Origin of the sequence: Rouxiella aceris, assembly GCF_012933545.1 — a bacterium.
Lineage (GTDB): Bacteria > Pseudomonadota > Gammaproteobacteria > Enterobacterales > Enterobacteriaceae > Rouxiella > Rouxiella aceris.
Genome location: NZ_JAADJU010000003.1, coordinates 230,454 through 288,124, shown reverse-complemented (window position 1 = coordinate 288,124; position 57,671 = coordinate 230,454). Strand labels below are relative to the sequence as shown.

The window sequence follows — 57,671 nt, the reverse complement described above, 5'->3', positions numbered from 1 at the left end:
ACGCTGAAAGCGACACCAAGCTTCGACAAAACCCAGGGCGCCATTTTCCTCAAAGATATGGAAGTGGTGGATTACACCGTCAAACCGGACAAAATGCAGTCGATTATGAAAGGTTTAATGCCTTATCTTAACCAGTCGCTCAAGTCCTATTTTGACCAGAAACCGGCCTATGTGCTGGATGGCGAACGCAGCAAGGCGCAGGCCATGGCCAAGAAACTGGCAAAAGGACTGGAAGTACAACCCGGCAAGCTGGTGATCCCATTTACCGATTAACTTATTGGCTGCAATAGCGCATAAAAGCAAAACCCCTGGGCCAGCGTTGGCGACAGGGGTTTTTTATTTAGCGCAAAACAACTTATTGTTCGTCTTCTTCGCTGTCTTCAATATCTTCCGGCAGCGACTCTTCCAGCTCATCACGCATGACCGTCAAGGCTTCACGGCTGATTTCGCATAAGGTCCGGTAGAAGCCGCTGGTGGCGTGGGCTTCAACTTTGCCGAGAAACTTGCCGCACCACGGCAACAGGTACTCGTCAAACAGCGTTATTTGCGCTGCCACTTCATCTTCCTGCGACTGATCTTCCAGCCAGGACGCCGCCAGCAGCAGAGAACCAAAGTGGTCCGCCGGTGCTTCACTTACCGGCATCCCCCGTTGGGAGAGGAAAGTCCGTACTTCCAGCTCGGACTCACCGCTGACATAACTGCTGCGAAACGGCGAAACGGCACAAGCGCTACCGACAAACAGATGATTAAACTCGGCAGCGAGCGCCTGCGGATCGGCGCTCTCCTGTAAACGCAGCAGCAAGGCATCTTGCTCCAGCGGCCAGTGCTCACGCAGTTTGCCCTGTTGGATCAGCGCAAACAGCGGCACCAACAGCGGATCCTGCGGCTGGCGATAAAACAGCGTGCCCAGCACGCGACAGACAATCGAAAATTCATTCATTATTAAAACCCGAGTAAGGAGCAAAGCAATATTGGCGCGACAATGTCATAGTTCGCTAAATTCTGCAATTGCCGCGCGGCCACGCTGCTGCAAAAAACGCAGAAAGCGTTGGGGACTGACATTAAGAATGCGCTCAGGCGGGAATCCCACCTCTTGCAGTATGCGTTCACAATGCTCAAAGCCGCCCATCGCGTAGGCAATATGCGAGTCCGAGCCCAGTGCCAGCCAACCGCCTGCTTCTTTTACAGCCGCGACAATAGCGCGACAGTTTGCCTCGCTGCCCACCCGCGAATGGGTAAAGGAGGAGTTATTTAACTCGAGGGCCACCTGATATTTTGCGGCCGCGGCGGCAACTGCCGGGATATCGACAGGATATCTCGGGTTGCCGGGATGGCTGATAATATGCACCTCGCCAGCGGCCATGGCGGCAATCATCGCCTCGGTATGAGTCTCTTTATCCACCGGCGGCATTACCGGTTCGTGAAAACCGGCAATCACAAAGTCCACCGCCGTTAACATTGGGCCGGTACAGTCGATATCCCCCTGACGATTTTTGATATTGGCTTCGATACTACGCAAAATACCCACACCATTGATCACTCTTGGCCAGACCGACATATTCATAAAATGCCAGTAGTGCGGAGCATCCGCCATATCCGGACCGTGATCGGTAATGGCAAATAGGCGGATCCCCTTCTGCTGAGCCTCGGCAATATAGTCGTGCAGCGTGCTATAAGCGTGGGTGCTGGCAACGGTGTGCATATGTAAATCGACCGGAAACATAACCTCTCCTGAATAAATGTGGCCGTCACGGCGCAACTGCGGACGGCGTTAAAAGCTTAGCAGATGAAACGGCCGATCCCGGGAGGCAAATTAATACCCCCGCGTGCGATCGACCCGCCCACTCGGTGCTCGCCCTGCCTCAATCGCCTGGATATTGGCGACAATGCTGTCCATGGCTTCTGCAGGCAGGGTATCGGCAGCGATATGTGGGGTGATGCTAACACGCGGATGTGACCAAAATGGGTGCATGCGTGGCATGGGTTCTTCCACAAACACATCCAGCGTGGCAGCAGCGAGCTGGCCGCTGTCTAATGCCGATAGCAGGTCGCCGTCGACCAGATGTCTGCCACGTCCCGGATTGATTAGATACGCCTGCGGCTGTAGCCAGGCAAATAGCCGACTATTGAGGATCCCCTGGGTATGCGGGGTATTAGGCAGCAGATTAATCAACAGTTTGCATCCTTGCGCAAAGGTTGGCAGTTGCTCGTCACCATAGAAGCTGTCGACGCCGTTGAGGTTTTTGGCGCTGCGACTCCAGCAACGAACCTTAAAGTTCATCGCCACCAGCTGTTGCGCGACGGCGCTACCCAGCACACCGGCACCGAGTATACCGATAGTAAAGTCATCCCGTTGATGCACCGGCAACGGACGCCATTGCTTTTGCTGCTGAAGCAGCTGGTATTCATCCATACGGCGAAAATAACGCAATACGCTGGCCAGGGCATATTCCTGCATCTGTAACGCCATACCGGTATCTTCCAGGCGGAACAAGGGGACACCAGCAGGCAAGGTGCCGGGCTGGCGCTGTTCCTGGGTCAGAATGGCATCAACGCCAGCCCCGAGTACAAAGATGCCTTTGAGTGTAGTGCGGGAGGCAAGCATTTCATGAGGAGGGTGCCAGACCAACGCATAGTCGGCAGGTTGGTTATCCCCTCTTAGCCAGAGGCGGACGTTGGCCGTGGGCAGCCGTTGGCTGATGCCGTCAATCCACGGTGTAGCATTACCTGTAGGGTGATAAAATAGGATGTTCATGTTCGATATCTCCTTAGGCCTGTTAGATTTCCTCTAAAATCACTGCGATGCAACCTTTCAATGGCATCGCCTCATAAAAAAGGCCCCAGCAAGCAAAACCGCGAGACGGAATTTCGGGCGACAACCCACATAGACAAAGGGCGTGCCGGGTCTGTAGTTATTAACAAGCCATGTGATGACGCCCGGTTAAAAATCGCAGGATCCAGCGAAGGGATCTCTACTATTTTGCTCGGTAAATCAGCAAATTGCTTTAATTTTCGCTAAACGGAGCGATAGTGAGAAAAGAGTGTTGACGCTGGACGCAGATTTCCCTACATTAGCGCCGATTGAGCAGCACAGCGTGTCTGCTTAATCATATGGTGAGGTGTCTGAGTGGCTGAAGGAGCACGCCTGGAAAGTGTGTATACGCTAACGCGTATCGAGGGTTCGAACCCCTCCCTCACCGCCATATTTATGCCAAGGGCCCTGATGAAAATCAGGGCCCTTTGTGTTTTCTGCGGCGGGTAAAATGGCACAATTTTGCCGGACTGCTACCCGCCGGTACCTGCACTGTAACGCTATTTCTCGCCATAAACGGGCAATAAATCAGCAAACTGCCGAATGCGTAGTCAGCCGACGGCGATTTGCGAAATAATTCTTGACCGTCAAGGGTTGTCTCCCTATAGTAGCGCCCCGTTGCACTGCTTAGCAGCGTAACGACACGGTGAGGTGTCTGAGTGGCTGAAGGAGCACGCCTGGAAAGTGTGTATACGCTAACGCGTATCGAGGGTTCGAACCCCTCTCTCACCGCCAAATTAAACAAGAAGGCCCTGATGAAAATCAGGGCCTTCTTGTTTTGTGGTCATCGCTGCTGATTGTCATTCTGCCAACCGCGCAACAACTCGCTGTTCCCCGCATAAAATGGCGAGCTGCTAATATTTTAAACTAAATATTCTCTCTGCCTGTTCTTTATTATAGGTTAATGACAGCACTTCAGGTAATTGATTGCTTCCTCTGCCCTCCAGCCAGTCATCAATATCCTGCTGCAGTTTAATCAGTCGTGTAAATAATGCGGGCTTGGGATAGTCGTTACTGTTAAGTATCTTAGCCAACCCGGCCATATTCAGCTCGCAGCGGGACTCCTCGGTAATAATCATTGTTTGCATGGCCACGGAGAAAGCGGCGATATGGCTAATTCCGGAAAAATCGCTGTGACGGACTGCGGCATTTATTGCCATGTCGCCATTTCGCTCGCAAAATTCACGCAACCTGCGGATGCTGCATAATGTGTCATAATCAAAGCATTGGGTCTGCAACAGGCAAGATGCTGCAGCATGCGGTGCAACTTCCTTTTTCACTCCCGGGTTTTGCTCTTGCGCTTCCCTGATCATCACATTGGCTTGCACGTCAAATAGCTCATAGACCGCTTTTTTAAACGCAGCTACATTGGTTGTATTAAGTTCTACTTCCAGCTTAGAACGCAGCCTTTCCATTAAATCGGATACCGAAAAAATAGGCGCTTCGCCTTCACTGGCAAGATCGGGAGTAACTTTACTTTCCTTAATCGGCGCACTGTCAAAATAGTATGGCTGACTGGCATTACTGCTATTAATATGCATAATGTTTTATCAAATTAATTTAAGTCTTAAATAAGTGACTATTTTCCGCTCTCCGTGAGACAGCAAAAAATCCGTATAAGCAATGGACTAAATTTAGGATTTTCTTTTAAATAAACCCGCGACAATGCCGAAGATAATAAGCGAATAGTCGACTATAAGTTTTCGGTTTTCTGCTTTTTCTTCTGTTTTTAAGCATAAAAAAAGGCGACATCGCTGTCGCCTTGTTAGTTAGCGTATTAAGCCTTTTTTATTTGCTGGTATCCAGCGGCGGAAAGCTTTTTACCAGGTCATCAATGGCTTTAATCTGCATCAGGAAAGGTTCCAGCTTATCGAGTGGCAATGCGGAAGGACCGTCGCATTTGGCATGGGCAGGATCTTCATGCGCTTCGATAAACAACCCGGCAATGCCCACCGCCATCCCGGCACGTGCCAGCTCGGCAACCTGCGCACGACGACCGCCAGAAGCGGCACCAAACGGGTCACGCGTCTGCAGCGCATGGGTAACGTCAAAAATCACCGGATGGCCATTGGTGGCGTTAATCATGACGTTCATACCCAGCATATCGACAACCAGGTTGTCATAACCAAAGTTGCTGCCGCGATCGCACAGAATAACCTGATCGTTACCGCCTTCTTTAAACTTATCGACGATATTGCCCATTTGTCCCGGGCTGACAAACTGCGGTTTTTTCACGTTAATGACCGCACCGGTCTTGGCCATGGCTTCCACCAGGTCGGTCTGACGCGCCAGGAAAGCAGGTAACTGAATAACGTCAACCACGTCGGCCACCGGCTGCGCCTGCCAGCTCTCATGCACGTCAGTGATAATTTTCACCCCAAAGGCCGCTTTCAGATCCTGGAAGATTTTCATGCCTTCATCCAGGCCCGGACCACGATAAGAGTGAATCGAAGAGCGGTTGGCTTTATCAAAAGAGGCTTTAAAAACATAAGGAATGCCAAGTTTGTCAGTGACTTTAACGTAGTGTTCGCAAACACGCATTGCCATATCACGTGATTCCAGCACATTCATGCCGCCAAATAACACAAACGGCAAATCGTTTGCTACGTTAATGTCCTTAATGCTCACCACTTTATGTTTCATGCTTTGGCCTTAATCAGTAAAAATACATAAGATAGATTGTCCAACCCTGAACATCCTTAGTGCAAGGTGATCTGTTTTTGTTCAATAGAATGAATTTGAACTTTGATCACCTCAGAAATAGGATCTTCCGGGCATTGCTCAACGAAGTAACTGAGGTCGGAAATCGCCACGTGGTTACAGTCCAGTTGCGCATATATCAAACCGCGATCGCGGATTTCATAGGGATCATCAGGGTCAAACTCCAGCACCGCTTCACTGGTAGAAAGCGCCAGCTCCATCTGTTTTTCTTCCATCAGTGCCGCTTTCAGCGTATCGAGCATCTTGCGGATAATCATGGTGTGATCGGCTTCTTCCAGATCTTCATCTTCGATCTCGGCGCTAACGCCAAGATTGCCTCTTAGCCACACCTGCAAGACGTGCTCACTGAGGGTGTCACCGTTAAGCGGATTCACCAGCCACATCTCTTCATCAAGCCAGTCGGCGCGCAAAATCAGCTGGGTGGGGAAGATAACCGGCATCAGGGGCAGGTCCAGGGCGTGGGCGATATGCAAAAAGATCACCCCTAATGACACCGGCGTCCCCTGACGGGAAGCCAGAACCTTATCAATCCAGATGGCATCTGACAGGCGATAAACTCCCCCCGCCCCGCCAAATCCCCAGGTGCGGTAAAATAGCTCGATCAGAACTTCAAGCTGCTGATCCTGATTGATATCTGCGGGCACTTTGCTTCTGGCTTCATCCACCAGAGCCTGCAACTGTCGGCTGACGTCGTCAGCCTTAAAATCAAAGCGGATTTCCTGAGTCACCAGAATGACACCGGCGCTCAGCGGCGCTGCATTAAATTCAAAATCGGCAATGGTATTCATAGTTATCCCATTAGCAGCGGTATTTTCGTTGTGGCTAGCTTAACAATCAAATACAAACAACCCAAGGCCAGAATAAATGCCAGCGTACGCACCTTTTGGCTGCGTAAACCGTTTTTACCCGAACCCAGTGCCACAAACCCAAGTGCAATATAGATAATAACGCCAAAAAGCTTTTCGGTCAGCCAAGAACCTTGTGGCGAGAAGGGATAAAAGTGGGTGATAAAAATCAGCGAAATACCGCTTAATAACATCAACGTATCAACAATATGCGGTACGATTTTTACCCAACGCTGCTGCATTATCGCCGATTGGTTCCATTTCCAAAAGAAACGCAGAACAAACAGCAGGATACTGATGGCAATTACCAGCAGATGGAAGTTTTTCACCCAAATATAAGACGACATTGCTGTTCCTTTTTGTAGAGTAACCAGTCAAATGCAGAACTGTTGGCGTTCTCCCGGGCATCAGACGCCTATGGGATGATCGACAACCTGAAAAAATCCAGTAATACCCTGGCATCATTCAACCGGTGGCGACCCTGGCCATTGCCCCAGCGTTACACGGTCGTTATTCCCGTAATCCTGGATCGTCTCGACGGCGCTAAAACCGGCCGCCTGCAACATCTGGCGTACCGGGGCCCCCTGCTGCCAGCCGTGCTCCAGCAGCAACCATCCCTGCGGCTGCAAAAAATACGATGCCTGTCTGACAATATAATCAAGATCCGCCAGGCCGTTATTATCGGCAATCAAAGCGCTGGCCGGTTCAAAACGCACATCCCCTTGCGCCAGATGCGGGTCACTGGCGTCGATATAGGGTGGATTACTGACAATCAATGAAAATTTTTCACCGCTAACCGGAGCAAACCAGCTGCCAGCCAAAAAGCGGGCGTTAGGGATAGCCAGTCTTGCGGCGTTGTGCAGCGCCAACGCCACGGCATCGGGCTGCACATCCACACCGGTGAACTGGCAATCCGGGCGTTCACTGGCCATCGCCAACGCAATAGCACCGGTTCCGGTACCGAGATCAAGCACCCGGCTACCAGCGGCGCCAAGACGCAGCAAAGCCTGCTCAACCAGACACTCGGTATCAGGACGGGGGATTAAGGTCGCCGGAGAGACCGTAAAGGATAGAGACCAGAACTCGCGTTCACCCAGCAGATAAGCAACAGGCTCGCCCTGTTCGCGCCGCTGTAGCAACGCTTCGAGAGCCAGCAACTGTGCATCGTCAAGTTGGGCTTCGCCAAAGGCCATTAGCCAGGTACGAGAACGGCCGGTAACATGCCCGAGCAGAATTTCCGCATCGCGTTTCGGGCTGTCGCTGGCCGCCAGGCGGCCAACAGCAGCAGTCAGCCAACTGGAAAAATCCATTATTCTTGCTCAGACAAGGCAGCAAGTTGGTCTGCCTGATATTCCTGAACAATAGGTTGGATCAGCATATCCAACTTACCTTCCATCACTTCATCCAGACGGTAAATCGTCAGGTTGATACGATGGTCGGTCACCCTTCCCTGCGGGAAATTATAAGTACGGTTACGGTCGGAACGATCGCCGGTACCGAGCAAATTGCGGCGCGTCGAGGCTTCGGTTTCATGACGTTTTGCCATTTCCGCGGCACGAATACGCGCACCGAGGACCGACATCGCCTTGGCCTTGTTTTTGTGCTGTGAGCGTTCATCCTGACACTCCACCACAATACCGGTCGGTAAGTGAGTAATACGAATAGCGGAGTCGGTGGTGTTAACGTGCTGGCCACCGGCGCCGGAAGAACGGAAAGTATCAATACGCAGATCGCCAGCGTTGATTTCCGGCAGCTCGGCTTCTGGCACTTCAGGCATCACGGCCACTGTGCAGGCGGAGGTATGGATACGCCCCTGTGATTCGGTTTCGGGAACGCGCTGCACGCGATGCCCGCCCGACTCAAATTTAAACTGGCCGTAAACCCCGTCACCGCTGACTTTAGCGATCACTTCTTTGTAACCGCCATGTTCGCCTTCATTGGCGCTCATGACTTCTACACGCCAGCGGCGCGCTTCGGCGTAGCGGCTGTACATGCGGAACAGGTCACCGGCAAAAATTGCTGCTTCGTCACCGCCGGTACCAGCACGGACTTCCAGGAAACAGCCGCGCTCATCGTCGGGATCCTTCGGCAGCAACAGCAGTTGCAGCTCTTGCTCCAGCTCTTCGAGTTTACTCTGGCAGTGCTTGATTTCGTCCTGGGCCATTTCGCGCATTTCAGGATCGTCGAGCATCTCCTGCGCGGCAGCGAGGTCGTCTTGCGCCTGACGCCAGTTAAGGAAACAGGCGGAAACGTCGCTAAGCTGCGCGTATTCGCGGGAAAGATTGCGGAATTTGTCTTGATCGGCAATCACGGCGGCGTCGCCGAGCATCGCCTGAACTTCTTCATGGCGTTCTTGTAACACTTCCAATTTAGCAACAATAGAAGGCTTCATGCGTGGTTTTTAACCCTGTAATAAAAGGAACTATTGCTGATCCAGCCCAAGGCTGTCGCGTAAAATTTGCAGACGCTCAACATCACCGTCGCTGGCGGCCTGCTGGAGTGAACGGGTGGGAGCATGGATAAGGCGGTTGGTCAGTTTATGTGCCAACTCGTGAATAACGCTTTGGACATCTGCGCCCTGTGCAATGGCGGCCATGGCTTTGGCTTCCATATCGGCGCGCACGGCTTCGGCACGGCTACGGTAATCACGAATAATTTCGACCGCACCCTGGGAACGCAGCCAGGCCATAAAATTGGCACTTTCCTGCAAAACGATAGACTCGGCCTGAATGGCGGCGACTTTACGCTGGGCAAGGTTTTTTTCAATAATACCGTGCAGGTCGTCAACGCTATAAAGATAGGCGTTGGCCAGTTTACCCACTTCCGGCTCGATATCACGGGGTACGGCAATATCGATCATCAGCATCGGCTGATTACGGCGCGCTTTTAACGCCCTTTCAACCATCCCCTTGCCGATAATCGGCAGCGGGCTGGCGGTAGAACTGATAATGATATCGGCATCGGCGAGACGGGCATCAATCTCTTGCAGCGAGATCACCTCGGCACCCACTTCGTCGGCCAGAACTTGCGCACGCTCACGGGTGCGGTTGGCAATCATCATATGGCGGACATTATGTTCGCTCAGATGACGGGCGACCAGTTCAATGGTTTCCCCCGCGCCCACCAGCAATACATTGACATCGGCGAGAGATTCAAAGATTTGACGTGCCAGCGTACAGGCCGCAAAGGCTACCGAGACGGCGCTGGCGCCGATCTCGGTTTCTGTACGCACACGTTTGGCAACGGAAAAAGACTTCTGGAACAGACGTTCCAGCTCACCGGATACCGCCTGCCCCTGCTGCGACTCGGCAAAGGCCTTCTTAACCTGACCGAGGATCTGCGGCTCGCCAAGTACCAGGGAATCCAGGCCACTGGCCACGCGCATCAGGTGACTGACCGCGTCATTCCCCTGATGCCAATACAGGCTCTGATTAACCTCGTCGGCGCTTAACTGATGGTAATCACATAGCCAGGCCACCAGCTGTTCATGCACAGTGCCGCTGCCCGCTAATTGGTCCTGCTGTTCGACGCTAAGATATAATTCGGTACGATTACAGGTAGACAGCACGACACCGCCCTGCACCAGCGGTTGCTGAAGCAGGCTCGAGAGTGCCTGTTCGATAGTATCTGGCGAGAAGGTTACCCGTTCACGCAGAGATACCGGGGCGGTTTTATGATTAATACCTAGTGCAAGCAGGGTCATGAGCGCGATAGCTGTATCAGACTTTTCTTTATATGGTTTACGTCTGATGCGCATTCTACAAGATGCGCGAGATCAATAAAAGGGACACCGCACTATCTGTCCGGTTTTTAGTCGTATAGGATGTAAAAGTCTGCTGCCGACCTCCTTTTCAAGTAAATTAAAAACCATTCTCAAATTGTCTTACTGCCTCTGGCCAGCGGAACAACGTCTCATTATCACAGCACGCCTTGGCAAAAGTACTTTATTTCCTATTATAAGGTAGAAATACCTCATCAAAATAATCCTCGAAAACCAATAAAACAATATTAAAAATACCCATTTCAGCAGGCAATAAAGACAGTCAGGCATTTTCTATTTTATGTCGGCCATAAGACGCCGCAAAATTATTAAATCCCCCCTTATGAGGTATTATTGCCGACTTAACGACAGGCATCAGAAAAAGCTGATTACAATTGCCCCCTCACCAAGGCAAGCTGTCTCACGGACGATCGCCAGGGTCCAATTTCTGCCGATCGGGGCCAGCGCCCCCCTCTTCGGGACAAACACCGCCGGTGACGGCTTTAAGTCCGCCGGGTATATGCTAAACTGACCGCGTCTGAACACTGTTGATTAAGAAAGGATCCAACCCGTTATGCCTATGCATAAAGCAAAACTGCTTCGCCTGCTTCCCCTTGCCAGCCTGGTGCTGACCGCCTGTCAGACCTTTTCACCCACTACCGGTCCGGCAACCAGCCCTACCTCTCCGCAATGGCGTCAGCATGAGCAGCAGGTCAAGCGCCTGGAGCATTACCAAACCCGCGGCGCTTTTGCTTATATTTCTGACAAGCAGAAAGTTTATGCACGCTTCTTCTGGCAACAATATTCAGCCCAAAGCTACCGCCTGCTGTTGACCAATCCATTGGGCAGCACCGAAATGGAGCTGAAAGTGCAAGGCGGTGTCGCACAGTTGACCAATAATCAGGGCAAACATTATACCAGCAACGACCCTGATGATATGATCAGAAAGCTGACCGGCATGTCGATCCCGATGGCCAATTTACGCCTGTGGATGCTGGGGCTGCCCGGTGACAGCGCTGACTTTAGCCTGGATAGTCAATACCGTTTGCGCCAGGTCAATTATCAGCAACAGGGCCTGAGCGGCAGTGTGGTCTATGAGGGTTATGATACCGATAGCCAGCCTGCCATGCCTAATCGCCTCGAGCTGTCACAGGGCGATCAGCGCATTAAACTGAAAATGGATAGCTGGACGTTAAACTGAGATGACGCAATTTTGGCCTTCTCCGGCTAAACTCAATTTATTCCTGTATATCACCGGCCGCCGCGCTGATGGTTACCATAATCTGCAAACGCTGTTTCAGTTTCTCGATTACGGTGACCGGTTGGCTTTTGCGGTCAGCGACGACCCGCAAATTAGCCTGAGTCCGGCCATTGCCGGTGTGCCAAATGAGCAAAACCTGATCATTCGGGCCGCCCGCTTGCTGCAACAGCGTATGGCGGTGCCACGCGGGGTAAGTATCACCCTCGATAAGCGCTTGCCAATGGGCGGCGGTCTCGGCGGCGGCTCGTCCAATGCCGCCACCACGCTGGTTGCACTAAATATGCTGTGGCAATGCGGTTTAAGCGATAGCGAGCTTGCAGAACTGGGGGTGACCCTGGGCGCCGATGTGCCGGTGTTTGTGATGGGTCATGCTGCCTTTGCCGAAGGAATTGGCGAAATATTGCAGCCGGTGTCGCCCGCAGAAAAATGGTATCTGGTGGCTCACCCTGGCGTCAGTATTCCAACACCGACGATTTTTGGCGATCCACAATTGACCCGTGATACGCCAAAACGGTCGATAGATGTGCTTTTAGACAGCATTTACATCAATGATTGTGAACCTATTGCAAGAAAACGTTTTTACGAGGTTGAACAGCTTGTTTCATGGCTGCTAGAATACGCGCCGTCACGCCTCACTGGAACAGGGGCCTGTGTGTTTGCCGAATTCGACACGCAAGAGTCTGCCAACGAGGTGTTGAGCAAAGTTCCGGCATGGGTGAAAGCCTTTGTTGCCCGGGGAGTTAATCTCTCTCCTCTGCATCAAACCCGTGCTGAACGAATGAGAGCCGCAGCCAAAGCGTAGAGAGCCACAGTGACCGTTATTGTGTCTGTTCTTTGCCAGCCTCTCAAGATTTTGAATAATGTGGTATGCCCAATAGATTGCCAGCGGTCGCCCGGCGACAACTGGCAAGAAAATGGGTTAAGGCCCGCAAGGGTCATGATCGACCTGTGTATATTGCTGTGGCTTCGCTCACCGCCCGGTGGAGCCATTAGCGGATATCTTCTCTGGACGCAAGCCTGAGGTTCTTCTCGTGCCTGATATGAAGCTTTTTGCTGGTAACGCCATCCCGGAACTAGCACAACGTATTGCCAACCGTTTATACACCAGCCTAGGTGATGCCGCCGTGAGTCGTTTTAGCGACGGTGAAGTAAGTGTGCAAATTAACGAAAATGTACGTGGCGGAGATATTTTCATTATCCAATCCACCTGCGCACCTACTAACGACAACCTGATGGAATTAGTGGTTATGGTCGATGCCCTCCGGCGCGCTTCTGCCGGCCGCATCACGGCAGTTATCCCCTACTTCGGTTATGCACGCCAGGATCGCCGCGTGCGTTCAGCGCGTGTGCCTATCACCGCCAAAGTAGTGGCAGACTTCCTTTCCAGCGTCGGCGTTGACCGTGTGTTGACCGTCGATTTGCACGCAGAGCAAATCCAGGGCTTCTTTGATGTCCCGGTGGATAACGTTTTTGGTAGCCCAATCCTGCTCGAAGATATGATGCAACAAAATCTGGAAAACCCGATTGTGGTTTCTCCGGATATCGGCGGCGTGGTCCGCGCTCGCGCAGTTGCAAAATTATTGAACGACACCGATATGGCCATTATCGATAAACGTCGCCCACGCGCAAACGTTTCACAAGTTATGCATATCATTGGGGATGTCAACGGTCGCGACTGTATTCTGGTCGATGATATGATCGACACCGGCGGTACTCTGTGTAAAGCCGCCGAGGCGCTGAAAGAACGTGGTGCCAAACGCGTATTCGCTTACGCAACCCACCCAATCTTCTCCGGCAACGCGGTAGAAAACATCAAGCAATCCGTGATCGACGAAGTGATTGTCTGCGATACCATTCCGTTGTCAGCTGAAATCCGCGCACTGAAAAATGTTCGCACCTTGACGCTGTCTGGCATGTTGGCTGAAGCGATCCGTCGTATCAGCAATGAAGAATCTATTTCTGCGATGTTTGAACATTAATAGATTTTGATTTATAGCGTGCCAAATACCCCCGTAAAGTGATTTGCGGGGGTATTTTTATTTGTGCGACGAGCTGGCTGGACATTGATATGGCTCTCGGTCAATCATGCCGAAATAGGCGAGACCAGGGAGCCAATAGACAGACAAAGAAATTGCAGGCTGCAGCCAATCCTGCAACCTGAACTGAGCAAGGGTGCATCCTGAGCTATTTAAGGATGGCGCTCGTTTTTGCGGCACCTTGAATCGTAGTGGCGTACCCAATAATAACGGTCAGCAACGCGTTCGCGTCCACCGACTCGGGCACCGGCCAACCACAGTAACGCACCAATAAAAATGCTCATAATGGCACCGTGGGCAAAGAACTGCGGCAGACCCAAATTAGGTATCTGGTTGAGGATGGAATAACCCACACCGCCAACCATGGTCAACAACCCTAGTCCCATTAATACATTACCCACAACCATTGCGCTTTTACGTTTCATACGTCACCTCCAAGTGATCCTGTAACTTTCCTTTGCCTTTTGGCAAAGACTTGGCTTTCGTCCTGTATAAATTATAGTCTGCCGGTCAATAACAGGTTGCGGAGGCGATCACAGTGTCAGGATCAAAAATGACAATACTTTACGTTTTGGCTTGATTATCCCCCTGAATTGTGAATAGTTATTAATTGTCACTATTCGATTCTGAAGTAATTGCCTCTTTATTTGCCCTGCGGTTTGGCACAAAGCCAAAGCGCGGGTAAACTATCGGCCAGATTATTCCTTCAAGAAGCGAAACGAACGTGAGCAGCATTAAATTAATCGTTGGTCTGGCGAACCCGGGTGCAGAATATGCCCAGACCCGCCACAATGCCGGGGCATGGTATGTCGATTTACTGGCGCGTCAGCATAACCAACAGTTAAAAGAAGAGAGCAAATTCTTCGGCTACACGGCACGTCTGTCTCTTAACGGGCAAGACGTACGCCTGCTGGTACCCACCACCTTTATGAATTTAAGCGGCAAGGCGGTGATTGCCGTGGCCAATTTTTATCGTATCGAGCCTGACGAAATCCTGGTGGCCCACGACGAACTGGATATTCCACCGGGTGTAGCAAAAATCAAGCTGGGCGGCGGTAACGGCGGCCATAATGGCCTGAAGGATATTCAGAACAAATTAGGCAATAATCCCAACTTTTATCGCCTGCGCATCGGGATTGGCCATCCGGGGGATCGCAATAAGGTCGTTGGTTTTGTGCTGGGTAAACCGCCTGCCAGTGAGCAGAAACTGATCGACGACGCCATTGATGAATCTCTGCGCTGCACCGATATTCTGATGAAAGACGGTCTGTTAAAAGCCATGAACCGCTTGCACAGCTTTAAAGCCGAGCTATAAAAGCCTTATCGACGAGTGTACAGCCCCTGTACACTTATCTTCAGGCGGTGTTGTGCCCAACGGCAAGACACCGCCATGATGTTTACAGCACCAGGTCTGGCGGGTTGCTTCCTATATTCAGAAAGCTTATTGTCTACACTTTCCCATTATTATCCTTTCACTTCGGCTTATTGTTTGCCAGGCTACATATTGTGTTAATTATTAAACGCTGGTAGAGTGAATTCGCACTGCCTATTAACAACATTAAAAAATAATTATCTTATAGCTTTTTTGCCAATATAAAGATGGCTATTTTATCTGACCGTTCTCAATAATCCCTTTGATGAAACAAATATGATTTTACTACCATAACTCAAGGAACAGTAATGAGAATATTGCAAATGTCAGATATATATCTCGCGGCAGATAAAAGTGAAAATCTCTTTGATGTTAATGTTTATCAGGTTTTCAACAATGTCATAGACTATATCTGCAAGAATCAAAAACAACTCAATATTGATGCGCTGGTAGTAACCGGCAATATCTCCCGTGATGGTAGTAGCGAGGCGTATCAGTACTTCTATAGCGCCATGGACCGCCTGGCGTTACCCTACTTTGCTCTTGCTGGTAATCAGGATAATAAAATCAGGATGCGCGAGCAGGCCTTAACCGCAAAAAATTTGCATTCACTGGATAAAATAGCAGCAGGGAAATGGGCTTTTCTTGAAATTAATAGCCTGGTTAGAAATGAAGATTTCGGTTTTATTGATAATTCGGAACTTGCAGAATTGGAAGATAAGATAAGAAAAAACAGCGATAAAGACATTGCCATTTTTTTGCATCATCATCCTCTACCCGTTGGCACACCAATTGTTGATATCTGTAACTTGATTAACGGCGATACGCTGCTCAAACTATGCGATGACTATGCCGTCAGATATATTGGTTGCGGACATGCGCATACTGTCTCCATCGCAAAAAGAAACAATATTTCCATTGCTGTTTCTCCGGCGATTTGCTTTCAATGGCAAAATGGTACGCACCGTGCCGCCAATATAAAAAGCAGCGGATTTAATATTATTTCCTTTAGCGAAAATCTGCATATCGAAACCTATTTTATTTAGCGCAGGTCACGCGCACCGACTCGACAGTAAAACCGCGAAACGGTGCGCGTATAAGTGCTATCAGGTTCTTAGCGTAAAGCTCTCCTTGCCACGCGGTTGATCGTCGGTTTTATAGTCCTCTTCCGCCACCAGGTAGGCAGGGTCGTCCAGTTCGTGGCTACAAAACGGCCCGGCTTTGCTTAGCAGGCTGATACAATCGGCGCTGAGGTGGCGCAATCTGATGCTTTTACCGGCCTGCAGGTAGCGGGCGGTGAGTTTATCAATGGCTTCAACGCCGCTGGCGTCCATGACACGGGTAGCGGAAAAGTCCAGAATCACCTGCTGTGGATCCTGTTGCGGGGTAAACAGCTCGGCAAAGGCCGCCGCCGAGCCAAAAAACAGCGGACCTTCCAGTTGATAGACTACCTTGTCCTGTTGTTGCTGACGGCGACGAATACGGATACGCGCATGCTGCCAGGCAAATACCAGAGCAGAAATAATTACGCCACTGATCACCGCAATCGCCAAATCGGTAAAAATGGTGATCAGCGTGACTACCAGCATCACCAGCGCATCGGCTTTGGGCATACGACGTAAACGACGCAGAGAGCTCCATTCAAAAGTGTTGTAGCAGACCACCAGCATAATCCCGGCCAGCGCCGCCACCGGCAGCAGACCAATATAGCCCGCCAGACTGACTACAAACAGGATCAGCAGTATTGCCCCGACGGCAGCGGAAATACGGCCACGACCACCAGAAGTAAAATTGATGATCGATTGTCCAATCATCGCACAACCGGCAAAACAGCCAAACAGGCCGCACAGAGTATTGCCCGCCCCTTGGGCGATACTCTCCAGATTGCCATTGCCTTTTTTACCGCCCATTTCATCGAGTACGGTCATGGTCAGCAATGACTCAATCAGCCCCACCAGCGCAATCACCACGGCATAAGGCAGCACGATTTTCAGCATATCCAGCGTCAGCGGCACGGCAGGCAGCGAGAAACTGGGCAGCGAGCCCGAGATATCGGCCAGATCGCCAACGCGCAGCGTGGATAAATGCCAGCCGATGGCCACTGCCGAGACAATAATCAGCGCCGCCAGTGAGGAAGGGATCACCCGGGTAATTTTCGGGAACAGCACTACCACGACAATCGCCAACAGCACTAGCCCATACATCAGCGGCCCCTGCCCGGCAATCATATGCCACTGTGCCAGCATAATGACAATCGCCAGGCCATTAACAAAACCGTGGATCGCCGGTAGCGGCACCAGACGGATAAATTTGCCCAGGCGAAAAACGCCAATAGCGATTTGCAGCAAACCGGCAAACAGGGTGGCCCACAGTACGTAGCCCATACCGTGCTGCGCCGCCAGACTCATCAACACCACCACAATCGAACCGGCAGCGCCGGAAACCATGCCGGGTTTACCGCCAAACAGTGCGGTCACCAGGCCAATAATAAAGGCGGTATGCAAGCCGACAATCGGCGACAACCCGGCCACCAGCGAGAAACCTACCGCTTCCGGGATCATTGAGACAGCAACCACAAAACCGGCCAGCACGTCATTTTTAACGTCTGTGGCATTGAGGTTCTTCAAAGTTAACATATGAATATCCAATTTTTAGTCGCCGCAATGCCCTAAGCACAGCACCGGCAGGTCCTGTCGGGATTTTGGCCGCTATAATCAGCGAGGTAAGCATAGCCAGTGGCGGGAGAAAACTCAGCAGCGAACAGGCAAGAAAAGCTGCCAACATCTGGCTTATCACGAAAATTTCACTCGCAGTATCGGTAACTCGCGGCGCTGAGGCAAGAAAAATGGCATTTTTGTTGCTGACAAGTTATCTGCTATCGGTAATTTTGCGCCAAAAAAAAGCGGATTAGTGATAATCCGCAATCAAAACATCAGTAGCAAAATGAGGGTATTATGGTGAAACTTTATAATGACACTGGGGTGGATCAGTCACTCTCCTCGGCAAAGCACAGCGATTTTTCGCAGCATTGTTCACAACTTGGCGCGCGGCATACAATTTCCCCCAGCGATCGCATACATTGCTGACGATAAAAGAATTTTTTCCAGCGCATATTTTGTTGATTTAGCCGTACCAGTTCCGGAAAACAGTCACTCATCAGTTCGCGCAACTCCGCCCGTGAATCGAGACCGAGATCCTGCCAGAGATGGTCAAAACCCATCGATGCAGTAGCAATTAGTTCATGCATCGGCGCGGCATCGGCGGTCAGGGATTGTGCCAGCCACTGGGCCAACTGTTGACGCTCGTTTCGGCGGCTGTGCAGTAACAGCCCGATCAGTGCCTGCTGCTCAATCTGTCCGGGTGCGATCGCCGGTTCAACGCAGCCCAGACGCACCAGCAGCTCCTGCCATGCCACCGCAGGCAAGCCCATACGAGCAGGGAAATGCGCTTGTCCGCCCCAGTACAGTGCCAACAGACGACGCAGCCAATAGTCAGCGCCGTTCATCAGGCCACCCCGCGTGCGGTCATTTCTCCCGTTACCGCCTTGCGCTGCTGCCACCACTGCAGCAACACCGCTTCGATCGGCTGCCAGGCACCGTTGATCTGTGGCTCAATGCCCGCCGCTTCCAGCCGCTTCCACGGCGTGAGGCCAATACGCGCACAGAATACCGCCTGTACATCGGCCAGCAATGCCAGTAAGGCATCCATATCCTGGCCAGCATCCTGCGGCTCGCACTCTTGCGGCGAGTGGCAATAGCGCGGGGTAAAGCGCTGTCCGACCTGCACCACCCCCGCCGCCGACAGGCTATAGAGCGTAAAGCGATCGGTATGACCAAAATGACGATCGATCACCTGGCCGTCTCCGCTGGCCACCGCCACCAGGCAGGCATCAGCCTCTTCTGATTCCCCCTGACTGACAATGCTGGCATGTAGCTGTGCCCGCTGATGCATTATCGGCAGATAGGCGGGAGGTGTAACCGGCACCGCCGATAACGGAAAGGCAGCATTGCGATCTTCCCCCAACATGCCAATGGCATCGGCGCGACACTGCTGGCAGTGCATCATTTGCGGCATTGAGCTACCGCAGGCCTGGCGGATTGCCGCCGTCTGATCCGCTTCTGGTTCAGGCTGACCGTTAAGTCCAAACACCGTGCCATGCTCGGGGCGGGAGATCAGCGGCATAATATTATGCAAAAAGGCCCCCCACTGCTTAATCTGCTGACTTACCGCCAGCAGATGCTGATCGTTAATTCCGGGGATCAGCACCGAGTTGATTTTCACCAGAATGCCTTTCTCGGTGAGCTTTCTGATGCCTTCGGCCTGACGCTCAATCAACAATTGCGCCGCGCTGCGCCCGGTATAGCGTTCACCGTCGAACCAAAGCCAGGCATAGATCTGTTCGGCTATCGCCGGGTCCAGCGCATTGAGAGTGACGGTGACATGATCAACCCCGACATCCACCAGCCGATCAATAACCGACGGTAGCATCAGACCATTGGTGGAGAGACAGAGCTTAAGATCCGGCAATTGCTGACGCAGCAGTTCCAGGGTCTGAAAGGTACGGCCGATATTGGCCAGCGGATCACCGGGACCGGCAATACCCACCACCGACAGTTGTGGAATAGCCGCCGCCACCTGACGCGCCTTGGCCACCGCCTGTTCCGGCAGTAACAGCTCGGACACCACGCCGGGGCGCGACTCGTTGCTGCAATCGTATTTACGGTTGCAATAGTTACATTGCAGATTACAGGCCGGGGCCACGGCCAGATGCATGCGGGCAAAGCGGTGATGTCCGCTGATCGAATAACAGGGATGCTGGGCGGCTTTACTGGCCTGGGTATCATTAACCCGGGTTGAGCCTTGGCCGGAGCAACCCGCAGGGGACGAACAGGATGTCATAGCTGGAAACCTTTATCAGCAGGAGGTTTCTCTGTTTTGCAAGGGTTATACCGTGCGGGGATAGATTAAAAAACGTTGTTTTTCATACAATTAAAATAAGCAGTGTGTGGCATTTTTTGTCAGGTTCGCGGCGTTGTGCCGACAATGTGCCAAAAGCAACAAGGCCGACAATCCGCCGCAAACCGCTAACAGTTTAAATACGATGCATATTGATATCCATAATCTGGATGCGGTAGGCCACTTGCCGCGGCGTCATTCCCAACAGCCGGGCGGCTTTTGCCTGTACCCAGCCGGTTTTCTCCAGCGCGGCAATCACCCTTTGCCGCTCATCCAGATCCTGATCCAGCCAGCTTTCATCGACGACAGGCAATGGGCTGGTTTTTACCGACAACGTCGGCGACTCGTGGTGGTGAAACAAAATCACATCGCGGTCGATTAGCCCCTCTTCAATCATCACCGAGGCGCGCTCCAGGCAGTTTTCCAGCTCGCGGACATTGCCAGGCCAGCTGTAGGTCATCAACAAACGGATCGCCCCTTCGCTGATACGTAATTCACGGCCCTGGCGCAAGGCAATTTTTTTCACAAGAAACGGGGCCAGATCGGCAATATCATCCAGCCTTTCACGCAGCGCCGGCAGCGCGACGGGCATGACATTCAGGCGATAATAGAGGTCTTCACGAAAATTCCCGGCGCGCACCTCTTCTTCCAGATTGCGGTTGGTGGCGGCGATAATACGTACGTCCACTTTCAGTGTGGTATCGCCCCCGACACGCTCCATTTCACCCTCCTGCAAGATACGCAACAGTTTGGCCTGAAACGAGGCGCTGGATTCGCCGATCTCATCAAGAAACAGTGTGCCGCCATCCGCCAGCTCAAACCGGCCTTTGCGAGTGCGGATCGCGCCAGTAAAGGCACCTTTTTCATGACCAAAGAGTTCGCTCTCCAGCAGGTTATCCGGCAAGGCCGCGCAGTTGAATTTGACGAAAGGTGCCGTCGCGCGCGGCGAATTATAGTGAATAGCGTTGGCTATCAGTTCCTTACCAGTACCACTTTCACCACGAACCAGCACTGTGGTATCCCATTTTGAAACCTGACGCAAAATATCCAGCGTCTGGCGCATAGCCTGACTTTTACCCACCATCTGTTCAAAACCTACCTGCCGTGGCACGCTACAGCGCGGCGGCGCATCTACGGTCAGCGGCATCGCCGTTGGCGCAACGCGCAGGGTTGGGGTCAGCAGATTGGCGACCATTTCCAAAAAGCGAGTACTGGACGGCAGTCGGTCCTCATGCAGTGCCATCGGTTGCGCCACCAACACGCCCACCGGCTGTACGTCGGTGCCGAGGATCGGCACACCAATCAGCGGCAAACTGTAATCGTATATATTCAGGCGACCAAGAAAACGCGGATCGTCTGCCACCCTGGGCAGCACCATCGCCTGGCGTTGGCTCATCACCGCGCCAACAATCCCCTCGCCCAGGCGATAACGGACCTGACGACAGTTTTTGTCGATCTCCTCGTCAATGCCGTGCACTTTCTTGATAAACAAGGCATTACGCTGTTTATCAAACAGGCAGACCATACCAAATTGCATATGAGCCTGCTCATGCAACACTTTGAGTATTGCTGCCAGTGAACGTTCGCCATCATTCTCTTGTCCCAGGGCCACGCTGATACGATACAGTGCAGTGAACTGGGCCGACATATCAAAACGGTGAATAACCTCACCGGCGCTAGATATAGACGTCATTTTTCCTCTCCTCTATACGCCTGCGCTAATGGCAGGCGTAACGTCAGTGAAGTGCCGCCTTCGCGGCGGGCGGAAAGATCTAAAGAACCACGATGATGTGCGACCAGTGTCTGGATCAGACGCAGTTCCATGCCCTTGCCGGGACTGGAAAATGCCGTTTCCGGGCGGGTATAGCGCACCTGTTCCAAATGAACATTATCGGTAAGGGTTAAACAGACAAAACCGGACTCCTGAGTGGCGACGATCTGCATCGACAGCGACGCTGCAGAAATCGACTGGCTCTGCGATAGCGTATGGTCAATCCACAGGCTTAGCGCCGCCAGAATTTGCGTGCGTTGCCCAATGGCCTGTAAATCAGGCGGTATCGCCTGACAACTCAGCTCGCCGGCGCTGAGAAAACGGCTGTCATACAGTGCATTGAGATCGTTAAAGAATTCACTGAGCGACCACTGTTTCACCGGTTCAAAATCCAGAGAAGGACGGCAGGCCTGCAAGCGGTTGACCGCCTGTTCGCCTTCGCGCCAGGCAAATTCCAGCGCCATATTGCCGTTCTCCTCGCCGTTAAGGCGACGGGCGGCGGCAAGCATATTAATGGGGCCGTTAAGCTGCACCAGTGCGGCATCCAGTGACTCGCGGATCGCCGCCAGCAATTTGCCGTTAGTCAGTTTTTGTTTCAGCCGATCCAGCCGTCCCTGCTGCTGACGCCGGTACTGATCGCTACAGTCGGTGATCACCATCAGATTTTTTGGCGGCAGGGTATCGGTAAAATAGCGGCTGGCTTCTTCGTTCACCCCCTGTAACGGCCACTGCCCAAAGGAGAGCCAGTGCAGACTGCCTCGTAAGGTCACCGGCACCAGTTCACCGCTTAACAGCGCCTCTTTGCGCTGCGGATAACCCATTTCCAGCAGCAGTTCACGGCCACCACAGTCGGCGCACAGGGTTTTATAGGCCAGATTATCCATCACCACCTTGTCGTGCTCATCGACCACCACCACCGCGGCAGGAATATTATTCAGTACCTCGGTGATCAGCGTGATGTGATTACGCAGCCGCTGTTCCAGGGCATAGCTTTCGCTAATGTCCTTATGCATGCCCAGATAGTGTTCCAGCTGGCCGTCGGCGGAAAATATCGGCGTGATGGTGACATCTGCCAGATAAAAAGATCCATCGTGCCGACGGTTAATCAACTGCCCATTCCAGGGTTTGCCCTGTAACAGGGTCTGCCACAGATGTTGATAAACCGTCGCCGGGGTTTGCTGGCTGGCCAATAAACGATGGTTTTTACCCAATAAATCATCGAGGGCAAAACCGGTCTGCCGACAAAAGGCGGAATTGGCATAGCAGATCCGCGCATCGGGATCGGTGATCGAAATCGCCACCGACGATTGTTCTACCACGGTGTAAAACAGCGAAGGATGTTGCAGCGACAGTCTGCTGGCGACATCCCCTTGCATAAAGGATGTCGAAAACGCCGTTAAGCTCATGCCTTACTCCTCTCTATCTGCCTTTCGGATGTCTGTTTAGCGACAATTTGTCGGGGTCTGCGACATTGCCAGACCGGATGATCCGCAAGCTATAACCCTGCAATTTACAGGCCTTTAGCCACGCCATCTGGCCAAACCTTGATCTTAACCGGGTGTTTCCCCTGTTTTTGGCGCTGCGCCCGCGTTTACGCTGGCAGCGGCGCTCCGCGCGTGCCTGGCTTATGCCCGGCAATAACGCAAAAGGCTAAAAAAATGCTCATTTAGTGTGCAATGCAAAACTGGCACGACCTTCGCAAAACAGCCAGACGCGTCAGAACATTTATCGCTGCGCCACGGGATCTATTGCCCCTTTTTATCAGGAGAGAACTTATGAGCAACATTGGTATTTTTTTCGGTACCGACACCGGTAAAACACGCAAAATCGCCAAGATGATCCACAAAAAACTCGGGGATGCCGCCGATGCACCGCTGAATATCAACCGTACTTCGCTGGAAACTTTTTTGACCTACCCGGTATTAATCCTCGGCACGCCAACCCTCGGTGACGGACAATTGCCAGGTATCGAATCCGGCTGCGAAAGCGAGTCATGGCTGGAGTTTGCCCAACAGTTGGCCGGTGCCGATCTGCGCGGCAAAAAAGTGGCGCTGTTTGGCCTTGGCGATCAGGTCAGTTATCCGGACAATTTTGTCAATGCGCTGGGTGAACTCTATGATCTTATGCAGGTAGGCGGTGCGACTGTGGTTGGCAGTTGGCCGTGCGAAGGTTATGAATTTGCCTCCTCGTCGGCGCTGCAGGAAGACGATAAATTCGTTGGTCTGGTGCTCGATCACGATAATCAATATGATCTCACCGAAGCGCGTATCGACAGCTGGCTGGGAACCTTGCGCGAAGACCTGCTTTAATGGCTGGCACGTGCCGCGCAAGGCGGCACGCTGCTTAATGACTCGCCAACAGCTGTTGCAGCCATTGCCGTTGATAATATTGCTGCCGCTGCGTCTGTAACTGTTGACGCACCTGTTGCAGCGCCTGCTCGGCGGGCAGCGGTTGCGGTAAGCGGATTTGTTCACAAAGCAGCAAATGCCAGCCCAGCTCGGTTGCCGTCACCGCACTCAATTCCCCGGCTTCGAGCTGAAACAGCACGGTCTCCAGCTGCGGAAAGAGAATACCGCGCCCCACCCAGCCCATTAAGCCGCCTTCCAGCGCCGTCGGACAATGAGAATAGCGCTGCGCCAGGTCAGCAAATTTATCCCGTCCGCTGCGCAACCGTCGGGCCAGCAGTTTGATCTGCCGATCGCTGCCCGGCTGGTGCGTTTCGGCGGTGATCAGCAAATGGCGACTAAAGCGTTGCTCGGGGCGGATAAAAGCCGCCTGATGCTGGTGATAGCAGCGGGCGACTTCTTCCTCGTCTGGCCTGGGTGCCTGTTGGCTGACCCAGTCCAGTTGCTCACGCAGCAATGTTTGATGGCAGATCACCGCCTCGACTTGCTGCGCGGTTAGCGCCAGTTCCTGAAGTTCATCAGTCAACTGCTGGCGGGTATACTCACGCGCCTGATCGGTTGGCTGCAAGCCGCGCGCCTGGGCAGCCGCGACAATCGCGGTTTCCAGCCGGTGTTGCCGTTGCCAGGCGAGGAGAAAATGCTGATGCGCCTTAGTCTCACCGAGTTCCGGGTCGGTCTGCAGATGCTGCGCCAGTTTCCAGCGGCTATAATCTTGCCAGTCAGCGCCGTTCATCCTGCTTCCTCCTGCAAATACAGCGCCTGTTCAGGGACTAAAAATAGACGTTGCCCAAAGAGGACCTGGTAATAAAATCCGCGGCTCTCATGCTCGCAGGCCATCACCCGTCCGGCTTCACCGGTGGCCACTACCCGCTGGCCACCAACCACCAGTTCGCGGGTGCTGCTGACCCAGTCACCAAACTGGAAAGCCCCCGCCAGCCAGGGGGCATCACCGGCAATCAGCTCCTGTTCGCGACAACCGACGATCAAATCTTCTTCTATAAAATGCACCTGATAGATCAGCGTATCCTGCAAAAAAACGCCCCACTCCCTTACATAGCCCAGGCTGCCACGACGGATCAGCAGATCGCCGCGTGTTTTGCCGGCAAAGGTGCCGTCATCGCGCACAATCCGTGTCACTCGCACCTGCTGGTCGACCTGAAACGCCGCCTTCATGACCGTAACGCCAGCAAATCATCCCAGGGGATAAAACTGGGTTGATGACGTTGATATACCGCCAGCCCCGACTGCTCGACCAAAGGTCCGGCAATGCAGTGCTGATAACTGGCCGCCAGCAAACGCCGGGCTAACTGCCAGTCGGCGCGGGAGGGATCGTCCTGCTGGCTAAAATGCAGCGGAATGGCGGTGCTTAGTCGCTGATGAAAATCATGCAAAATATGCAGATGACGGCTGCGCACCAGTTGCGGGTCCACTTCCAACGCAAAAAAATCAAAAAAAGACTGCGCCGTGTCCAGCTCGTCCACGCCGTCTATACGGGTAAACCACTCCATTTCAGCCTCCCTGGGCCTGCAACAAAACCGGCTGAGTCAGTTGCTCGCATAGGGCGATCAGCTCATCCTCGCCAGGATTGCGTTTATGCTGCTCGGCAAAAAATTTCACCGCCTGCAGCACTGCCAACGTTTGTGGCTCATCCAGTTGATAGCCAAGACGGCTACAAATGCCGCTTACCGCCTGTCGCCCGGAATGCTTGCCCAATACCAGTCGAAACTCCCGCCCAACCAGCGCGGGTTCAATGCCCTGATAACTGCGCGGATCGCGCAGCAAGGCAGCCACATGCAGCCCCGACTCATGGGTGAATACCTGCTCGCCCACCAGCGGATGCTGAACATCGATGGTGCGACAGGCCGCCGCCGCCACCACGCGGCACAGTTCCGGCAGCTCGGTAAAATCGATGCCGCAATCGCGATCCAGACAGCGCAAAAGTGACAGCGTCACGCTTTCCAGGGCGGCATTGCCCGCCCGTTCGCCCAGGCCGAGCACGGTGGTATTTACATGGCTGGCTCCGGCTTTTACCGCCGCCAGCGTGTTGGCAGTGGCCATGCCGAGATCGTTATGGGCATGCATTTCCAGCTCGCCGCCCCAGTTTTCCCGCAGGCGGGAGATACGGGTAAAAGTGCTAAAAGGATCCAGAATGCCGAGGGTATCGGCAAAGCGCAGACGCTCAATACCCAGATCGCCAGCCACCTGAGCCAACATGCGCAAAGTGTCATCAGTAGATCGCGAGGCATCTTCACAGCCGAGACTGACGCGCAATCCCAGGCGGCGGGCCAGTTGCACCAGCGGTTTAAGTTGCGTAATCACCGCAGCCCAGGGCAGATGCAGTTTTTGCTCGCGCAGTAAATCAGAGGCAGGCACCGAGATATCCACCCAGTCCATGCCAACCCGCGAGGAGGCGCGGATCTCGGCGGCATTCAGACGACACCAGGTCATCATGGTGGTATCCGGCAACTGACGACGCAGCAGGCCAAGGCGCACACACTCCTCTTCGCCAATGGCCGGAGTGCCGACTTCCAGTTCGTTCACCCCGGCGTTGACCAATGCCTGAGCAATGGCCAGTTTTTCGCTGGCATGAAAGGCCACGCCGGGGCTTTGCTCACCGTCACGCAAGGTGGTGTCGTTAATGGTCACTGTCGGGGTGACGTTCGTTGCAGCAGGCATAATCAAACCTCCGTCAACCGTAGGTGGGGGCAAACAGGGTGCCCTCGCCGATTTGCGGTTTATCTTGCTGCCAGTAAGGCGACAAGGTGCGCAAACGGGCAACAATCGCAGGCATTTGTTGCACGACCCAGTCGATTTCCCGCTCACGGGTAAAGCGCGATAACGAGAAGCGGATACTGCCGTGCGCTGCGGTATAAGGGATATTCATCGCTCGCATCACATGGGAAGGTTCCAGCGACCCCGAAGTACAGGCGCTACCGCTCGACGCAGCAATGCCGCAGTGATTGAGCAACAGCAGAATGGCTTCGCCTTCGATAAATTCAAAAGCGATATTAAGGGTATTGGGTGTGCGCGGCTGGTTGGCTCCCATTAACAGGGCATGGGGAATGCTGCTTAGCAGACCGCTTTCCAACTGGTCGCGCAGGGCCTGCACCGAGGACATCATCGGCAAATGCACATCGGCCAGTTCGCAGGCGGCTCCCATGCCAACAATACCGGCAATATTTTCGGTACCGGCGCGGCGTCCGCGCTCCTGATGACCGCCGCGGATCAACGGCCGAAAACGGGTATTACGCCGCAGATAGAGGCAGCCGCAACCTTTGGGACCATGAATTTTATGCGCCGAACAGGAGAGCATATCGATCTCTGTAGCACGCAATGAGAGCGGAATTTTGCCGACCACCTGCACCGCATCGCAGTGAAACAAAATCCCCTGCGCATGGGCCAGGGCGGCAAGCTCCGCCACCGGAAACAGCACGCCGGTTTCGTTATTGCCCCACATCATCGACACCAGCGCCACCCGGTCGCTAAGGGCGGCGATAAACTGCTCTTTATCCAGCGCCCCTTCTGTGCTGACGCCAATGCGGTGGATCAGATAGCCCTGGCGCTCAAGATGTTCACACACTGCCAGCGTCGCCGGGTGTTCCACTGCCGAGACAATGATTTCGCGGCGCTCCGGCGCCAGGGCAATGGCCGAATAGATCGCTGTGGAGGTGGCTTCGGTGGCGCAGGAGGTGAAGATAATTTCGCTGGTATGGGCCGCACCAAGCAGACTGGCCACCTGCTCACGGGCACGTTCCAGACCGTCGCGGCTTGGCTGACCAAAATCATGAATTGACGACGGATTGCCGTAAAAATCGCGCAGATAGGGCATCATCGCCTCCAGCACCATCGGGTCGATGCGGGTGGTGGCATTATTATCCAGATAAACATTTTTCATTGTCTGTTCCTTATTAACCCATGGCTGATTCAGGCGGTGACCACCAGCATGTAACGACCCATACGTTCCACCAGCTTTTGCTGTAACCACGCCAGCGTCATATCGGTCATCATGCAACCGCTGCAACTACCGGAAAGCTCGACCGTCACCTGCTGGCCTTCTACCCGCACCAGGGTCATATCGCCGCCGTCGGCTTTGATATGCGGCCGCAATGAGGCCACCACTTCTTCTACCGCCAGCCAGTTTTCATCTTTGATCTGCTCTGGCCGGGCAACCTGGGGCGGGTGGTCCTTAAGGATCTGCATCAGGGCCAATTCAATTTTCTCGTGACAGGAGGTACAGCCGCCGCCGGCTTTGGTGTAGTTGATCACCTCTTCCAGCGTGGTTAAGCCATTGGCCACTACCGCACGGCGAATTTGCGCCTCATCGACGGCAAAGCATTTGCAGATCAGCGCGCCCTCTTCATGATCTTCATCCGGCGCTTCACCGCGGTAATGGGCGATAGCCGCCCGCAGCGCCTCCTGTCCCATCACCGAACAGTGCATTTTTTCCGGCGGCAGACCATCGAGATAGTCGGCGATTTGTTGATTGCTCACCTGCTGCGCCTGGGTCAGGCTGCGACCGATAATCAGTTCGGTGAGCGCAGAAGAGGAGGCAATGGCACTGCCACAGCCAAAAGTCTGAAAACCGGCATCGAGAATAATTTCTGTTTCCGGATCCACTTTAAGCATTAAACGCAAGGCATCGCCGCAACTGAGCGATCCGACATCGCCCACCGCGTTGGCCTGCGCCACCACTTTGGCGTTGCGCGGATTAAAAAAATGTTCTTTCACTTTCTCAGAATAATTCCACATATCTTTAACCCCATTATTTAGCGTTTTCGGGTGATGATGCACATTGCTGGCTGGCGCAATCACAGTCGGCTACCGGTAAAAACACCCGGATACCGCTGCATTGATCCTGCTCCCCGGCGGACAAGGTCGCCTGCTGTAATACCGGCCAATGGCGGGCATCGGCCAACAACCGCAGACCCTTCAGCACTTCGATATGATCCGCTGGCTGCCAGTTGGCACTCCAATGCAGTCCGACCCGAAAGCCACTGCAGGCATCGCCCGCCAGGGTCAGCCGCAGTCCGCCGCCGTCCGGCAGCAGTTGTCGCTGCAACTGCAGCAGTCGTTCAAAAACCAGGGTGTCGATAACCAGCATGATGTCGCTCCTGTTCAGGTAGCAATAACAGAGCAAATGTGATGCCAGTCACATTATTTTCTAAATCTCAACCACTTAGCACTAAATGACGGGCAAAACACGGCGCTGAATGTCGCGCTATTTGTCAGGTTTGTCATACAGATGACACAAGAGGCCTCCCGCTACTCCGCGTCATCCTCCTGCCACTGCGGTTCCGCCAGCATTTGTTCAAAACGCCGCGGATCGCGGCGGCGATGCGTAACCTGGCGCTCCGCCGCCGACCAGTGTTGCTGCGTCTGTTTTAATAATTGGGCGATATCGGTGTCTTCCGGCACTTTCACCGCCCGCACGCCAATCTGTAACAGTTGGCGAAATACTGCTTCACCAATGGCGACGCAATACAGGGTGACGCAGTCTTCCAACGCCGCCATGCGACAGGCGATCTTCTCTTCGATATGACCGGATTCGACGCTGAATTCCGCCACCCGCAGCAGTTGTACCTGCTCCTGCTTGACGCCATAGACCACCAGCCGCGGCGTGGCACCAAAATGTTGATCGACGTGATGATAATCCGAGCTGGCAAAAGCCACCTGCATTGGCCAGGCGGTAGTACTGACGGTATTGAGATAGCGATTAGCAGAGGTCATGGTCCGCCTCCATTAACAAATCCACATTAAATGCCTGCTTAAGGGGCGAGTGGTAGGCCGCCAGCAGGTGATGCTGTTGCTGCATCAGATTGGCCAGCTCAAACAGGGTATCGCGCATACCGGCATAACCCTGGCGCTGGCGGCGAAACTCACCCAGCCGATCGAACAGCGGGAAACCGGCACGCACCAGGGCAATATGGTTGTTCTCGGCCAGGCTGGCAGCGTGAGAATTGGCCACCAGCAGCGCTACCGGTTGTTTATCGAGCTGAGTCTGCAAGTCTTCGAGGTCGCCAATAATCACTTGCTCCACTGGCAATCCGGCCAGCGAAGGCTGGTTTACCGGGGCGATCACCGGTCCAACCACCATGCCCTGGCTGTGGGCAAAATCACACCAGGCCACCAGCAGATCGCCCTCGGCGGCCAGCGCAATACGCTGTGATTGCAGCCAGGTATGGCAGTCGATCATTGCATCGAGCAGTTGCCCGCGCTGACGTTCGATCCAGGCGGGCACTTCACGGCCGGATATCTGTTGCAGATGCTGCACCAGGCTATCGACCTGTTCGAGGGTCATCAGATGCGGCAGGTTTAGCGACAGGCCGCGACTGCGCATGGCCATCAGGCTGGCGGCGCAGTTAAGAGAGCGGCCAACGGTAATGGTGCTCAGACTCTGTCCCATCTGTTCAATCATGCGCACCGAGGTGCCCCCCTGGGTTACCGGATGGAAATCGCCGTTGGCCAGATGGCCGTCGAGGGATAACGACAAATCCGGCAAGATCACCGGTTGCAGACCAAAAGCCTCAACGTAGCTGCGCAGCAGTTCCAGATCTCCCGGCGTCAGCAGATGACTGAGCAGCAGGTTGACCCGTTTATTGCGCATACCGGTCGGTGGCTGTTCTGGCATCCATTGTACGATCACGCTTTCCAGCAGCGCGCTGTAGCCGTTTTCCAGCGACCCGTAAAAGTCCGGGGTATTGACGGTAACAATGGCGATATGCTGAAAGCGCGGCTCCAGTTCCCGAAACTCGCGCAGTGCCTGCGTCAAATCACTGCCCTGGGCTTCTGACAGGCCGGTACTGAGGATAACAATGGCTTTTGGGCTGCTGCGCTGACATAGGGTGGTCAGCGCCGTGCGGATATTGCCATCGGCCCCCATAATGGTGGTGGTTGACTCCATCGCCGTAGACTGCAGCGGGACAGGCTCATGAAAATGCTGAATAAAAAACACTTTGGCAAAGGCACTACATCCCTGGGCACCGTGCACCAGAGGAATACAGCTATCCAGCCCCTGACTGGCGAGGATCGCCCCCAGCGGTTGTCCACTTTTGATCGGTGCAGTGGCAAGGGGTTTGGTGTTACGCACAATTTGAGCCATAAAGAGTCTCCGATAAAAGGTCAAGCAACGGGTATCAGCGATAAAATACGTTTAACGCCAGGGGGCCTGGGCGGTCACCTGTGACCAGATCGGGCTTTCCATGGTCAAACACAATTGCTGCGCCAGATTAAGCAGGCCCGGATAACCGGCAAAGGCGTGCTCACGCTCCTGGTTGATATCCAGAAACGGCAGTCGGGCCTTATAGGCGGTGTACATATTGCGGCCACCGGCGATCATAATGTCGGCACCAAAGCGATAGAGGGTATCGAGCAGCGTGCGGGCATTGCCTTCGTCCAGCATCAGCACCTCTTCGCCCATCAATTCACGAATGCGCTGTTTGTCCTCTTCAGTGGATTTTCGCGTGCCGGTAGCGACGACTGTCATCCCCAAATCTTGTAATGCCGAGACGATCGACCAGGATTTCACCCCACCGGTATAGAGCAGCGCCTTGCGGCCCTTTAACCTGGCGCGGTAGGGTGCCAGTTGCTGATTGATCGCCAGCTCTTCCCGCGCAATCAGCTGTTCGGTGCGCTGCTGCAAATCTTCGTCCTTCAGCAATGCCGCCAGCGCGCGCAGTGAGTCTGCCATCGATCGCAGTCCATAGAAGCTGCCTTCAAACCACGGGATCTGATAGCGCTGTTCCATTTGGCGGGCAACATTGATCAATGCCCGCGAGCAGACCAGCATGCTGGCTTCGGCGCGGTGCATAGTCTGGATCTCGGCGAAGCGGGCATCTCCCGACAGGCTGCACAGCACGCGGATCCCCAGCTCATCGAGCAGCGGCAACACCTGCCAGAACTCACCGGCGATATTAAATTCGCCAATCAAGCTGATGTTATGCCGGTGCGCCACGGGAATTGCCGAGTCCTGCGGCCAGGGGGCCGGCTCGCGTTGACCAATCACCTGCTTGAGCATGACTTCACCGGCAATACGGTTACCGAGATTCTTGCTGCCGTAAAACCCGGCGGCATCCACCGAGATCACCGGCACGCCAGCGGCCACCGAGGCGGCGCGACACACGGCTTCGACGTCGTCGCCTTCCATCGCCGGTACGCAGGTGTTGTAAATAAACACCGCCGCCGGATGATAGCGGCTGACAATATGCTGCACGGCATGGAACAGCCGGCGCTCGCCGCGGCCCATAATCACATCCTGTTCATTGAGATCGGTGGTAAATCCCATGCGGTTGATGGCAGGACCGGAACTGCGGCTGCCACGGTTATCCCAGGAGCTGCCGGTACAACCAATCGGGCCATGTACCAGATGCGCCACATCGGCCACCGGCAGCAAGGCGATTTGCGCGCCGTCAAAGGCGCAGCCGCCCACCGTGGCACCCGGTTTGGGGACGCTGCAACCTGATTTCTGCTTATGGTTATGCTCACAGGCTGGCTCCTGAAACAGGGCCAGTATCTCTTTAGCCTTCATCGCAACCTCGTCATGACATTAAGTATCAAGGGAGAAGTTGCAAGGGACAGGCCATATTTTAGATGATGATTTATAAGGAGATTTTTTTGTCGTTTTTATAACAAAGGAGACAATTGGCGCAGGGGTGACAATCAAGGACGGGGCACAGGGCGCGCCCCGCCGGGGAGATTAACTGAACAGACGGTTTTCCAGCGGATTATCTTTCCCTAACCGACGGGCCAGCCAGGGGGGCATATGTTCGCTGAGCATCCGTTGCAGCGCTGCCAGTTGGGCATTAATGCTGACACCGGGCAGTACTTTTACCGGATGGATATTATGGCGGATCACCCGCGCCGCAGCCGGTCCGCCAATAGTTTCGCAAAACAGCAGATGGCAATCATTAACCAACATGGCGCGCACCTCATTGGCCTCCTCGCCGGCGAGGATTTCGGGGGTACGTCGCATCGCCATCAAATAGGCACCGCTGGCATCAAAGGCATAAATAAAGAACAAGCGCGATTGACCAAAATGGCCGTTAACCGTCAGGCCATCCTGTGAGCAGAAGGCGACCCGCAGCTGCTGCGGCTGCTGACGGTTGGTCAACGGGGTCAGATGCGGCGGCAGCTCACCCTGCAAGCAGCCCATCAGCGCCTGCCAGCGGTGCAGCGTCATCAACTGGGTATCGCCAGGAAAACTGGCCTGTAGCTGTTGCAGGCTGAGAGATTGCAGTCGCGACAGCCCTATCGCCTGTTGCTCCTGGCCCTGGTTAAGCCAGGCCAGCACTTCCGGCGGCGACATCTCGGGCAACAGTTGCATTACCGCAAACAGGCGCCAAAACAGCAGATCGTCTTTTGACATCACATTTACTCCTTTCAGTATTCTGAACGAGTGGCACGCAGGCTGACAGGAAAGCGCGGAATGGCAGGCTGTGGCGCAATATAATAGGCTTTGCCGCCTTCGAGACTGATGCGCCCGCCCCAGCATTCCGGCAGGTTATGTTCCAGCTCCAGCACTTTGGCTTCCAAATCCTGTTTGGCGATATAACAATAAAGACTGTTGTCTCGCAGGCGAAAAATGACCATCGGCATAAGCAGCTCCGGTTAATCCCGGCGTGTTGACCACGCCGGGAACGGGTTAGCGAATAAGATCGAAGTTGTAATCGGTTTTACCCAATTTCATGGTTTCGCGATCCAGTTGTTCCAGCACCGCGTTCACCAACTGCGTCAGAATGCTCATTGCCCCTTCATAGCCCCAGGTGGTTTGACGATGCAAATGATGGCGATCGAAAATCGGAAAACCGATGCGGATCAACGGCACTTCAAACTGTTCGCCCTTGGCCAGGGTGTCACGCTGGATAAATTTGCCGTAGGAGTTGCCAATCATAAAGTCCGGTTTACGGGTAAACATCAGCGAACGGAAATGCCACAGATCGCAGTTGACGTAAACTTCGCTCTCCTGACCGTATGGCGAGTCGGCCAACATTTTCTTCATCGCCTTTTGCCAGCGCTTGTTGCCGTTATGGCTAAGTACAGTGATCGGCTCCGCCCCCAGTTCCAGCAAAAAGGCAGTCATCCCCAACACAAAATCCGGGTCGCCATACAGGCCAAAACGCTTGCCGTGCAGCCAGGTGTGTGAATCGAGCATCATATCCACCAGCCGACCGCGTTCCAGCGTCAGCGCATCGGCAATAGGTTTGCCGGTCAGTTCGCTAATGGCCATCAGCAAGGCGTCGGTTGCCGCCAGACCGATCGGCACATTTAGCGGCGTGGCGGGCTGATGCCAGTTTTCCTGCACCACTTTTTTGGTTTTCTGCAACTGCCACGGCTGCAATAACAGGGTATCGATAGCATTGGGTGCCTCGATCATCTCCTGCTGGGTAGTGCCACCGGCATACATGCGATAGTGGCCGTCTGACGGGGTATCCAGCACTTCTGACGGATCCGACAGCAGACTGCATTCCACCCCCATCTGATCCATCATGCGGCGGATCACCCGGTAGTTACCGAGATAGGTTTCAAAGCCAGTGACCACGTTCAGTTTTTGCAGACTGCCCACCTGGTAGGTGCGCTTGGCATCGCTGGTAAAGGTGCGGGCAAAGCCCTCAAACATATTGTCCCAGCCGGTAACATGGCTGCCCAGAAAGCTCGGCGTATGGGCATAAGGGATCGGCATATTGGCATCTACAAAGCCGTCTTTTTGCGCGTTACCGATAAAGGCCCGTAAATCGTCGCCGATAACTTCGGCCATACAGGTGGTAGAAACGGCAATAATTTCCGGCTTATACAAGGCGCTGGCATTTTCCAGACCGATATTCATATTGTTGTTGCCGCCAAACACCGCGGCGTCTTCGGTCATTGAGTCGGAGACGCAGGCAATAGGTTCTTTAAAGTGGCGGTTAAAATAGGTGCGAAAATAGGCCACGCAGCCTTGTGAACCATGGACATAAGGCAAGGTTTTGGCAAAGCCCAGTGCGCACAACACTGCCCCTAAAGGCTGGCAGGCTTTGGCCGGATCGACAGTCAGCGCTTCACGCTTAAAGTTGAGATCCTGATATTCTTGCGTAGTGGTCCAGGCAAACACTTCGCGGACTTTAGCCTCATCATGGGCTTCTTCCAGCGCGCGTTTATTGCTGAACATGGTCTGGTATTCATCCTGCTCAAACAGCGGATAGCAGGGGGTCGGGGCTTGAAGATCTTGACTCATCGTATTCTCCTTCCGCGCCACAAATCGGTGGACTGGCGGAATATCTGCGGGCCGACTCAGGCCGTTTTTAACCAAGGGGCGGTCAGTTGGTTCCAGCCTGGATTGTTCAGCGTCATATCCATATCGCGGGCAAAAATGCCAAAACCGTCATAGCCATGATAAGGACCGGAATAATCCCAGGAGTGCATCTGGCGGAACGGCACACCCATTTTCTGGAAAATATATTTTTCCTTGATGCCTGAGCCGACCAGATCCGGTTTCAGCGCTTTGACAAAGGCTTCCAGCTCATAGCTGCTGAGATCGTCAAACAGTAAGGTGCCCTCTTTCAGCATCGGCAACGTGCGATCAAAATCGTCGTTATGACCAAATTCGTAGCCAGTACCGATGATCTCCATCCCCAGGTCTTCGTAGGCACCAATAATATGGCGCGGGCGCAGACCACCGAGGTACAGCAGCACTTTTTTGCCTTCCAGACGCGGACGGTATTTATCGATCACCGCCTGGGTCTGCTGCTGATAACGCTCGATCACCGCTTCGGCATTTTTCTGGATGGTTTCATCAAAGCGTTCGGCAATTTTGCGCAGTGACTCGGCGATTTTGGTTGGGCCGAAGAAGTTGTACTCCATCCACGGAATACCGTGTTTCTCTTCCATATGGCGGGAGATATAGTTCATTGAGCGGTAACAGTGCACCAGATTGAGCGCCACTTTCGGCGTGTTCTCCATCTCTACCAGCGTACCGTCACCGGACCACTGTGCCACGACGCGCAGCCCCATTTCTTCGAGCAGAATGCGTGACGCCCAGGCATCACCGCCGATGTTATAGTCACCGATAATGGCGACGTCATAGGGAGTAGTGGCAAAACTGTCCCCTTCGCGGTTATCCAGCACCCAGTCGCGGATCACATCGTTGGCGATATGGTGGCCGAGAGACTGTGATACGCCGCGAAAACCTTCGCAACGCACCGGTACCACAGGTTTACCAATTTTGGCGCTGCTGGCCTTGGCCACCGCCGAAATATCGTCACCAATCAGCCCTACCGGACATTCGGACTGCACCGAAATCCCCTTGGTTAACGGGAACAGCATCTCCAGTTCGTCGATCAGTTTGTCGAGTTTTTTATCCCCGCCAAACACAATGTCGCGTTCCTGAAAGTCACTGGTAAAGTTCAGGGTGCCAAAGCTATTGATACCGCTCCAGCCGGTATAGTAGTTACGGCGACCGGCACGGGAATATTGCCCGCAGCCGATAGGCCCGTGGGAGATATGCGCCATATCCTTGATCGGCCCAAATACCACCCCTTTCGAACCGGCATAGGCACAGCCACGCACCGTCATTACGCCGGGCTGCGACTTGCGGTTGGAGACAATACATTTGCCCACCGATTCCATTTCCGGATCGGTGACCATCATATGTTTCTGACGATCTTTGCGCGCTTTTTCCGGGAATATCTCCAGCACTTCCTGGATCAGCGCCTCATTGCGTTCACGTGTTTCACTGGTCATAACGACTCCACTGCTTGCCTGAAAAGGTGCACACACCCGAAGGTCTGTGCATCTCTGGGGTTATTGCACAGAACTCAGACCTCTTCGGCGGCAGTGCGGCCGACAATGGTCAGATCTTCTTCTTCCATAATGCCGAACTCCATTAACAAGGCTTCGAGTTCGTCCATGGTCACTGGGGTCGGAACCACCATTTTGGTGTTGTTGACAATCTTGTTGGCCAGGGCACGGTACTGATCGGCCTGGGCGCAAGTCGGATCATATTCAATCACCGTCATACGACGAATTTCGGCGCGCTGTACGATATTGTCGCGAGGTACAAAGTGGATCATCTGCGTGCCCAGTTTTTCGGCCAGCGCAATAATCAACTCGTCTTCACGATCGGTCTGCCGCGAGTTACAAATCAACCCGGCCAGTCGCACCTTGCCGGACTTGGCGTATTTCACAATGCCCTTGGAAATATTGTTGGCGGCATACATCGCCATCATTTCGCCAGAGCAGACGATATAGATCTCTTGCGCTTTATTTTCGCGGATTGGCATGGCGAAACCGCCACAGACAACGTCACCCAAGACGTCGTAAAAGACAAAGTCCAGATCCGGAACATAGGCCCCTTCCTCTTCGAGGAAGTTAATGGCGGTGATCACCCCGCGACCGGCACAGCCGACGCCTGGCTCCGGGCCGCCTGATTCTGCACAGCGCACGCCGCCGTAGCCGATTTGCATCACATCTTCCAGTTCGAGGTCTTCCACCGAACCGACTTCTGCAGCCATTTCCATAATGGTGTTCTGCGCTTTGGCATGCAGAATCAACCTGGTTGAGTCAGCCTTGGGATCGCAGCCGACAATCATCACTTTCTTGTTCATTTCGGCCAGAGCCGCGACAAGGTTTTGAGTGGTGGTAGATTTACCAATCCCCCCCTTGCCGTAGATTGCACATTGACGCATTGCCATCGTTTTCTCTCCTGGTAGTGTCAGTTGACTCCTTGGTAAGTGCAGGCTTTGTACCAGGATGCCAGAATTACTATCCTATTGAATAATATGTTATTTTAATTATTTGCCGCGCCAAAATTAGAGGCAGAGAGAACAATCCGCGTACAGATTGTTGTAAAACAAACAACAACACGACGGCCAACAGCGACCGTATGCCAACTCGCGACAGCAACAGGCCACCTGCCACGTGCTGTATAAGCGGATCGAGAAAAAGCTGCATTTTGTGTATAATGAGCGGAATTATGGTCATTACATCAGGCAGATATCTTTAACTGACTGATTATCAAGATATTAAGGTGAGATAAAACATGGGATTCAAATGCGGTATCGTGGGCCTGCCGAACGTCGGTAAATCAACACTGTTCAATGCGCTGACCAAAGCGGGTATCGAAGCAGCAAACTTCCCGTTCTGCACCATTGAGCCTAATACAGGTGTGGTCCCAATGCCTGATCCGCGCCTCGACAAGCTGGCCGAGATCGTTAAACCGCAGCGTATTCTGCCTACTACCATGGAATTTGTTGATATCGCCGGTCTGGTAAAAGGCGCGTCGAAAGGCGAAGGCCTGGGTAACCAGTTTCTGACCAATATCCGTGAAACCGAAGCCATCGGCCACGTGGTACGTTGTTTTGAAAACGACAACATCATCCACGTAAACAACAAAGTCGATCCGGTTGATGATATCGAGGTGATCAACACCGAGCTGGCCCTGTCAGATCTCGAAACCTGTGAACGCGCCATTCATCGTGTGCAGAAAAAAGCCAAAGGCGGCGATAAAGACGCAAAAGCCGAGCTTGAAGCTCTGGAAAAATGCCTGCCACAGCTGGAACAGGCTGGTATGCTGCGCGCGCTGAATTTGAGCGAAGAAGACAAAGCGGCAATCCGCTACCTGAGCTTCCTGACGCTGAAACCGACCATGTATATCGCCAACGTTAACGAAGACGGTTTTGAAAATAACCCGTACCTTGACCAGGTTCGCGCGATTGCCGAAGCCGAAGGTTCAGTGGTTGTTGCCGTTTGTGCCGCGGTTGAATCGGATATCGCCGAACTCGACGATGGCGATCGCGAAGAGTTTATGGCTGAGTTGGGTATTGAAGAACCCGGTCTGAACCGCGTGATCCGCGCCGGTTATGAGCTGCTGAATCTGCAAACCTACTTCACCGCCGGGGTTAAAGAAGTCCGCGCCTGGACCATCCCTGTTGGCGCTACCGCACCGCAGGCCGCCGGTAAGATCCATACTGACTTTGAGAAAGGTTTTATCCGCGCCCAGACCATCGCCTACGAAGACTTTATTACCTTTAAAGGTGAGCAAGGGGCAAAAGAAGCCGGCAAGATGCGCTCAGAAGGCAAAGAGTATGTGGTTAAAGATGGCGATGTGATGAACTTTTTGTTCAACGTCTGATTCGCTGCTGCTGTCTTATGAGATGTCACTGAATCGCATAAAGACTGACAAACCCCATAAAATCCACGCAACCGCGTGGATTTTTGTTTTAATCGGTAAGCTCCCATCAGAGAGATCACCCCACACCAGGTTCTTTAAATTCTTCAGGAAACTGCTAAACGAGGAGCACCGTCTGTTGCCGCTGAAGCCCGCCGCACTGTTTCATCCGTTTTCGAGTTGGCAGTGGCAACGCTTAGAGCTGATAGTGATCCTGTCTGGCCTGTGCGCAAGGCCCTTCCGGCCGGTCAGACACAGCACAAACAGGCATTGAATCCACAGCAAATCGGAAAGTTATTAAGCTGTTTTGACAATAGTTGTGGCTCAACCAGGTTAACTATTGCATGTGGCTTATGTGGTGGACATTAGCGCGTCCTGCAGAAGCCACCTAAGCGGAATGGGCAGAATTCGATCTTGATAACGCCCTGAGGTCCATTCCGGCAGCGCGGATGAAAGCCCGAAGAGAACACGTTATTTCTCTCCCCTTTCAAGCAGTCATAATGCTCAGAACACTACAGGGACTAACCGGGCATCGGCAGCACCTTTTCCCGCGCAGAGACAATCCGCTAGGTCCAATGACATCGCACTCGCTGCGCCAGCTACTTAAAAGCCTCGGATGGAGTGGCATTTATAGTCCCCATGCTACCAGAACTACAGGAAGTACGCGTTTAAACGAAATGGGCTATCGACCTGATGCTATTGAAGCTCAGCTTGCGCACGCGGATACCAACAATGTTCGCCGCACTTACAACCATGCAACTTATCTTGCTGAGCGTGAAGTGATGATGCAGGAATGGGCAGATAAGCTTGATGGGGGGTACGCACTCACATTAGTGTTGATGCTTCGTAAACAATGATGCATTGGTGTGTTCATGCTGATAAATAAAAATTATTTCAATAAAATAAGAAAAAACTACGTTTCAGCCTACACTTTTATAACCACCTGATTTTAAGAGTATTGTTGCGTCTCTCGCTGAAAGTTATACTTTCATTTCCACCAGTCACCATTCCCGAGCGTACTCATGAACCGATACCATGTTTCCAGCAGCGAAGGCCAGTATGAGAAAGATTCTGGCGAACAGGTTTTGGCTAATAAACTTGGGATTGCCGATGCTGACGAAATCGATGATGCCGAACTGGTGCTACTAGAGCAGCTCTATCAATCTGTTTTTGAAGAACACTTTCCGCTAGGGCAACTCACCGTTGAAATGCTGAAAAGCTGGCACCATCGCTGGTTAGGCAACATCTATGAATGGGCAGGACAGGAAAGGACGGTCAATATCAGCAAAGGCGGCTTTATGTTTGCCCCCTCAGCACAAGTGCCCAAACTGCTGAACGATTTCGATGTGAAATATCTCGCCCGCTACACACCATGTACGGAGATGAGCAAAGAACAGTTGACTGAAGCTATCGCAATAACCCATGTGGAGCTAATACTCATCCATCCTTTCAGAGAAGGAAATGGGCGTTTGTCGCGGCTATTAGCCGATGTGATGGCGGTTCAGGCTGGATGCAAACCGCTGGATTATCAAAGCTGGGAGCAGAACAAAACCCAGTATATCTCGGCTATTCACGCAGGTATGTCAATGGACTACGAGCCGATGAAACATTGGGTCAGTGAAGCATTAAGAAGGGATTAAACCGCAAGACGTAAATGGGAGAATTTTTTGCGCGTGGCTTCAAGGGAAGCTTCGATCTTCGCAGAGGACTGCCCTGTTTCGACAGCCGTAGATGTCACCACTGAGCGAACAATGTCAGCACGAGAGGGCTTAGCGTAGCTTGCCTGAGTTTTTTTGGTGTTGCTCATTGTTACTCCTGAAAGCAGAATCTGGGAGGACATTCATCGAACAAACATTATACCAAAATTTCCAGGCGAATTCACTCAATGCCTTGTTAATGAGCATAAGCGAACTACCTGGGACACCTTAGGATAAAGGATGCAAAGCAGTTTTGTTGCGGCAAACGAGGCGCTATTCGGGTCCGGAATGCGCCTCGAAAAACACGCTGGGTATTATTTTACCGTAACCTGTCCGTTCATAAGTAGAGGGATGAGCATGTTGCGTAGTGTGGTGAGTTGCTGATTTTCTTTTGTCAACAATTCAATTTTTGTAAAAGCCGGCTCTATTTTTTTCGCATATTATTATCCTTCAAAAATACGTCACGGCAGACATCCCTGACGGTGCGTCCGGCTTCGACAGACTCCAGAACGGCAATAATGATCTGGTGCTCGGTGAATCGGACTTTACGCATGGCGATCTCCTTAGGAAGACAGAATCAGTATGTCAGAAGATCTCTAAAAATGAATAGGCCGGTTTGCAGGGATGCTTACATTACGATTTAGTTATTAAAAAAAACGCCCCCTTTTGAGGAGCGTGAGCCAGTAAAATTGACGTCAAGTGAGGGTTTAACAAGTGGAGTTGTGGGTTAATTCTGAGGTACCTGACTACTGTGCTCTTCAGCTTGTTGTTGATGTGCATTAGAGGATTTCCCATTATTTGTACTCTGATGCGCAACAGCCGCTTTCTCATGTTCATTCATATCAGAGAATGGCTTAGTAGTATCGGTGGTCGTGGCTGGTTTGGTTTTCAACATTTTCTTATGCATTCCGGCCATGCCCTGATGTGCGGCTGATTTATTATTTTTCATCATTTCATGCGACACGACAGCTTGCTCATGTTCATTCATGTCCATCATTTTCATACTGTCCCCCTGGATGTTGCTTTTTTCAGAAGAAGATTGCATCTGATGGGTTGGAGCCTGGGCATTATTTACCTGTTCATGTATGTTAGTCGTTTCAGCGGCCCAGGAAGACGAAGCAAAGACCATAACAGCAGCAAGTGATATAAGGATTTTTTTCATAATTTGTTCTCCGGCGAAATAATTAACACATATCATCGATGCGTTAATGTGAATAATAAGGACTGTTTGATATATTCAAGAGTTCAAGTGAAATTTTTTCTCACTGCATTCCTGATTTATGATGAATTATAAAGCGTGACCTCTGTTTAATGCGTGACTGAATGATTACATTTCTGTCACCTGTAATAACGAACTGAATGCATTAAAAAAATGAATCATTAAAAATACTGCTTGAAAGAAAAACGGGTAAATTCAGAATAATGGCGGAAAAGTCACAAAGGCCGAATATAACAACACGATGAGGTACTTTGTTGAAGTAACCGGTAACACAGGGATTAAAACACGCTATCTGCACCTGAATAACATACTGATTAAAAACGACGCGCCGGGTGCGTCAGCTTCTACATCTCCTCGCGCAGCGCGGCATATTAGGCGAACGCAGAGGGATCGCCGCCGGTTTTGACCAAGCGAGGTTGAGATGACGTCATTTCAAAAAAAAGATCAAAGTGCGGCGCGCGCATCCAAATACTGCTGCTGTTTCATATGGCGGATCATTACGCGCCCTTCCGGCATAAATTCGGTACCGAAGCGTACTAAGCCGATCTCTTTCAGCTCGGCGTCAATCGCATAGCGCAGTTCACCTGGCATTTTTTGCTCCAGCAGAATCACATCAATACGCTTCAGGCGCGGCTCATATTTCAGCAGCACTTCGGAATGTATACACAGCAGCTGTTGCGCAGTGCCGGGCATGCCCTGCAAAATGCGCGTCATGTCTGGCAAACCATAATCGGGGATATGAGACAGTGAACCGGCACGGGTATTGAGGATGCGCTGCATGTTATCCAGTACCGACAGGATCACCTGGTCCTGCTCTTTGACGCGACCCAGCTCCAGCCCACCCGCAAAGCTGCTTTTCAGCAATTCATACAGCGACGGTTGATAGTTGAAATCACTCATGATTTGGGTACTTCAATCAGGCGCAGGCTGTGGCTGCTGAGTTCGATTACTCGCGCTTTATCGGGATCGAGTTGGTTGCGTTCCAGCACTACTCGCCAGTTGTTTTTGGTCATATCTGGTTGCTGGAACAGCGCCACCACCGCGACAAACTGCGCCTCTTTTTCCATCGGCATATTCAGGGAAACATCACCACCCGGCGTGAGCACCACATCACGATCGGCCATCAGTTCGGACTTGAGCACATTCGCCGCATCGCCGGTCAGTTGCTGATACACCGCGCCGTCAAAGGCTTTGCGTTCGCGTAGCTGGAACACACGCACCATCACCGGCTGCGACAGCGGATTGTGTTCGCGGCTGTCGCTGTTGAGGCTTTCACGCGCGGTAAAGTCCAGATGCAGGGTTTGAATCTGCTTATAGAAAATCGCATCAAATGTCGATGTGGTGCCGTTGCCGACTTTCTGCTGCAAACCGCAACCGCTGAGCAGCACAAACGCGCTGCACATCATAATTCTAATCAAAGTGGTAACTGACACGTCGTTGCTCCTCGCAGGGATTAGCCGGGCTCATGCCTGAATAGCAGCCCAGTTCGGTGGTAAAAGTTTTGGGGATATCATGGATTGCGCTATCCGCACCAAGTACGCCGGTCATGCCGAGCCAGAACGGCGCATCGCCGAGTTCCGGCGGGGCCAGCAACTGTGTCTCCAGACACAGCCGGATGCGCGCGCGATAGCGCCAGCCGAGATACACGCGCAGCATCACCAGAAAATCCTGATACAGCTGACTGTCCGGCAGCCAGCGCGTGGCTTCATCCGGGCAGGCGGTTTGTAGCTCAATCAGCAGTTGACTGTTGGCGTCCATCGCCTCATCGCCAAGCGGCGCATTGCCGTCCAGCACGAATTCGCAGCCCAGCGGGTTGCTGACCGGCACCGGCCGCAGGCAGTGCGGCTGCACGCTGACCGAGGTATTGGGCGCGAGCAAACGCACCAGCGCGCGAATACCTTCTTCGGTGCGCCCCGGCTGGCGCATCACGCCGAGCAGCGCCAGGAAACGCGACACCGGCGTGGCGACATGCTTACCGGTGCCGGGAATGCCAAGCCCAACCAGACCCAGCAGCGACTGCGACGTGGTATCGCCGCCGCCCGCCTCGAAAGTTGCCGGATAGGAGTATTTGCGCCAGATGCGGTAAAACTGCGTCAGGATGCGGTGGTTAAAAATATCGAGAAAGCCCTGTAGCACTTCATGTCCTTCATCGTGCTGGGTGATATCATCGATATAGCTGCCGGGCAGCGGCGAATCAACGCCGTATAAGCCGAGAAAGGTGGTACGCACCACTGGCGGCGCCTCGGCATCGGTTTCGCTGTACTCAAACGCCTTCAGCTCGCCCGCCGGGAATCCCATACCGGGATGCGGCAGCAGACGTACCGCATCATTTTCTGGCTTGCTGGTGCTGCCAAGCGGCGGCTTATCCTTATGCTGATGCTCTATCAGCTGACAGAACCGGTAAAAGTTTAGCCGCGTCAGCTCCTGCTCCAGGCGGGGCGTCAGCCGGAAACGCGGCGATTGTGCTTCTCTTCCCATACAAGGCGCTCTCCGGTCGGTTGCAGGATTAAAATCAGGCGGTTAAACAGGTGGATATCGGTGTACAGCGCGAAGAAGCGGCTGAGCATTTCGCCAAACAGACAGATATCGCCGCTGCCGGCAAAGCCGCTGCTGTCGAGGGTGATTTCAATCTGCACACCGCGTAGCAGATAGCCCTGCTCAAAACGTTCGGTCTCTTTGTGGCAGACGTGCTGGATAGCTTCCAGGCGGCGGCGGTTCATCTCGCTGTGTGTCCAGTCGTACAGTGCCAGCGTGCCGCGTAGCACCTCGGCGTTATCCATCATCCACAGGAAACTCGAGCCGAGATGGCTCAGCACTCGCCAGTGGAAGCGGTCGCGATTGGGCGGATAGCACGGCAGCGTCGGCGCGCACAGGTTGCGTACCTGAATCGCCACGTCGGTGCTGCTGACGGTGGTATCCAGCAGCGTGCTCTGCAACGCAAGGCGCGGCAACTGGCCGTTGGTACCGGTGACGCTCACCGACAGGCTTTCGTTTTCTGGCAGGCTGTGATTATCAAACGCCTCGCCGCCGAGGATCATCCAGGTTTCATGCAGCCCCGACGGCCCGCGACGCACGCGCGTGTGGAAGTAATACTCCGGCGCTTCATGACGCAGCATGCCGCCTTTGTGGCGAAAACTGCTGAACGGCACGTAAGGCTGATTTTTCGAGGAGACCACCGAATCCACCGAATAGATTTCGGTATGACCGTCCTGCATGCGCATCGGGCGCAGCAGGTATTCGGTTTGCAACCCGTTGATCATCAGTGGATCAGACTCCATCGCGAACAGGTTAATCACCGGCACGGCGTTGAGGCGCAGATGCTTTTCGCTGAACTGGAAATCATGCTCCCAGCGCTGCGCCAACACCACGTCGAGTTCAAACCACGGCAGCGACACGGGCAGCGCCACCTGCTCAAGCCCATGCAGGTTCACCGCCATAAACTTCTCGCGGAAGGTAAAGTATTCCAGCAGCAGCTGATAACCGCTGAAACTGCCTTCGTCGCCCGGCCACAACCGATCTTCCTGACTGAAGCCCTGCGCGCTGAAGTGCCCGTCAAAGCGGCGGCTGTCAGTTTCGCCTGGCAGACGCAGCGCCATGCTGGCAACGTTGAGCGTCAGCGCCTCGTGTAGCGCGCAGGCCAGCGGCGCATCGGCGTTGAGATACAGTGGAATGCACCTGACATCGATGCGGCTCCAGTCAGCCAGCGCACCAGCGTTAAAGCGCAGGCGGATCACCGAACGTCCGGCAGCATCAGTGGTTAACTTTGCCGATCCCAGCGCCAGCGGCAGCACCTGTACGTCGCGCGTGGTGGTGTAGCGACAACGAGTGGCTTTCTCGCCCACCGGACGCGATATCACTTCAAAGCCGCGCGCCAACCGCATCGGCTCCTTCATCTCGCGCCAGTCGGGCGTGAACTCCACCACCGACATAGACGGAATGGTGCGCAAATAGTGCGGCCACAGCAGGCTCACCAGCCCTTCGGTGAGTTCCGGCAGGTCATCGTCGAGTTTTTCTCGCAGCCGCCCAACCATAAAGGCAAAGCCTTCGAACAGGCGTTCAACGTAGGGATCGCGCGCACCGGCTTTGTCGAGATTGAGCATCGCTGCCTGCTCAGGGTGCGCGCGGGCGAATTCTTCGCCGGCTTCCTGCAGGTAGCGCATTTCAGCGTCGTAATAACGCAGGGTTAAATCGTCCATAATTGTATTATTTTTAAAGTACGTTGATTAATAATTTCAGAATTTAAAAATTATTCTGATGCGAGATTTAAGTGTTTATAACTGAAGATAGCCCTCCCTGGCCGAATCTGGACCTTATTTTTCTTAAGAATGATCGTAGTAACATAGATGCCCTTTTCTGGGATGATAATAAAATTTTATGTCCTAAATTTTAGGTTGGCTGTAGGTACCGCTCACCTAAATACCAGACAATAAAAATTAAATTATTATAATAAATTTATTCATAATTCAAGCCACCCAAGCTTATATAGATTGTTTATTTCTTGAAATGTACACTTATAAAAACCAGTGTAAAAACACTTGAAGTTGAGTCTAAAATTAAGGTATAAACCTTCTACTCATAAAACTCAGACATACAGAATACGTAATGACACTATTTATTTAAAGTTACATCATATATGAAAACAAACAATATTGAGGGCGTTCCTTAAATACCTTTAAAACTTAATACTCGATAACTACCTTGCTTTTTTCAACATATCGTTATCAACTAACTTTTACGAAACACTAAAAGCCATTCTCAGCATTCTATTTTTTACACCCTCACTTAAATACGTTATATTAACTTGGTAACTTATTAATAGCACAGAATGGATCACTATCAATAATTAGCGCTTACAATAAACCTCGCTTGTAGCATATTGGGTTGTCAAACCCGAGAACGCCCCTATTAGTTTGGCTGGGCATTCAATATAGCCTCTTGATTCAATCTCATTAATATAATAAACGCGAAACATAAGACCACTACTGATCACAAGAAGTAAACCAAACAACATGACCTTGCAAAAAAATTGAGTTAGTCTTTCATTCATTTTTTCCCCTTTGAATATTACTGGCAAACCTAATAAAAACAAGGGGGCAATAACAACAAAAGAAAACACAAAGCCAACTTGTATTGACGAATACTCAATTCTGTTGGGGTATGATAAGTATGTTTTAATGGAATCAACGCCAACATATACAAAAGCCAACATCAAAAAAAACATCAAAACATTCAAAAACAACAATACTGCACGGTCTTTAATTGTAAGAGATTTGTGTTTTAACATTTACATCCAATTCCTAATTCCAATTTCATCCAATTGATTTCTAATGTATCGTTTAATCTCTAATTCTAGAACTTCTCTTCCTCTTTTTAACATACCATCTGCATACATTGCACCAAGATCCAATAAGCCTTTATCTATTTCCCTGGCTTTAAGCACAAACTCTTGCTGTGCAGATTCAATATATAAAGTAATTTTGCTCGTTACCCCATATTTGTCATCGAGATAATTTAGTATCATTGCGGTTCCTAGTCCTGCAGCAACGACAACGACGATAGGCCCAATGACAAATGGTATAAACATATTCGCAGGTATGCCCACTCCGAAAACAACCGCAGATGATATTCCAACTTTAACGAAATCAGTTGCCAACGTACCAATGAATTTTGAGAGGGTAACTTCATCATTCAGAATAAAATCAATAGTATTCACTACTGAAACATAAACCAAACCTACAATTGCCCCGCTCTTTATGGAATTCTGCAAGCCATATTTGCCAATTCCAAACTTTATAATTTGAGGGTTTTTAAGTGAAAAAACAGGAGCGTTAAGTATTTTACGGATCCCTGGATACCCGGTTAATTTAATTAACTCGGTACCTTTGTGGTTAATGTATACGGAACACTTAATACCCATACTACCAAGCTGGCTGACAACTTTTGATGCACTAATAATGTCACCTATATTCGTCGCATATAGTTTTGCTACACCTCCAACCTTACTGGTTGTAATGTCTACCCATGTGTTTTTATAAAAATCCCAAGAAGAAATTATTTCAATACATTCGTCAAGCGTTAGAAGCATATAATCATGCCTATTGGCCTCTAACATTTCTCTCAATGCATTGTCTGGTAATCTGTAAGTATTTCTCAGAACTGGATAATCAGGCACAAATCCAGAAGGTGGTTTTTCGCCTGTTAAATAAGCTGGCAACGGCCGCGCTACAGGATTTGAAGCTGAAGATTTGCTAGCCGCGGCTGAACCTCTACTTGCTTTCTCATAAGTATCCTGCAACATCGAAGGAATAAACTTCGCCTTGCAAGGACAGGTGCTTTCGCTATCCAACGTGCCGGCCATGCGGCGGCCATGAATGGTGTCACTAACGATGCCACCCGCAATAAGAAAAGTGCCGGGATGTTTACCGCAAAGAACCCGATCTTTCTCCCGCGCTGCCGCTTTGCCAAATATTGTATGGTCAGTCGCACCTTCAATGATTCGACCACCGCAGGTGGTTTTGTCTCCCTGCACCAGATAAAAACCTGTTGCCATATTTCACTCCCTGAATGTTTGTTTTAACTCAGCCGCATAACGCGGCGGCACGGGTAGGGTCGATATTGATCAATCCTGATAACAGCGCGTCTATTTCCGGTTGCAAGCGCACTCTGCCACTTTCGCCCCGTACAGCTTTCACTCACAGCAGTTTGAGCCTGCGCGCACACACTTCGAACATTAAGTCTGGCGACCATTGCGGTAACGTCAGCCCATAAACCTGTACATTCAATTCGCCCGGCAAATGCAGCGCCATATCGTTGCGATCAAACTGTTCACACATGCGCCATTAACAGGCGCAATAACCATTAATCGCGAGCACTGCTGACACCTGGCCGCAGTTGCAGCCAGTAGCATCCACACCTTCTGCATCTGTTTTTTCCAGTACTTCAGTTTCCAGTGCCAACACATCGCTTTCAGACTGGCTGTTGTTAACCATCGTTGCTGGCTCATGATAAGACCCGCCGCCAGTGACACGCAAAGCGATCCAGTTGAGCGTAACGTCATCGGCAAACGGTGTGCCGTCGGCGAAGGTCAGCGTTTCCAGCCCCGGCAAACGTATCAACAGCGCATTGCGATCCTGCTGGATAATTGTTGCCAGGCAGCTTTCTTTATTACTGCGGGTCAGTGTGCTTCCCACTCGTACCATTGCAAATCGAGCCACAGATGATTAGTTGCCTGGCTGAACCGCGAATCCGTCAGCTCAATCAGTTCCAGCCCGCTTTGTTGCAGAGAGTTTATTGACCTCTTGAGGAATCAGCAAAAACTGGTCATCATCGGCGGGATCAGCTCCACAGGGTGTTTCTACCGCTATAGGTTGCAACCAGTTTGATCAGTGATTCAGGTGCTGCTGAGCATCCGCCCTCAGTGCAGAGACTTCGGCGCCACACGCGACGATTAATACCTCAATGCATGCCATTATTTCGTTCCATCCATGTCGGTGGTGATTTCTTCCATTGCCGCTTCACGTGGTGCCATTGATTGTGAGGCAGAAGCCACATCAACACTGAATATCTCTTCAGGCAGCGTAAAACCACGTAGCCGCAATAGCGCCAGTGGGCCATCGCGCATTTGCGTGCGCAACACCCAGGTCAGCGTACGTTTATCCGGCGTGGTGAAACTCAGTAACCAGCGGCTGCGTTCGAGACGTTTACGCTTCGCCTGTTCTAGCCAGCGGATAAAGCCCCAGGTTCCTGGATAGTCACCGTAAATCTGCGCACTATTTTTCACACCGGTCCAGGTCAGTAACGTACCCGGTTTCAGGCTGTCGCCCGGCCAGCGCATTGTCTGCCACGTAGCCATCTGGTTGAAATACCGCAACGGCTGACCATCAAGCATCAGTTGGGTTTCCACTACGTCTGGCGCAGCGCGTCCCTGCAGTTCAAAGCTAATGCCCTGCGTGCCGTCGGTGAACAAAATATCCGCCAGCTCACGCAACTGATTCACCGCTTTAAGGAAGGCCGGATTAAAGGTTAATCCCTGGCTGTGCGCGCTGTCCGGCACCCACCGACTGCCCTCTTTCTGCAATACGCCACCAAGGCGACTGCTGAGGAAACTATCGATACGGCCGGCATCGCGACGAATGAACTCCGCCAGCATTGGCAATGAGGCATCGCTGTTGCTGGCTGCAAACGGATAACGGCCATCAAACGCAGTGCGCCAGTTTTCCACAATGGAGCGCTGCCACTGCGCGTTCAGACTCACCGCCGACGGCTGCAGAATGGTTTCCCACGCCTGCGTCAGCGGCTGCACAAACATCGTCTGACCAAATCCACTCCACTCTTCGCCAAGGCTTGCCGCCATCAGGCTGCCGTACTGCTGAGTATCAGTGAGATCAACACTTTTGCCCTGAAACACCGTTTGCGCCAGCGTCTGCAGCATCTCCTGCGGGTCTGGTGCAGCCGCAACCTGTTGTAAGCGCAGACGCACGCGGGTGATGCGCGTCAGGAAGGTTTGCAGGCTCAGCGTGCTGTCAGCAGCCATCAGCTGCGCGCCGCTACTTTTACCCATCAACGCCAGCAGTGGGCCCAAAGTGGCATCCAGCGGGCCTTCCGGTCCGCTAACCCTCTGATCAATCGCCGGTTTCTCTTTCTGGCTAATGAGATCTTTTGCCGATTTAATCAGCGTATCTGACAGCGCTGCACGTTTCTGTCCGGTTTGTCCCTGCCACGCCAGCGTGTTCATCAGAGCAATTAGCGGCGACTGACGCACATCACTCATTAGCGTCAGTTGATCCGTCACATCAGCAATATTCTGTGCCGGATTGAGGCGAATGCCGTTGAGGAAGTTGAGCCAGCTAGCAGCAAAGTCGCTGAAATAACGCTGCGTCAGACGGGCCTTCAATGCTTCAGGTGAGATATCTTGCGGCACAGCATTGCGGTTGTCGCTGAGCACCCAGTCGATTTCATCGCGTCGGGTATTCGCCGCCTTCTCGATTTCCTGACGCACGCCATCTTCCCACGCCTGGCGCGTAAACACGCCGGGCACCCTGTCATCGCTGCTGAACAGCCGGCGCACATCGGTGCCTGGCGTCATGTCTTCCAGCGTCAGATCGGTATAATTGCGGCGCACATCGTGCAGGACGTTTTGATACAGTGTCATCTCGGCGTTGCGCTGACCGGTCTGCAGCAGCAGCACCTGACGCGCCTGGCTAAGCAGCGACACATCAGGTTTGATGCGCCAGCTCGACTGCAACGGCAATGACGCGGCATAGAATGCCCACAAATCCGGGGCCAGCGTCTGCCACAACGACGTCGAAATGCCTGGATATTCCGGCTGAACGGTCGCCATGGTCTGCGCATAAAACGCCGATTCGGCGCGCTCCGGCCGCGCCATCATCAGCCACGCCTTTAAGTGCTTATAACCCGGTTGCGCCAGCGTGATTCGCAGCGGGCTGGCAGCAGGCAAACCAGCCAGATAGGTTAATTTCTCTTCCAGCGCGATGCGCGCAGGTTCGTGGATCAGCTTTTGCGCAGACACGCCATACCACGGCAGAAGCGCAGCGTGCAGTTGATGCGTATGGTTAATGCCGAAGCGCTGATACCAGGGCACACCGTGCTCCAACCAGTGCTGCTGTTGCCCGAGATCGTTACGCAAACCGTGCAGCGCAATCAGCTGCGCATCATTTACTATGTTGGCGTTCACCAATATCTGAGCTTTATCCGCCGCGCTGACAATCTGTTGACGGTTGAACAGTGAAGACACCAGCATACCCGCGCCGCCGAGCAACATCAGGCCCATCAGTGACCAGGCCAGCGTTTGCTGCCACGGCATGCCGACCCGGCGGCCGCGCAACTGGGTGCAGTCATTCACAATTCCCTGCCAGCTGGCGGGGAGCGTCAGGGCATGCCGGTGCAGCGCATTTCCGGATGCTGCTGTTGCCGTGCTGCTTTCCGACAGGCTAAACATCAGGCCTCGCAGAAAAATGCGCTGCTGTGCAGCATGCAGCCATGGCGTCAGCAGGGTTTGCCAGCGCTCGTTGCCGCCCAGCTCCAGCCGTTTTCCGAGACGCAGCGCAAAATCACAGGACGGGTTCTGAGCAATCTGTGCAATGCCCAGCTCACGCAGCGGCAGCAGCAAACCGTTGAGCTGGGTGCCAATATCCTGCGGTTGCGCGCGCGGCGGAAATATCGCCCCAATCGCCTGTTCAGTTCGTCCGGCCTGTGACCAGTCGCTGCTGCATAGCTGCCACAGCCACACCGGCGGCTGCCAGCGCAGTAGTGTGCCGATGGTTTCAAACGCGCGCAGGTCATTATCGCTTTGCTGTGGCGTCAGTTCCTGCCCGCTCTCCAGCACGCGAATAATGCCGTCCAGCGGACGGCCACAGCGCAGTTTACGCAGCGCCGCGAATTTATCGGCATCAGGCTCCTCATTCAGGCTGCCACCGTCAATCAGCACAGTCCGCGAGCCTTCCAGCCACTGTTGTTCTTGTAAACCGGGGATCAGGGCGGCGCGGGCGGCATCATTACCGACGACCAGCAGCAGGCGGACTTTATAGCGCCAGAAAAGGCGATAGCGGGAGCGGAGGTATTTTTTGAGTTGCCTGATGCCAGTGATGTGAGGCGACTCTGATTTTATGGCGATATCAGTAACGCGGGCATTATCTCCATTCGGATAGTTTTTAATCTTCCTGTAAGACTGAGCACCAAAAAGCCGGGCGGTAATAAAAAACAGGATAATAAATAGCAGTAAACCACCAGTACATATCAGGGCGGTAATGAATAATCGCTCCTGCCAGAGCGAATCCTGAGATATACCTAATTGCGATGGATCATTTTTAATGATGAAGCAAAGTGCCACACCAACACACATCAGAATAAACAATATTAACCATAGCTGGAAATTTGAATTTTTCATTCCTTTGGTGATCTGCTGCACATTATCCTCCCTGAATATAAAAACTGACATTTTCGCGTCTGTAATAACATTTTATTTGCCAGGTTAGTAATTCCGCTGCCCCCCTGAAAATCAGGCAGGGTGAATAACTAACCACCACGGCAGACTACCTGTATTAGGCATGCTCATTACCAGCTGAGGGGAAGGCTTTTTGGCCGTATTTCCTGCCGCCAGTGCAATGGCTAGCCAGGGAGAAACCTGTCCCGTGAAGCCGCTTTTCATATCTATATCAATAAATGCCCCTTCAGCATTGATATGAGGGAATCTGAGATTGTTATTTGCCAGGAAGTTTTGTGCCTTATTTTCAATACCCAATCCTGCCAGCCACAAATGCGTTATATCTTCACGGCGGGTCGCTCCCCACTGCAGTGACTGCTCGACTGATTGATGCAATGTCACTATATCTTTTGTAAGCTCAGGCCTGTGAAGGCAGGCATATCCTTCCGGAGGATGATTACCTTTTTTATTACCCAATAACAATGCTACGCCGGCTTCTGCATCCCCCTCCTGCGGAGCCTGTAACAGCCTGACAGAGATAATTAATAATCCATCCAATGCTGGCCGCGTATCGAGTAGATTATCGATATCATCCAGTGAGAGGTGAGGTGCAAAATTCAAAGGTGATAATACTGGATATAATTTCTCAATCTTATTTTTTACCGTCAGCAACTCTTCTTCTGACAGTATTGAATCGGTATCAATCTGAATGATGGCGGGTAATTTATCTGCCACCTTACGTTTCGTTAGTGCCGTGTTAATTTTGGCTCCATCTAACAGAGAGATGAAAAGCATCACGATCCGCTCCAGAACAGGCTGCCCGGTGTTATTAAAACTTGCCTGGTGACATATGGCGCGCGTGCTTTCATCTACAACAACAGGTAACACAACCGCCTTTGGCAGCAGAAATTGCTCTGCAAGCGCCTCATATCCGACAACGTGCGGTAATCGTATACTAACCGCCTCAAGTGAGAAAAAACGTTGGCCACGGGAAATCTCCGCAGCCATATCTGCTTCCCTTTCGCTATCCCAGCCATCAGCCAGCCACTCGGAAACCAGCCATATCAGCCAGCGAAGGCTAAAAACAACTAACCATAGTATGAGCGGCGCACTTATCAGACAGTGCCAGAAAAGCGCACCGTTCGCTGCATGACCTGAGGGCCATAGTTTCAGGGCGATAAATCCCCAGCAAAGTAACAAAATCAGTAAAGCTACTGACCAGCGTTTCAGTGAAGGGCATTTCTTCCGTTTAACAACGGGAGGAATAGCGGAGAGATCTACCGGCATTATTTACTCGTGGTTGCATTCGTTAGTGAAGATATTAATGTGCAGCCACAACTGCACTTATAACCATCGAAAGCAACAGCGACACCATTATCCTTCATTGTCGGATGCCCCTGTGCAATATACGACGGGCTATGCCCCAGAATTGGGCAGCTTACGGGATCATTAATACGTGCCACGCCAATTGCCTGAAAAATCATTGTTTCAGAACCAGATTGCACCTGACCACCACCGGTTGTTTTATCGCCAATGCGAATAATCCCTTTCATTTTTAATTCCTGGGTTTTTATCTACATTATAATTAAAATGATTGATACCTGATAATTATCTGCATCAAGCATTTTTTCAGAAAGTACATTTCTTATCAAAGATAAAGGATTTGATAATTATTGTAACAAGCTTTAGACATTAAATTAATTTAGTCTATGCTGCACTCATGCTTCTCAGTTATCATTCATCTTCTGGCTGTTTACGAAACATGTCCCGCCAGGGATGTTTTGAATTGATCGAGGCATCAACTGCGTAGGGATCATTTTCCAATATTGCACATTGTTCTTCGATACTTTCCGGCCAGACAGGAATTTTGCTGGTGACCATTGCGATATAGCGCGGAATACTGAGGATAAAACTTAGCGTAAATATAAACGGAAATAGGAATATCGGCATACCATTAAATGCTGATATTACGTAGATTAGGCCGAAATGATACCCCTCGCGCTTCCCATCTATCGGCAGACAATCTTTTACTGCATGCACTACTGACTCAGGACCATCCTCCATATAGCGGCGCACAAATTCCCAATGGCACTCCAGTGCCTTTCGGTCTGGGCTTGTTACCGGCAGGCAGAAAGTATCTATAATTATGTCGCTATCATTCGCCATAATATGGCCACTGATATAGTAACTTTTATTAAAACCTTTCCGATGACTAAGTCCAGAAGTAAAGTAAACCTTATCCCAAGGGACACTTCGAGCGGTGCCATCCAGCCTAATAAAATGTACCATTCGATTTCTCCTGTCAAAGCGAATGGGATAATGCGTCCAGGCAAACCATTCGGTTTTCAGCAATTTAATCATGAAAAAAAACGTACCCAAACATGGGATGAGAAGGAGTAAATAAGGCAGTGCAAAAATAACATTACTCCATCCATAATCAAATATAACTGAATATAATACAGCAATAAAAACCAGAATACTCACAACTACAGCAGGAAAGCATACTAATCCTGCAAATCCCTTCGGCGAATAGTACTTATCCACCAACTCGAGATAATTAGACCCCATCGATATTATCTTGGAGTCAGACGTAATAGAACTAGAGGCAATATCGGTTCGATCAGATTGATTGAGTTTGTGTTTTTTTTCGTCTGCATTAAGCTGGCGATTATATTTAAATTTAGGGAACATTCCGTAATAGTCCATTTCGCTCTCCGGTACCCAGAGCCAGTTTTAGCTCATTCATTTCCATTACCATACTCGGCCATATAGGAAGGTCTGATTCTTCACGCTTTTGAAAAATCTCTTGAGATTCCTTTGTTTGATTTTCGTTTGTAGGTATCTTGCGCCACAAACATTGTATTAACCACTTTTGAATTTTATCCCGATCATTCAAAGCGAGATAGATTGCGGTACCTATCAAGATTGCAAAAGCAATAATGGTACCAATAGTGGGTATCACCCATAAAAAAGTAGCAATCAACCAAAGATCAGAAAACCCTGATAAAGCATAAGCTGTAGCTAAGCCAATATGCCCTTTGCTAAATTCATCATAAGAATGATAAAAATCATAACCTGCGGCAACCGCTCCTGCGTAAACCCCCAGTAACCGCCCCCCAATGCCAAAGATCCACTTTTGAACTATAGACGAGTGCAATCCCCGAAATCTGGACGAAGCACTGGCAAACAACGCGGCGACCTGTAGCACAGAGGAAAACACTGCGATGGCAAACGGCATTGCATCTCCCACCTGACTGACGCCACGCCTGACAGCGCCCTGCCACTGGCTGAACTGCTGCGCTTCAACGTCGGCTGAAAGTCGCAACAGCTTGGCCAGATAGGAATGAACACAATGTGTAAATAAGAATTGTACTGCCAGGACTACTCTCGTTCACCTCGCACGCATACTTCTCAGTTAGCACTCATCTTCTGGCTGTTTACGAAATATGTCCCGCCAGGGATGTTTTGAATTGATCGAGGCATCAACTGCGTAGGGATCATTTTCCAATACTGCACATTGTTCTTCGATACTTTCCGGCCAGACAGGAATTTTGCTGGTGACCATTGCGATATAGCGCGGAATACTGTAAATAAAGCTTAGCGTAAATATTAGAGGAAAAAGAATAATCGGTGCGCCAGTAAACGCTACCATTAAATAAATTAACCCAAACTGGTATCCTTCTCGCTTACCGGCTATCGGCAGGCAATCTTTTACTGCATGCACAACAGACTCAGGGCCTTCCTCCATATAACGGCGTATAAATTCCCAGTGCCCTTCCAGCCCCTCACGATCTGGACCTGTCGCCGGCAGGCAGAATGTGTCGATTACTGTCTCGTTATCGTCCGCCAGAACATGACCACTGATATAGTAATCTTTATTAAATTCTTTTCGATGGTTGAGGCCGGAAGTAAAAAATATTTTATCCCAAGGTACACTGCAGATGGTACCATCTGTCCGAAAAAAATGCACCATTCTATTATTTCTATCGAAACGTATTGGATAATGCGTCCAAGCAAACAGCTCTGTTCTTAGGATTTTTAATGTGAAAAAAATTGCACCTAAAAATGGAATAAGAAGAAGCAAAAAAGGATATGAAATACCAATACCACTCCACCCATAATCAAATACAATTGTATAAACAGTAGATAGAGACGCAAATAAAAACATAGAGAATAAAGAAATACCAATTAAAGCTGAAACTCCTTTAGAAGAATAAAATTTATCTACAATCTCCAGATAGCGTGAATTCATGCTTATTACTTTAGCATCTGATATCAATCTATTACCTTCGAGTTCGATTTTATTGAGTTGTTTAAGATTATAATTTTTTTCATCGTCATTAAGTTTTCGATTGAGTTTAAATTTTGGGAAGAGCCCATAACAATCCATATTAATCTCCGGCACCTATAGCTAACTTTAACTCATTCATTTCTATATCCATATCTGGCCAGATCGGGAGGTCCGCAGCCTCCCGTTTTTGGTAAAGTTTCTTATTTTCTTCAGTAGCACCTTCCTTCGCAGGAATTCGACGCCAAAGGCATTGAATTAACCATTTTTGAATTTTATCTCTGCTATTGATCGCTAGATAAATTGCTGTACCTATCAGAAATATTACTGCAATGATGGTCCCCAAAACAGGCAGTGAATTGAACCATAGTGCTGCAATAAGCCACGATCCTGATAGTGCTGACAGGCCATAAGCGATAGCAAGGCCGATATGTCCTTTATTCCTTTCAT

General features: G+C 51.9%; 56 protein-coding genes, 2 tRNA genes and 2 pseudogenes (2 of these 60 cut by a window edge). 12 read left to right on the top strand and 48 right to left on the bottom strand.

Features of this window, described 5'->3' with window-relative positions:
- Positions 1–273: the end of a lipoprotein gene (locus GW590_RS07365; RefSeq protein WP_169402362.1), read on the top strand. 291 nt of this gene lie to the left of the window's left edge; the window shows 273 of its 564 coding nt (coding positions 292–564); its start codon lies beyond the left edge, outside the window; the stop codon is at positions 271–273.
- 82 nt (positions 274–355) lie between these two features.
- Here GW590_RS07365 and GW590_RS07360 read toward each other — a convergent pair whose 3' ends face one another.
- The 3 genes from GW590_RS07360 to ghrA all read right to left on the bottom strand — a co-directional run bounded on the left by GW590_RS07360 (position 356) and on the right by ghrA (position 2,755).
- Positions 356–940 carry a TorD/DmsD family molecular chaperone gene (locus GW590_RS07360; protein WP_169402361.1) on the bottom strand — a complete coding sequence of 195 codons (585 nt, stop codon included), beginning with the start codon at positions 938–940 and terminating at the stop codon, positions 356–358.
- Between the two features lie 45 nt (positions 941–985).
- Entirely contained in the window at positions 986–1,723 is a 738-nt protein-coding gene (locus GW590_RS07355; protein WP_169402360.1) for a phosphatase, read from the bottom strand.
- Between the two features lie 90 nt (positions 1,724–1,813).
- On the bottom strand, positions 1,814–2,755 hold the full coding sequence (ghrA, locus tag GW590_RS07350) for a glyoxylate/hydroxypyruvate reductase GhrA (protein WP_169402359.1): 942 nt from the start codon (positions 2,753–2,755) through the stop codon (positions 1,814–1,816).
- 358 nt (positions 2,756–3,113) lie between these two features.
- On the opposite strand from ghrA, the gene GW590_RS07345 reads away from it, so the two are divergent.
- Positions 3,114–3,203 (top strand) — tRNA-Ser (locus GW590_RS07345).
- 254 nt (positions 3,204–3,457) lie between these two features.
- A tRNA-Ser gene (locus GW590_RS07340) sits at positions 3,458–3,547 on the top strand.
- 119 nt (positions 3,548–3,666) lie between these two features.
- Here GW590_RS07340 and GW590_RS07335 read toward each other — a convergent pair.
- From GW590_RS07335 to hemA, 7 genes are all read right to left on the bottom strand, one after another.
- Positions 3,667–4,353, bottom strand: coding sequence for a hypothetical protein (locus tag GW590_RS07335; protein ID WP_169402358.1), 687 nt, complete (start codon positions 4,351–4,353; stop codon positions 3,667–3,669).
- Positions 4,354–4,600: 247 nt separating this feature from the next.
- A complete protein-coding gene (kdsA, locus tag GW590_RS07330; RefSeq protein ID WP_169402357.1) occupies positions 4,601–5,455 on the bottom strand; it encodes a 3-deoxy-8-phosphooctulonate synthase in 855 nt (284 codons plus the stop codon).
- Between the two features lie 56 nt (positions 5,456–5,511).
- Positions 5,512–6,321, bottom strand: a complete 810-nt coding sequence (gene sirB1, locus GW590_RS07325) for an invasion regulator SirB1 (protein ID WP_169402356.1) — start codon at positions 6,319–6,321, stop codon at positions 5,512–5,514.
- A 2-nt stretch (positions 6,322–6,323) separates the two neighbouring features.
- The gene (locus GW590_RS07320) at positions 6,324–6,725 is read right to left on the bottom strand and encodes a SirB2 family protein (RefSeq protein ID WP_169402355.1); all 402 of its coding nucleotides are present in this window, start codon (positions 6,723–6,725) and stop codon (positions 6,324–6,326) included.
- A 114-nt stretch (positions 6,726–6,839) separates the two neighbouring features.
- Positions 6,840–7,688, bottom strand: a complete 849-nt coding sequence (gene prmC, locus GW590_RS07315; protein ID WP_169402354.1) for a peptide chain release factor N(5)-glutamine methyltransferase — start codon at positions 7,686–7,688, stop codon at positions 6,840–6,842.
- Positions 7,688–8,770 (bottom strand): peptide chain release factor 1, encoded by a 1,083-nt coding sequence (gene prfA / locus GW590_RS07310; protein WP_169402353.1) that lies wholly within the window; start codon positions 8,768–8,770, stop codon positions 7,688–7,690. The genes prmC and prfA overlap by 1 nt, the downstream gene beginning before the upstream one ends.
- A 30-nt stretch (positions 8,771–8,800) precedes the next feature.
- Entirely contained in the window at positions 8,801–10,081 is a 1,281-nt protein-coding gene (gene hemA / locus GW590_RS07305) for a glutamyl-tRNA reductase (protein WP_169402352.1), read from the bottom strand.
- Between the two features lie 631 nt (positions 10,082–10,712).
- Here hemA and lolB point away from each other — a divergent pair.
- From lolB to prs, 3 genes are all read left to right on the top strand, one after another.
- A complete protein-coding gene (gene lolB, locus GW590_RS07300; protein ID WP_169402351.1) occupies positions 10,713–11,339 on the top strand; it encodes a lipoprotein insertase outer membrane protein LolB in 627 nt (208 codons plus the stop codon).
- A gap of 1 nt (position 11,340) precedes the next feature.
- A complete protein-coding gene (gene ispE / locus GW590_RS07295; RefSeq protein ID WP_169402350.1) occupies positions 11,341–12,201 on the top strand; it encodes a 4-(cytidine 5'-diphospho)-2-C-methyl-D-erythritol kinase in 861 nt (286 codons plus the stop codon).
- A gap of 229 nt (positions 12,202–12,430) precedes the next feature.
- Positions 12,431–13,378, top strand: a complete 948-nt coding sequence (prs, locus tag GW590_RS07290) for a ribose-phosphate diphosphokinase (protein ID WP_169402349.1) — start codon at positions 12,431–12,433, stop codon at positions 13,376–13,378.
- 209 nt (positions 13,379–13,587) lie between these two features.
- On the opposite strand, the gene ychH is transcribed toward prs, so the two are convergent.
- Positions 13,588–13,860, bottom strand: coding sequence for a stress-induced protein YchH (gene ychH, locus GW590_RS07285; RefSeq protein ID WP_169402348.1), 273 nt, complete (start codon positions 13,858–13,860; stop codon positions 13,588–13,590).
- A gap of 299 nt (positions 13,861–14,159) precedes the next feature.
- Between ychH and pth the strand changes: the two genes are divergently transcribed.
- Together pth and GW590_RS07275 are read left to right on the top strand one after the other, a co-directional pair.
- Positions 14,160–14,750: an aminoacyl-tRNA hydrolase gene (pth, locus tag GW590_RS07280; protein WP_169402347.1), complete on the top strand. Its 591-nt coding sequence runs from the start codon at positions 14,160–14,162 to the stop codon at positions 14,748–14,750.
- Positions 14,751–15,115: 365 nt separating this feature from the next.
- Positions 15,116–15,853 carry a metallophosphoesterase gene (locus tag GW590_RS07275; protein WP_169402346.1) on the top strand — a complete coding sequence of 246 codons (738 nt, stop codon included), beginning with the start codon at positions 15,116–15,118 and terminating at the stop codon, positions 15,851–15,853.
- A gap of 60 nt (positions 15,854–15,913) precedes the next feature.
- On the opposite strand, the gene GW590_RS07270 is transcribed toward GW590_RS07275, so the two are convergent.
- The 5 genes from GW590_RS07270 to nifL form a co-directional block, all read right to left on the bottom strand.
- Complete coding sequence (locus tag GW590_RS07270; RefSeq protein ID WP_169402345.1) at positions 15,914–17,443, bottom strand: SulP family inorganic anion transporter; 1,530 nt, start codon at positions 17,441–17,443, stop codon at positions 15,914–15,916.
- Positions 17,444–17,793: 350 nt separating this feature from the next.
- Entirely contained in the window at positions 17,794–18,312 is a 519-nt protein-coding gene (locus tag GW590_RS07265; RefSeq protein ID WP_169402344.1) for a nitrogen fixation protein NifQ, read from the bottom strand.
- On the bottom strand, positions 18,312–19,706 hold the full coding sequence (gene nifB / locus GW590_RS07260) for a nitrogenase cofactor biosynthesis protein NifB (protein WP_169402343.1): 1,395 nt from the start codon (positions 19,704–19,706) through the stop codon (positions 18,312–18,314). Before nifB ends, GW590_RS07265 begins: the two co-directional genes overlap by 1 nt.
- Positions 19,707–19,899: 193 nt before the next feature.
- On the bottom strand, positions 19,900–21,456 hold the full coding sequence (gene nifA / locus GW590_RS07255) for a nif-specific transcriptional activator NifA (RefSeq protein WP_169402342.1): 1,557 nt from the start codon (positions 21,454–21,456) through the stop codon (positions 19,900–19,902).
- Positions 21,453–22,940, bottom strand: coding sequence for a nitrogen fixation negative regulator NifL (gene nifL, locus GW590_RS07250; protein WP_169402341.1), 1,488 nt, complete (start codon positions 22,938–22,940; stop codon positions 21,453–21,455). Before nifL ends, nifA begins: the two co-directional genes overlap by 4 nt.
- A gap of 369 nt (positions 22,941–23,309) precedes the next feature.
- On the opposite strand from nifL, the gene GW590_RS07245 reads away from it, so the two are divergent.
- Positions 23,310–23,843, top strand: a complete 534-nt coding sequence (locus GW590_RS07245) for a flavodoxin (protein WP_169402340.1) — start codon at positions 23,310–23,312, stop codon at positions 23,841–23,843.
- 34 nt (positions 23,844–23,877) lie between these two features.
- On the opposite strand, the gene nifM is transcribed toward GW590_RS07245, so the two are convergent.
- From nifM to nifH, 15 genes are all read right to left on the bottom strand, one after another.
- Complete coding sequence (nifM, locus tag GW590_RS07240; RefSeq protein WP_169402339.1) at positions 23,878–24,672, bottom strand: nitrogen fixation protein NifM; 795 nt, start codon at positions 24,670–24,672, stop codon at positions 23,878–23,880.
- Complete coding sequence (locus GW590_RS07235) at positions 24,669–25,112, bottom strand: nitrogen fixation protein NifZ (protein ID WP_169402338.1); 444 nt, start codon at positions 25,110–25,112, stop codon at positions 24,669–24,671. The genes nifM and GW590_RS07235 overlap by 4 nt, the downstream gene beginning before the upstream one ends.
- Positions 25,109–25,447, bottom strand: a complete 339-nt coding sequence (locus GW590_RS07230) for a nitrogenase-stabilizing/protective protein NifW (RefSeq protein ID WP_169402337.1) — start codon at positions 25,445–25,447, stop codon at positions 25,109–25,111. The genes GW590_RS07235 and GW590_RS07230 overlap by 4 nt, the downstream gene beginning before the upstream one ends.
- A gap of 1 nt (position 25,448) precedes the next feature.
- Positions 25,449–26,615, bottom strand: a complete 1,167-nt coding sequence (gene nifV, locus GW590_RS07225) for a homocitrate synthase (protein ID WP_169402336.1) — start codon at positions 26,613–26,615, stop codon at positions 25,449–25,451.
- Positions 26,616–26,628: 13 nt separating this feature from the next.
- Entirely contained in the window at positions 26,629–27,834 is a 1,206-nt protein-coding gene (gene nifS / locus GW590_RS07220) for a cysteine desulfurase NifS (RefSeq protein WP_169402335.1), read from the bottom strand.
- Between the two features lie 29 nt (positions 27,835–27,863).
- Complete coding sequence (nifU, locus tag GW590_RS07215; protein ID WP_169402334.1) at positions 27,864–28,688, bottom strand: Fe-S cluster assembly protein NifU; 825 nt, start codon at positions 28,686–28,688, stop codon at positions 27,864–27,866.
- 13 nt (positions 28,689–28,701) lie between these two features.
- A complete protein-coding gene (locus tag GW590_RS07210; protein WP_169402333.1) occupies positions 28,702–29,040 on the bottom strand; it encodes a hypothetical protein in 339 nt (112 codons plus the stop codon).
- A 161-nt stretch (positions 29,041–29,201) separates the two neighbouring features.
- Positions 29,202–29,666, bottom strand: a complete 465-nt coding sequence (locus tag GW590_RS07205; RefSeq protein WP_169402332.1) for a NifB/NifX family molybdenum-iron cluster-binding protein — start codon at positions 29,664–29,666, stop codon at positions 29,202–29,204.
- Complete coding sequence (gene nifN, locus GW590_RS07200; protein ID WP_169402331.1) at positions 29,653–31,038, bottom strand: nitrogenase iron-molybdenum cofactor biosynthesis protein NifN; 1,386 nt, start codon at positions 31,036–31,038, stop codon at positions 29,653–29,655. Before nifN ends, GW590_RS07205 begins: the two co-directional genes overlap by 14 nt.
- Before the next feature lie 51 nt (positions 31,039–31,089).
- Complete coding sequence (gene nifE / locus GW590_RS07195; RefSeq protein ID WP_169402330.1) at positions 31,090–32,463, bottom strand: nitrogenase iron-molybdenum cofactor biosynthesis protein NifE; 1,374 nt, start codon at positions 32,461–32,463, stop codon at positions 31,090–31,092.
- Positions 32,464–32,631: 168 nt separating this feature from the next.
- Positions 32,632–33,300: a NifB/NifX family molybdenum-iron cluster-binding protein gene (locus GW590_RS07190; protein ID WP_169402329.1), complete on the bottom strand. Its 669-nt coding sequence runs from the start codon at positions 33,298–33,300 to the stop codon at positions 32,632–32,634.
- 14 nt (positions 33,301–33,314) lie between these two features.
- Positions 33,315–33,530, bottom strand: a complete 216-nt coding sequence (gene nifT / locus GW590_RS07185) for a putative nitrogen fixation protein NifT (protein ID WP_169402328.1) — start codon at positions 33,528–33,530, stop codon at positions 33,315–33,317.
- Between the two features lie 46 nt (positions 33,531–33,576).
- Positions 33,577–35,145 (bottom strand): nitrogenase molybdenum-iron protein subunit beta, encoded by a 1,569-nt coding sequence (nifK, locus tag GW590_RS07180; RefSeq protein ID WP_169402327.1) that lies wholly within the window; start codon positions 35,143–35,145, stop codon positions 33,577–33,579.
- A gap of 56 nt (positions 35,146–35,201) precedes the next feature.
- Positions 35,202–36,650, bottom strand: a complete 1,449-nt coding sequence (gene nifD / locus GW590_RS07175; RefSeq protein WP_169402326.1) for a nitrogenase molybdenum-iron protein alpha chain — start codon at positions 36,648–36,650, stop codon at positions 35,202–35,204.
- Between the two features lie 74 nt (positions 36,651–36,724).
- Entirely contained in the window at positions 36,725–37,600 is an 876-nt protein-coding gene (gene nifH, locus GW590_RS07170) for a nitrogenase iron protein (RefSeq protein WP_169402325.1), read from the bottom strand.
- A gap of 347 nt (positions 37,601–37,947) precedes the next feature.
- On the opposite strand from nifH, the gene ychF reads away from it, so the two are divergent.
- The 3 genes and pseudogenes from ychF (at position 37,948) to GW590_RS07155 (ending at position 40,715) form a co-directional block, all read left to right on the top strand.
- Positions 37,948–39,039, top strand: coding sequence for a redox-regulated ATPase YchF (gene ychF / locus GW590_RS07165; protein ID WP_169402324.1), 1,092 nt, complete (start codon positions 37,948–37,950; stop codon positions 39,037–39,039).
- A 102-nt stretch (positions 39,040–39,141) separates the two neighbouring features.
- A pseudogene (locus GW590_RS07160) lies at positions 39,142–39,932 on the top strand (tyrosine-type recombinase/integrase); the annotation flags it as partial.
- 165 nt (positions 39,933–40,097) lie between these two features.
- Positions 40,098–40,715 (top strand): Fic/DOC family protein, encoded by a 618-nt coding sequence (locus GW590_RS07155; protein WP_169402323.1) that lies wholly within the window; start codon positions 40,098–40,100, stop codon positions 40,713–40,715.
- Here the strand turns inward: GW590_RS07155 and GW590_RS07150 are convergent.
- From GW590_RS07150 to GW590_RS07065, 17 genes and pseudogenes are all read right to left on the bottom strand, one after another.
- Complete coding sequence (locus GW590_RS07150; protein WP_169402322.1) at positions 40,712–40,882, bottom strand: hypothetical protein; 171 nt, start codon at positions 40,880–40,882, stop codon at positions 40,712–40,714. The two genes, GW590_RS07155 and GW590_RS07150, sit on opposite strands and share 4 nt — an antisense overlap.
- 335 nt (positions 40,883–41,217) lie before the next feature.
- Positions 41,218–41,325, bottom strand: a pseudogene (locus GW590_RS07145) (transposase); the annotation flags it as partial.
- A 174-nt stretch (positions 41,326–41,499) separates the two neighbouring features.
- A complete protein-coding gene (locus GW590_RS07140) occupies positions 41,500–41,934 on the bottom strand; it encodes a copper-binding protein (RefSeq protein WP_169402320.1) in 435 nt (144 codons plus the stop codon).
- Between the two features lie 501 nt (positions 41,935–42,435).
- A complete protein-coding gene (gene tssE / locus GW590_RS07130; protein WP_169402319.1) occupies positions 42,436–42,891 on the bottom strand; it encodes a type VI secretion system baseplate subunit TssE in 456 nt (151 codons plus the stop codon).
- Entirely contained in the window at positions 42,888–43,424 is a 537-nt protein-coding gene (tssJ, locus tag GW590_RS07125) for a type VI secretion system lipoprotein TssJ (protein WP_328803053.1), read from the bottom strand. Before tssJ ends, tssE begins: the two co-directional genes overlap by 4 nt.
- The gene (gene tssG / locus GW590_RS07120; protein ID WP_169402318.1) at positions 43,402–44,469 is read right to left on the bottom strand and encodes a type VI secretion system baseplate subunit TssG; all 1,068 of its coding nucleotides are present in this window, start codon (positions 44,467–44,469) and stop codon (positions 43,402–43,404) included. Before tssG ends, tssJ begins: the two co-directional genes overlap by 23 nt.
- Entirely contained in the window at positions 44,433–46,187 is a 1,755-nt protein-coding gene (gene tssF, locus GW590_RS07115; protein WP_169402317.1) for a type VI secretion system baseplate subunit TssF, read from the bottom strand. The genes tssG and tssF overlap by 37 nt, the downstream gene beginning before the upstream one ends.
- Positions 46,188–46,834: 647 nt before the next feature.
- The gene (locus GW590_RS07110) at positions 46,835–47,275 is read right to left on the bottom strand and encodes a hypothetical protein (RefSeq protein ID WP_169402316.1); all 441 of its coding nucleotides are present in this window, start codon (positions 47,273–47,275) and stop codon (positions 46,835–46,837) included.
- Positions 47,276–48,541 (bottom strand): PAAR domain-containing protein, encoded by a 1,266-nt coding sequence (locus GW590_RS07105; protein WP_169402315.1) that lies wholly within the window; start codon positions 48,539–48,541, stop codon positions 47,276–47,278. It abuts the gene before it with no gap.
- A 289-nt stretch (positions 48,542–48,830) separates the two neighbouring features.
- On the bottom strand, positions 48,831–49,205 hold the full coding sequence (locus tag GW590_RS07100) for a type VI secretion system domain-containing protein (RefSeq protein ID WP_169402314.1): 375 nt from the start codon (positions 49,203–49,205) through the stop codon (positions 48,831–48,833).
- A gap of 254 nt (positions 49,206–49,459) precedes the next feature.
- A complete protein-coding gene (locus GW590_RS07095) occupies positions 49,460–52,897 on the bottom strand; it encodes an ImcF-related family protein (protein ID WP_169402522.1) in 3,438 nt (1,145 codons plus the stop codon).
- A gap of 111 nt (positions 52,898–53,008) precedes the next feature.
- Positions 53,009–54,220, bottom strand: a complete 1,212-nt coding sequence (locus GW590_RS07090) for a hypothetical protein (RefSeq protein ID WP_169402313.1) — start codon at positions 54,218–54,220, stop codon at positions 53,009–53,011.
- Entirely contained in the window at positions 54,220–54,486 is a 267-nt protein-coding gene (locus GW590_RS07085) for a PAAR domain-containing protein (RefSeq protein ID WP_169402312.1), read from the bottom strand. Before GW590_RS07085 ends, GW590_RS07090 begins: the two co-directional genes overlap by 1 nt.
- A 181-nt stretch (positions 54,487–54,667) precedes the next feature.
- Positions 54,668–55,639: a DUF6708 domain-containing protein gene (locus GW590_RS07080; RefSeq protein WP_169402311.1), complete on the bottom strand. Its 972-nt coding sequence runs from the start codon at positions 55,637–55,639 to the stop codon at positions 54,668–54,670.
- Entirely contained in the window at positions 55,614–56,258 is a 645-nt protein-coding gene (locus tag GW590_RS07075; RefSeq protein WP_169402310.1) for a hypothetical protein, read from the bottom strand. The genes GW590_RS07080 and GW590_RS07075 overlap by 26 nt, the downstream gene beginning before the upstream one ends.
- A 90-nt stretch (positions 56,259–56,348) precedes the next feature.
- On the bottom strand, positions 56,349–57,323 hold the full coding sequence (locus GW590_RS07070; RefSeq protein ID WP_169402309.1) for a DUF6708 domain-containing protein: 975 nt from the start codon (positions 57,321–57,323) through the stop codon (positions 56,349–56,351).
- Between the two features lies 1 nt (position 57,324).
- Positions 57,325–57,671, bottom strand: partial view of a T6SS effector BTH_I2691 family protein gene (locus tag GW590_RS07065; RefSeq protein ID WP_169402308.1) — the 3' portion only. Its footprint extends 2,245 nt past the window's final position; the window shows 347 of its 2,592 coding nt (coding positions 2,246–2,592); its start codon lies off the right edge, out of view; its stop codon occupies positions 57,325–57,327.

Bases quoted from the DNA above. Each gene is read 5' to 3' on its own strand.
- GW590_RS07245 (WP_169402340.1), top strand. From the start codon at position 23,310: ATGAGCAACATTGGTATTTTTTTCGGTACCGACACCGGTAAAACACGC.
- nifS (WP_169402335.1), bottom strand. From the start codon at position 27,834: ATGAAAAATGTTTATCTGGATAATAATGCCACCACCCGCATCGACCCG.
- ychF (WP_169402324.1), top strand. From the start codon at position 37,948: ATGGGATTCAAATGCGGTATCGTGGGCCTGCCGAACGTCGGTAAATCA.
- GW590_RS07230 (WP_169402337.1), bottom strand. From the start codon at position 25,447: ATGGAGTGGTTTACCCGTATAGACGGCGTGGACGAGCTGGACACGGCG.
- GW590_RS07090 (WP_169402313.1), bottom strand. From the start codon at position 54,220: ATGCCGGTAGATCTCTCCGCTATTCCTCCCGTTGTTAAACGGAAGAAA.
- hemA (WP_169402352.1), bottom strand. From the start codon at position 10,081: ATGACCCTGCTTGCACTAGGTATTAATCATAAAACCGCCCCGGTATCT.
- nifE (WP_169402330.1), bottom strand. From the start codon at position 32,463: ATGAAGGCTAAAGAGATACTGGCCCTGTTTCAGGAGCCAGCCTGTGAG.
- ispE (WP_169402350.1), top strand. From the start codon at position 11,341: ATGACGCAATTTTGGCCTTCTCCGGCTAAACTCAATTTATTCCTGTAT.
- nifM (WP_169402339.1), bottom strand. From the start codon at position 24,672: ATGAACGGCGCTGACTGGCAAGATTATAGCCGCTGGAAACTGGCGCAG.
- nifB (WP_169402343.1), bottom strand. From the start codon at position 19,706: ATGACATCCTGTTCGTCCCCTGCGGGTTGCTCCGGCCAAGGCTCAACC.
- tssG (WP_169402318.1), bottom strand. From the start codon at position 44,469: ATGGGAAGAGAAGCACAATCGCCGCGTTTCCGGCTGACGCCCCGCCTG.
- GW590_RS07275 (WP_169402346.1), top strand. From the start codon at position 15,116: ATGAGAATATTGCAAATGTCAGATATATATCTCGCGGCAGATAAAAGT.
- nifU (WP_169402334.1), bottom strand. From the start codon at position 28,688: ATGTGGAATTATTCTGAGAAAGTGAAAGAACATTTTTTTAATCCGCGC.
- kdsA (WP_169402357.1), bottom strand. From the start codon at position 5,455: ATGAAACATAAAGTGGTGAGCATTAAGGACATTAACGTAGCAAACGAT.
- nifD (WP_169402326.1), bottom strand. From the start codon at position 36,650: ATGACCAGTGAAACACGTGAACGCAATGAGGCGCTGATCCAGGAAGTG.
- GW590_RS07265 (WP_169402344.1), bottom strand. From the start codon at position 18,312: ATGAACGGCGCTGACTATTGGCTGCGTCGTCTGTTGGCACTGTACTGG.
- sirB1 (WP_169402356.1), bottom strand. From the start codon at position 6,321: ATGAATACCATTGCCGATTTTGAATTTAATGCAGCGCCGCTGAGCGCC.
- nifL (WP_169402341.1), bottom strand. From the start codon at position 22,940: ATGAGCTTAACGGCGTTTTCGACATCCTTTATGCAAGGGGATGTCGCC.
- GW590_RS07070 (WP_169402309.1), bottom strand. From the start codon at position 57,323: ATGGATTGTTATGGGCTCTTCCCAAAATTTAAACTCAATCGAAAACTT.
- ychH (WP_169402348.1), bottom strand. From the start codon at position 13,860: ATGAAACGTAAAAGCGCAATGGTTGTGGGTAATGTATTAATGGGACTA.
- GW590_RS07335 (WP_169402358.1), bottom strand. From the start codon at position 4,353: ATGCATATTAATAGCAGTAATGCCAGTCAGCCATACTATTTTGACAGT.
- nifT (WP_169402328.1), bottom strand. From the start codon at position 33,530: ATGCCGATGGTCATTTTTCGCCTGCGAGACAACAGTCTTTATTGTTAT.
- GW590_RS07270 (WP_169402345.1), bottom strand. From the start codon at position 17,443: ATGTTAACTTTGAAGAACCTCAATGCCACAGACGTTAAAAATGACGTG.
- nifA (WP_169402342.1), bottom strand. From the start codon at position 21,456: ATGACGTCTATATCTAGCGCCGGTGAGGTTATTCACCGTTTTGATATG.
- tssF (WP_169402317.1), bottom strand. From the start codon at position 46,187: ATGGACGATTTAACCCTGCGTTATTACGACGCTGAAATGCGCTACCTG.
- nifK (WP_169402327.1), bottom strand. From the start codon at position 35,145: ATGAGTCAAGATCTTCAAGCCCCGACCCCCTGCTATCCGCTGTTTGAG.
- GW590_RS07150 (WP_169402322.1), bottom strand. From the start codon at position 40,882: ATGAGCAACACCAAAAAAACTCAGGCAAGCTACGCTAAGCCCTCTCGT.
- lolB (WP_169402351.1), top strand. From the start codon at position 10,713: ATGCCTATGCATAAAGCAAAACTGCTTCGCCTGCTTCCCCTTGCCAGC.
- nifH (WP_169402325.1), bottom strand. From the start codon at position 37,600: ATGGCAATGCGTCAATGTGCAATCTACGGCAAGGGGGGGATTGGTAAA.
- GW590_RS07360 (WP_169402361.1), bottom strand. From the start codon at position 940: ATGAATGAATTTTCGATTGTCTGTCGCGTGCTGGGCACGCTGTTTTAT.
- GW590_RS07190 (WP_169402329.1), bottom strand. From the start codon at position 33,300: ATGTCAAAAGACGATCTGCTGTTTTGGCGCCTGTTTGCGGTAATGCAA.
- GW590_RS07095 (WP_169402522.1), bottom strand. From the start codon at position 52,897: ATGAAAAATTCAAATTTCCAGCTATGGTTAATATTGTTTATTCTGATG.
- GW590_RS07155 (WP_169402323.1), top strand. From the start codon at position 40,098: ATGAACCGATACCATGTTTCCAGCAGCGAAGGCCAGTATGAGAAAGAT.
- tssE (WP_169402319.1), bottom strand. From the start codon at position 42,891: ATGAGTGATTTCAACTATCAACCGTCGCTGTATGAATTGCTGAAAAGC.
- GW590_RS07110 (WP_169402316.1), bottom strand. From the start codon at position 47,275: ATGTTAAAACACAAATCTCTTACAATTAAAGACCGTGCAGTATTGTTG.
- GW590_RS07085 (WP_169402312.1), bottom strand. From the start codon at position 54,486: ATGAAAGGGATTATTCGCATTGGCGATAAAACAACCGGTGGTGGTCAG.
- GW590_RS07355 (WP_169402360.1), bottom strand. From the start codon at position 1,723: ATGTTTCCGGTCGATTTACATATGCACACCGTTGCCAGCACCCACGCT.
- GW590_RS07205 (WP_169402332.1), bottom strand. From the start codon at position 29,666: ATGACCTCTGCTAATCGCTATCTCAATACCGTCAGTACTACCGCCTGG.
- GW590_RS07105 (WP_169402315.1), bottom strand. From the start codon at position 48,541: ATGGCAACAGGTTTTTATCTGGTGCAGGGAGACAAAACCACCTGCGGT.
- GW590_RS07320 (WP_169402355.1), bottom strand. From the start codon at position 6,725: ATGTCGTCTTATATTTGGGTGAAAAACTTCCATCTGCTGGTAATTGCC.
- GW590_RS07235 (WP_169402338.1), bottom strand. From the start codon at position 25,112: ATGAAGGCGGCGTTTCAGGTCGACCAGCAGGTGCGAGTGACACGGATT.
- ghrA (WP_169402359.1), bottom strand. From the start codon at position 2,755: ATGAACATCCTATTTTATCACCCTACAGGTAATGCTACACCGTGGATT.
- nifN (WP_169402331.1), bottom strand. From the start codon at position 31,038: ATGGCTCAAATTGTGCGTAACACCAAACCCCTTGCCACTGCACCGATC.
- GW590_RS07080 (WP_169402311.1), bottom strand. From the start codon at position 55,639: ATGGACTATTACGGAATGTTCCCTAAATTTAAATATAATCGCCAGCTT.
- prmC (WP_169402354.1), bottom strand. From the start codon at position 7,688: ATGGATTTTTCCAGTTGGCTGACTGCTGCTGTTGGCCGCCTGGCGGCC.
- GW590_RS07210 (WP_169402333.1), bottom strand. From the start codon at position 29,040: ATGCTGGTTATCGACACCCTGGTTTTTGAACGACTGCTGCAGTTGCAG.
- nifV (WP_169402336.1), bottom strand. From the start codon at position 26,615: ATGCCTGCTGCAACGAACGTCACCCCGACAGTGACCATTAACGACACC.
- prfA (WP_169402353.1), bottom strand. From the start codon at position 8,770: ATGAAGCCTTCTATTGTTGCTAAATTGGAAGTGTTACAAGAACGCCAT.
- GW590_RS07140 (WP_169402320.1), bottom strand. From the start codon at position 41,934: ATGAAAAAAATCCTTATATCACTTGCTGCTGTTATGGTCTTTGCTTCG.